Annotated in this window: 54 protein-coding genes and 4 tRNA genes; 28 read left to right on the top strand and 30 right to left on the bottom strand. The window is 52.0% G+C overall.

Annotated features, from left to right (window positions below):
* Positions 1-56: 56 nt before the first annotated feature.
* On the bottom strand, positions 57-653 hold the full coding sequence (locus tag BAQU_RS06865) for a DJ-1/PfpI family protein (RefSeq protein ID WP_094693853.1): 597 nt from the start codon (positions 651-653) through the stop codon (positions 57-59).
* A 143-nt stretch (positions 654-796) separates the two neighbouring features.
* Here BAQU_RS06865 and BAQU_RS06860 point away from each other — a divergent pair, with 143 nt between their 5' ends.
* Positions 797-1,432, top strand: coding sequence for an HAD family hydrolase (locus tag BAQU_RS06860; protein ID WP_158215664.1), 636 nt, complete (start codon positions 797-799; stop codon positions 1,430-1,432).
* A 130-nt stretch (positions 1,433-1,562) separates the two neighbouring features.
* On the opposite strand, the gene BAQU_RS06855 is transcribed toward BAQU_RS06860, so the two are convergent.
* From BAQU_RS06855 to BAQU_RS06795, 14 genes are all read right to left on the bottom strand, one after another.
* The gene (locus BAQU_RS06855; RefSeq protein WP_094693849.1) at positions 1,563-3,305 is read right to left on the bottom strand and encodes an alpha/beta hydrolase family protein; all 1,743 of its coding nucleotides are present in this window, start codon (positions 3,303-3,305) and stop codon (positions 1,563-1,565) included.
* Positions 3,306-3,331: 26 nt separating this feature from the next.
* Complete coding sequence (locus BAQU_RS06850) at positions 3,332-3,979, bottom strand: DUF4125 family protein (RefSeq protein WP_094694117.1); 648 nt, start codon at positions 3,977-3,979, stop codon at positions 3,332-3,334.
* Positions 3,980-4,163: 184 nt separating this feature from the next.
* Positions 4,164-6,101, bottom strand: coding sequence for a DUF4037 domain-containing protein (locus BAQU_RS06845; protein WP_094693847.1), 1,938 nt, complete (start codon positions 6,099-6,101; stop codon positions 4,164-4,166).
* 100 nt (positions 6,102-6,201) lie between these two features.
* Entirely contained in the window at positions 6,202-6,387 is a 186-nt protein-coding gene (locus tag BAQU_RS10455; RefSeq protein WP_158215663.1) for a hypothetical protein, read from the bottom strand.
* Positions 6,388-6,933: 546 nt separating this feature from the next.
* Complete coding sequence (locus tag BAQU_RS06835; RefSeq protein ID WP_094693843.1) at positions 6,934-7,503, bottom strand: hypothetical protein; 570 nt, start codon at positions 7,501-7,503, stop codon at positions 6,934-6,936.
* A 337-nt stretch (positions 7,504-7,840) separates the two neighbouring features.
* Positions 7,841-8,677 carry a phage major capsid protein gene (locus BAQU_RS06830; RefSeq protein ID WP_158215662.1) on the bottom strand — a complete coding sequence of 279 codons (837 nt, stop codon included), beginning with the start codon at positions 8,675-8,677 and terminating at the stop codon, positions 7,841-7,843.
* 157 nt (positions 8,678-8,834) lie between these two features.
* Positions 8,835-9,308, bottom strand: a complete 474-nt coding sequence (locus BAQU_RS06825) for a hypothetical protein (RefSeq protein WP_094693839.1) — start codon at positions 9,306-9,308, stop codon at positions 8,835-8,837.
* Positions 9,301-9,642 carry a hypothetical protein gene (locus tag BAQU_RS06820; protein ID WP_094693837.1) on the bottom strand — a complete coding sequence of 114 codons (342 nt, stop codon included), beginning with the start codon at positions 9,640-9,642 and terminating at the stop codon, positions 9,301-9,303. Before BAQU_RS06820 ends, BAQU_RS06825 begins: the two co-directional genes overlap by 8 nt.
* Positions 9,626-9,814: a hypothetical protein gene (locus tag BAQU_RS06815; RefSeq protein ID WP_094693835.1), complete on the bottom strand. Its 189-nt coding sequence runs from the start codon at positions 9,812-9,814 to the stop codon at positions 9,626-9,628. Before BAQU_RS06815 ends, BAQU_RS06820 begins: the two co-directional genes overlap by 17 nt.
* Before the next feature lie 101 nt (positions 9,815-9,915).
* Positions 9,916-10,212: a hypothetical protein gene (locus BAQU_RS06810; protein ID WP_094693833.1), complete on the bottom strand. Its 297-nt coding sequence runs from the start codon at positions 10,210-10,212 to the stop codon at positions 9,916-9,918.
* Positions 10,202-10,516, bottom strand: coding sequence for a hypothetical protein (locus tag BAQU_RS06805; RefSeq protein WP_143241975.1), 315 nt, complete (start codon positions 10,514-10,516; stop codon positions 10,202-10,204). The genes BAQU_RS06810 and BAQU_RS06805 overlap by 11 nt, the downstream gene beginning before the upstream one ends.
* Before the next feature lie 96 nt (positions 10,517-10,612).
* Positions 10,613-12,091, bottom strand: coding sequence for an AAA family ATPase (locus BAQU_RS06800; protein ID WP_094693829.1), 1,479 nt, complete (start codon positions 12,089-12,091; stop codon positions 10,613-10,615).
* On the bottom strand, positions 12,088-12,261 hold the full coding sequence (locus BAQU_RS10450; protein WP_158215661.1) for a hypothetical protein: 174 nt from the start codon (positions 12,259-12,261) through the stop codon (positions 12,088-12,090). Before BAQU_RS10450 ends, BAQU_RS06800 begins: the two co-directional genes overlap by 4 nt.
* 16 nt (positions 12,262-12,277) lie before the next feature.
* A complete protein-coding gene (locus tag BAQU_RS06795) occupies positions 12,278-12,502 on the bottom strand; it encodes an excisionase family DNA-binding protein (protein ID WP_094693827.1) in 225 nt (74 codons plus the stop codon).
* Between the two features lie 147 nt (positions 12,503-12,649).
* Here BAQU_RS06795 and BAQU_RS06790 point away from each other — a divergent pair, with 147 nt between their 5' ends.
* Entirely contained in the window at positions 12,650-13,435 is a 786-nt protein-coding gene (locus BAQU_RS06790; protein WP_094693825.1) for a helix-turn-helix domain-containing protein, read from the top strand.
* On the opposite strand, the gene BAQU_RS06785 is transcribed toward BAQU_RS06790, so the two are convergent.
* Positions 13,432-14,481, bottom strand: coding sequence for a tyrosine-type recombinase/integrase (locus BAQU_RS06785; protein ID WP_158215660.1), 1,050 nt, complete (start codon positions 14,479-14,481; stop codon positions 13,432-13,434). The genes BAQU_RS06790 and BAQU_RS06785 overlap by 4 nt on opposite strands.
* A gap of 428 nt (positions 14,482-14,909) precedes the next feature.
* Positions 14,910-14,983 (bottom strand) — tRNA-Pro (locus BAQU_RS06780).
* A gap of 288 nt (positions 14,984-15,271) precedes the next feature.
* Here BAQU_RS06780 and lysS point away from each other — a divergent pair.
* From lysS to BAQU_RS06765, 3 genes are read left to right on the top strand one after another with little or no spacing between them, the layout of a single operon-like run.
* Positions 15,272-16,903 (top strand): lysine--tRNA ligase, encoded by a 1,632-nt coding sequence (lysS, locus tag BAQU_RS06775; protein ID WP_211277136.1) that lies wholly within the window; start codon positions 15,272-15,274, stop codon positions 16,901-16,903.
* Between the two features lie 59 nt (positions 16,904-16,962).
* Complete coding sequence (gene menA, locus BAQU_RS06770) at positions 16,963-18,027, top strand: 1,4-dihydroxy-2-naphthoate octaprenyltransferase (RefSeq protein ID WP_094693821.1); 1,065 nt, start codon at positions 16,963-16,965, stop codon at positions 18,025-18,027.
* A gap of 58 nt (positions 18,028-18,085) precedes the next feature.
* Positions 18,086-18,826, top strand: a complete 741-nt coding sequence (locus tag BAQU_RS06765) for a phosphoglyceromutase (protein ID WP_094693819.1) — start codon at positions 18,086-18,088, stop codon at positions 18,824-18,826.
* 282 nt (positions 18,827-19,108) lie between these two features.
* On the opposite strand, the gene phoU is transcribed toward BAQU_RS06765, so the two are convergent.
* Positions 19,109-19,789: a phosphate signaling complex protein PhoU gene (gene phoU, locus BAQU_RS06760; RefSeq protein ID WP_094693817.1), complete on the bottom strand. Its 681-nt coding sequence runs from the start codon at positions 19,787-19,789 to the stop codon at positions 19,109-19,111.
* A gap of 239 nt (positions 19,790-20,028) precedes the next feature.
* Between phoU and BAQU_RS06755 the strand changes: the two genes are divergently transcribed.
* Entirely contained in the window at positions 20,029-21,261 is a 1,233-nt protein-coding gene (locus BAQU_RS06755; protein WP_244568458.1) for a sensor histidine kinase, read from the top strand.
* 49 nt (positions 21,262-21,310) lie between these two features.
* On the opposite strand, the gene BAQU_RS06750 is transcribed toward BAQU_RS06755, so the two are convergent.
* Complete coding sequence (locus BAQU_RS06750; RefSeq protein WP_094693815.1) at positions 21,311-21,565, bottom strand: DUF2530 domain-containing protein; 255 nt, start codon at positions 21,563-21,565, stop codon at positions 21,311-21,313.
* A 75-nt stretch (positions 21,566-21,640) separates the two neighbouring features.
* Here BAQU_RS06750 and manA point away from each other — a divergent pair, with 75 nt between their 5' ends.
* Positions 21,641-23,038, top strand: a complete 1,398-nt coding sequence (gene manA / locus BAQU_RS06745) for a mannose-6-phosphate isomerase, class I (RefSeq protein ID WP_094694111.1) — start codon at positions 21,641-21,643, stop codon at positions 23,036-23,038.
* Positions 23,039-23,148: 110 nt separating this feature from the next.
* On the opposite strand, the gene serC is transcribed toward manA, so the two are convergent.
* Positions 23,149-24,309, bottom strand: coding sequence for a phosphoserine transaminase (serC, locus tag BAQU_RS06740; protein WP_094693813.1), 1,161 nt, complete (start codon positions 24,307-24,309; stop codon positions 23,149-23,151).
* 268 nt (positions 24,310-24,577) lie between these two features.
* Between serC and BAQU_RS06735 the strand changes: the two genes are divergently transcribed.
* The 3 genes from BAQU_RS06735 (at position 24,578) to BAQU_RS06725 (ending at position 27,919) form a co-directional block, all read left to right on the top strand.
* The gene (locus BAQU_RS06735) at positions 24,578-25,594 is read left to right on the top strand and encodes a CHAP domain-containing protein (protein ID WP_094693811.1); all 1,017 of its coding nucleotides are present in this window, start codon (positions 24,578-24,580) and stop codon (positions 25,592-25,594) included.
* A 178-nt stretch (positions 25,595-25,772) separates the two neighbouring features.
* Positions 25,773-26,543, top strand: coding sequence for a C40 family peptidase (locus tag BAQU_RS06730; protein ID WP_094693809.1), 771 nt, complete (start codon positions 25,773-25,775; stop codon positions 26,541-26,543).
* 326 nt (positions 26,544-26,869) lie between these two features.
* On the top strand, positions 26,870-27,919 hold the full coding sequence (locus BAQU_RS06725) for a universal stress protein (RefSeq protein ID WP_094693807.1): 1,050 nt from the start codon (positions 26,870-26,872) through the stop codon (positions 27,917-27,919).
* A 257-nt stretch (positions 27,920-28,176) separates the two neighbouring features.
* Here the strand turns inward: BAQU_RS06725 and BAQU_RS06715 are convergent, their stop codons facing one another.
* Complete coding sequence (locus tag BAQU_RS06715) at positions 28,177-28,590, bottom strand: OsmC family protein (RefSeq protein WP_094693803.1); 414 nt, start codon at positions 28,588-28,590, stop codon at positions 28,177-28,179.
* Positions 28,591-28,810: 220 nt separating this feature from the next.
* Between BAQU_RS06715 and BAQU_RS06710 the strand changes: the two genes are divergently transcribed.
* The 3 genes from BAQU_RS06710 (at position 28,811) to BAQU_RS06700 (ending at position 31,029) form a co-directional block, all read left to right on the top strand.
* Positions 28,811-29,686: a thymidylate synthase gene (locus tag BAQU_RS06710; protein ID WP_094693801.1), complete on the top strand. Its 876-nt coding sequence runs from the start codon at positions 28,811-28,813 to the stop codon at positions 29,684-29,686.
* Positions 29,687-29,733: 47 nt separating this feature from the next.
* Entirely contained in the window at positions 29,734-30,420 is a 687-nt protein-coding gene (locus BAQU_RS06705) for a dihydrofolate reductase (protein WP_094693799.1), read from the top strand.
* Between the two features lie 87 nt (positions 30,421-30,507).
* Complete coding sequence (locus tag BAQU_RS06700) at positions 30,508-31,029, top strand: low molecular weight protein-tyrosine-phosphatase (protein ID WP_094693797.1); 522 nt, start codon at positions 30,508-30,510, stop codon at positions 31,027-31,029.
* Between the two features lie 32 nt (positions 31,030-31,061).
* Here the strand turns inward: BAQU_RS06700 and BAQU_RS06695 are convergent, their stop codons facing one another.
* Positions 31,062-31,652, bottom strand: coding sequence for a hypothetical protein (locus BAQU_RS06695; protein WP_094693795.1), 591 nt, complete (start codon positions 31,650-31,652; stop codon positions 31,062-31,064).
* Positions 31,653-31,976: 324 nt separating this feature from the next.
* On the opposite strand from BAQU_RS06695, the gene BAQU_RS06690 reads away from it, so the two are divergent.
* Both BAQU_RS06690 and BAQU_RS06685 read left to right on the top strand, forming a co-directional pair.
* Entirely contained in the window at positions 31,977-32,354 is a 378-nt protein-coding gene (locus BAQU_RS06690) for a winged helix-turn-helix transcriptional regulator (RefSeq protein WP_094693793.1), read from the top strand.
* Positions 32,338-34,224, top strand: coding sequence for a thiamine pyrophosphate-dependent enzyme (locus tag BAQU_RS06685; protein WP_211277127.1), 1,887 nt, complete (start codon positions 32,338-32,340; stop codon positions 34,222-34,224). Before BAQU_RS06690 ends, BAQU_RS06685 begins: the two co-directional genes overlap by 17 nt.
* Positions 34,225-34,757: 533 nt before the next feature.
* On the opposite strand, the gene BAQU_RS06680 is transcribed toward BAQU_RS06685, so the two are convergent.
* The 5 genes from BAQU_RS06680 to BAQU_RS06660 all read right to left on the bottom strand — a co-directional run bounded on the left by BAQU_RS06680 (position 34,758) and on the right by BAQU_RS06660 (position 38,068).
* Positions 34,758-34,833 (bottom strand) — tRNA-Phe (locus BAQU_RS06680).
* 48 nt (positions 34,834-34,881) lie between these two features.
* A tRNA-Asp gene (locus BAQU_RS06675) sits at positions 34,882-34,955 on the bottom strand.
* 104 nt (positions 34,956-35,059) lie between these two features.
* Positions 35,060-35,935, bottom strand: coding sequence for a phosphogluconate dehydrogenase (NAD(+)-dependent, decarboxylating) (gnd, locus tag BAQU_RS06670; RefSeq protein ID WP_094694107.1), 876 nt, complete (start codon positions 35,933-35,935; stop codon positions 35,060-35,062).
* Between the two features lie 57 nt (positions 35,936-35,992).
* Positions 35,993-37,321 carry a GntP family permease gene (locus tag BAQU_RS06665; RefSeq protein WP_094693791.1) on the bottom strand — a complete coding sequence of 443 codons (1,329 nt, stop codon included), beginning with the start codon at positions 37,319-37,321 and terminating at the stop codon, positions 35,993-35,995.
* Between the two features lie 141 nt (positions 37,322-37,462).
* Positions 37,463-38,068, bottom strand: coding sequence for a gluconokinase (locus BAQU_RS06660; RefSeq protein WP_094693789.1), 606 nt, complete (start codon positions 38,066-38,068; stop codon positions 37,463-37,465).
* 376 nt (positions 38,069-38,444) lie between these two features.
* On the opposite strand from BAQU_RS06660, the gene BAQU_RS06655 reads away from it, so the two are divergent.
* The 4 genes from BAQU_RS06655 to BAQU_RS06640 all read left to right on the top strand — a co-directional run bounded on the left by BAQU_RS06655 (position 38,445) and on the right by BAQU_RS06640 (position 43,689).
* Positions 38,445-39,341 carry a FadR/GntR family transcriptional regulator gene (locus BAQU_RS06655; protein ID WP_244568457.1) on the top strand — a complete coding sequence of 299 codons (897 nt, stop codon included), beginning with the start codon at positions 38,445-38,447 and terminating at the stop codon, positions 39,339-39,341.
* Between the two features lie 208 nt (positions 39,342-39,549).
* The gene (locus BAQU_RS06650; RefSeq protein WP_094693787.1) at positions 39,550-41,100 is read left to right on the top strand and encodes a sugar ABC transporter ATP-binding protein; all 1,551 of its coding nucleotides are present in this window, start codon (positions 39,550-39,552) and stop codon (positions 41,098-41,100) included.
* A 199-nt stretch (positions 41,101-41,299) separates the two neighbouring features.
* The gene (locus BAQU_RS06645; protein ID WP_094693785.1) at positions 41,300-42,517 is read left to right on the top strand and encodes a sugar ABC transporter permease; all 1,218 of its coding nucleotides are present in this window, start codon (positions 41,300-41,302) and stop codon (positions 42,515-42,517) included.
* Between the two features lie 83 nt (positions 42,518-42,600).
* Positions 42,601-43,689 carry a substrate-binding domain-containing protein gene (locus BAQU_RS06640; protein WP_094694103.1) on the top strand — a complete coding sequence of 363 codons (1,089 nt, stop codon included), beginning with the start codon at positions 42,601-42,603 and terminating at the stop codon, positions 43,687-43,689.
* 214 nt (positions 43,690-43,903) lie between these two features.
* Here the strand turns inward: BAQU_RS06640 and BAQU_RS06635 are convergent, their stop codons facing one another.
* Positions 43,904-44,623: a DUF4190 domain-containing protein gene (locus BAQU_RS06635; RefSeq protein ID WP_094693783.1), complete on the bottom strand. Its 720-nt coding sequence runs from the start codon at positions 44,621-44,623 to the stop codon at positions 43,904-43,906.
* 242 nt (positions 44,624-44,865) lie between these two features.
* Positions 44,866-45,876: a UDP-glucose 4-epimerase GalE gene (gene galE, locus BAQU_RS06625; protein ID WP_094693779.1), complete on the bottom strand. Its 1,011-nt coding sequence runs from the start codon at positions 45,874-45,876 to the stop codon at positions 44,866-44,868.
* A 249-nt stretch (positions 45,877-46,125) separates the two neighbouring features.
* Here galE and trmB point away from each other — a divergent pair, with 249 nt between their 5' ends.
* The 9 genes from trmB to BAQU_RS06580 all read left to right on the top strand — a co-directional run bounded on the left by trmB (position 46,126) and on the right by BAQU_RS06580 (position 55,889).
* Complete coding sequence (trmB, locus tag BAQU_RS06620; RefSeq protein WP_244568472.1) at positions 46,126-46,974, top strand: tRNA (guanosine(46)-N7)-methyltransferase TrmB; 849 nt, start codon at positions 46,126-46,128, stop codon at positions 46,972-46,974.
* A gap of 249 nt (positions 46,975-47,223) precedes the next feature.
* Positions 47,224-47,295 (top strand) — tRNA-Glu (locus tag BAQU_RS06615).
* 587 nt (positions 47,296-47,882) lie between these two features.
* Entirely contained in the window at positions 47,883-48,833 is a 951-nt protein-coding gene (locus BAQU_RS06610) for a carbohydrate kinase family protein (protein ID WP_158215659.1), read from the top strand.
* Positions 48,826-49,827, top strand: a complete 1,002-nt coding sequence (locus BAQU_RS06605) for an ADP-ribosylglycohydrolase family protein (protein WP_094693773.1) — start codon at positions 48,826-48,828, stop codon at positions 49,825-49,827. Before BAQU_RS06610 ends, BAQU_RS06605 begins: the two co-directional genes overlap by 8 nt.
* A 75-nt stretch (positions 49,828-49,902) precedes the next feature.
* Entirely contained in the window at positions 49,903-51,228 is a 1,326-nt protein-coding gene (locus BAQU_RS06600) for an ABC transporter substrate-binding protein (protein WP_094693771.1), read from the top strand.
* A gap of 16 nt (positions 51,229-51,244) precedes the next feature.
* Positions 51,245-52,171, top strand: a complete 927-nt coding sequence (locus BAQU_RS06595) for a carbohydrate ABC transporter permease (RefSeq protein WP_094693769.1) — start codon at positions 51,245-51,247, stop codon at positions 52,169-52,171.
* Between the two features lie 16 nt (positions 52,172-52,187).
* A complete protein-coding gene (locus tag BAQU_RS06590) occupies positions 52,188-53,126 on the top strand; it encodes a carbohydrate ABC transporter permease (protein ID WP_094693767.1) in 939 nt (312 codons plus the stop codon).
* 131 nt (positions 53,127-53,257) lie between these two features.
* Positions 53,258-54,310 carry a LacI family DNA-binding transcriptional regulator gene (locus BAQU_RS06585; RefSeq protein ID WP_094694101.1) on the top strand — a complete coding sequence of 351 codons (1,053 nt, stop codon included), beginning with the start codon at positions 53,258-53,260 and terminating at the stop codon, positions 54,308-54,310.
* Positions 54,204-55,889: a GH32 C-terminal domain-containing protein gene (locus BAQU_RS06580; protein WP_094693765.1), complete on the top strand. Its 1,686-nt coding sequence runs from the start codon at positions 54,204-54,206 to the stop codon at positions 55,887-55,889. The genes BAQU_RS06585 and BAQU_RS06580 overlap by 107 nt, the downstream gene beginning before the upstream one ends.
* A gap of 172 nt (positions 55,890-56,061) precedes the next feature.
* Here the strand turns inward: BAQU_RS06580 and BAQU_RS06575 are convergent, their stop codons facing one another.
* Positions 56,062-57,642 carry a glycoside hydrolase family 32 protein gene (locus tag BAQU_RS06575; RefSeq protein WP_094694099.1) on the bottom strand — a complete coding sequence of 527 codons (1,581 nt, stop codon included), beginning with the start codon at positions 57,640-57,642 and terminating at the stop codon, positions 56,062-56,064.
* Positions 57,643-57,671: the final 29 nt, after the last annotated feature.

Below are 57,671 nucleotides of genomic sequence, written 5' to 3'. Positions count from 1 at the left end.
ATGACTGTCGCCGCTGCCTCCTCACTGCATTTCGTCCTGTTAACTTCTGCGCGTCTTCAGGATAATCTGGCGAAAGGATCATTGTCTGGGTCTTCGTTCCATGAGTATTCAATGTCGTGGGCGGTCTTGCGCGCCACGGTGGTGCCAAGATGGTCGTTGACGTAACCGAGAGCCATATCCATTCCTGCCGAGACTCCGGACGATGTATAGATGTTGCCGTCAACAACCCATCGTGCCTTGGCGACCCAGTCCACTGCGGGATTCAATGAGGTGACCCAGTCGAAGGCAAGCTTGTTGGATGTTGCTCTCTTTGCATTTAGCAATCCAGTCTTGGCGAGCAATGCAGAACCAGTGCATACGGTCAGAATATTCTTGGCTTGTCTGGCTAGAGCGGCAAGCTGTGAAAGAAATTCATCATCGTTGACCAGCGGTCTCGTACCCATACCGCCGGGAATCAGCACTATTTCGTCTGGTGCCATCTGTGTGAAACCCTGTGTCTGAGTTTGCAAGCCTTGTCTGCTCGTCACGATTCCGCCGTGCATCGAATAGTATTCAATCCGATACTCGTTGCCCAGACTTCCGAATATCTCTATCGGTCCACAGGCGTCCAAGGTTTCGAAATTATCGAACAAGACAACATTGATTATCTGCATGCGAACCCTTCGTTCCGGTGTCAATCCCCATATTGCTCATGAATATAACATGTGTCGGCAACGAAAGCCCGGGAAGCTATCGCTGGGTAAGTCAGCGGCGTGTCATAGGTTTGTCGTGGAATTCTACCTGTTCGATTACAAGGATGACAGAAACAATGCAGCCAAAAATCACTAACGTTATGTTTGATTTCTGCGGAGTATTGCTTGATTGGCGACCAGATCTTGCCTTGGAGGGTGAATATCCACAAGGCGTTGTCGACATGTTTTTCGACCCTCATGATCCTTGGGGTTTTGACTATTACGATCAGCTTTGCGATGCAGGATGGAGCGAGAGTCGGATTCTTAGCGACTACGAGAAGCATCATGGCCCAGCAGTGGCATGGGTCTTTCAGGTGTATTTCAACCATTTCGAACGAGCATTCCATGGTCTGATTCCTGGAATGGGCGAACTGCTTCACGATCTGCGCTCTGCCGGCATTGGCATGTGGGGTTTGACGAATTTCACCAAGAGCAGCGTTGATGAGGCATGTCGGCGATTTTCTGAGCTTGCTTTGCTAAGCGGCATCGTTGTTTCAGCGGAAGAGCACTTGATAAAGCCCGATCCGCGAATATATCAGTTGGCATTGAAACGATTCTCCTTGCAGGCGGAGCATACGGTTTTCATTGATGACCGGCAAACCAACGTCGAGGCAGCGCAACACCTTGGAATCCACGGAATCTGTTTCACCGATGCTGATGAATTGCGCGAATCTCTCAAAACGATGGACATTTTGAGCTGAAAATAGGCCGTACAGTTACATTCTTCGTTCATTGTGAACTCATCAGAGTATACAAGCCCAAATTTGGCCTCATATCACCCACAAAACAATGATTTAGAGGCTTATCTACTTTCATGAGTTCACAATGAATTCAATATAGTCCCCAGAAAGCCAGAGAACCCATCAGCAGCGCCGACCCACAGAGCACACATAGCATGATGATTCGTTGCAAACCGTTGAAAACATGCGAAATTTCGTCCGGTTGGTTGCCTTCGCGCCCAGTGAGCCGAACCAGCAGCGGATTCAAGAATTGTGTGCACAACCATGAGAAGGCCAAAATCACCACAATTGAAGCCACTCGAAGAACAATCCACAGCGAACTCAGAAACTCTGTATCTCGTTGCAAGGTAAGCGCCTGAGACACCACTACAATCACGTAACCCAAGATTCCCAAGGTTGAGGCGATGCTCAGGAGACCAGTAATCCACATCGAAGCAACGGAAGCGCGCGAAAAGTTCGTGCTTACAGGAATGCTGTGCTGCGAATGCAAGAGCCGGCCTTTGTTCCCATGTTTTCGAATCGATCTTCCGATGGATCGAAGCAAGCCCAGCAGGAATGCAATGACGCACAGTCCCGTGCCGAAGAGCATCAGCGCAAAGAGCTGACCAAGCGAGGTAACCAAGCCAGCCGTGGTATGCGACGGCACCGCATACCGTTGATGCGGCTGGAATCCTGCAACCATTGGCGTCTTCCATTCCTGTGCGGATGTTCCAGAGGCAATGCCATTGATCCAATCATCCAGGTTCTGCGTATATCCAACGGCGAGCGGAAGATTGGGAAGTGCCATATTGTCGCCGACGCGCATCTGATGGTTTGCATCGTAATAGCGAACCGTCACGTTACGGTTGTTGTTGGCCTTTGCTTTGGATATCACGGTTGTCGCTCCTTGCTCGATGGGCATGGAGAGGTCGCGAGTGCCATAATTGATCAGCGTCGGCTGGGTGAGATGTGAAATGTATTGAAGAGAATCAAAGTCTGCATAATCTAACCCCAGCACAGAAAAATTCAACGCAGTCAGCCTGGGAATGTCCTGTGTAAGAGCAAGAGGAGCACCGGCAGTCTCGAAATACGATGTAGCGGCAATCGCCATCTGCTGACGACCCGAATACACGGGCGGAGAGGTAAGGATAGTAAAGGCAACATCCTTACGCTCTGCCGTCATGATTGATGAAATCCACGTGCCTTCAGATTCTGCATACAGGCCCACCTTATTCTCATCGACACCGGACCAATGCTTCAAAATGTTAAACGAAGTGCCGTAGTCGTGAGCCATCGAAACATAGTTCCGATGAAAAATCGTGTAGTCATCCATACGTTTGTCCGGTACCAGAGTGGTGATGCCAGCGGAGGCCATCGAAGATGCCAGATCCCCATACACCTGTGACGACTTGCCCGTACCTGCGCCCTGGATGAGCAGACAAGCCGGCCGGTTTTCCGGAGCACCAATCGGTTCACGAATGAGCGCACGAATGGTGACCTTAGACGTGAGTCTCACCTCAATCGGCGTCTCCTTTATCCGATATGTGCCTTCATGGGCGGGAATCGCCAGCGAGGACGCAATCGAAGTATTCCTGGACTGGACTTTAATGTGAGTCGTGTTTGTCTGAATCTGCCAATGAGGAGCCATAAGTGTCCCCATGAGTCCAAGCACAATACAAGTCACCAGAGTGATGACCACATAGGCGCAGAAGGTGGCAACTCTCAATTGTCCTGGAGTTTTCGGCTGATGCTGCTTGGTTTCAAACACTCTCACTACTTTAATGAGACTCCTGACGAAGCGAAGACTCCACCAGTCGAAAATCTCCAAACCCTTGGCAATCGCCTTGCGTAGCATGGCGAGAAGCTTTCACATCACAGCGACTATTGCGATGCTTCAGCTTCTTCCAAATCCTTATAACCTCCCAGCTGTACCGTTTTTTCGACGGTTTCTTGTGTGAGATTGAGATTGTTGCGCTTGCAGCTGGCGATCAGAGCCTCGTAGTAATCCAGAGTGCGAGCGGAATAGGTGCTCAATTCTCCTCGCAAGTATGTTTCGAATGATGTTGCATATTGAGAATCTTCACTCGTGTGGATGAGCCGCATTGCCTGGCCAAGCTTGGGATAAGCGTGACGAAATTCGATGACCCAGGCAATCTGGGTTGCGATTATTCTCTCCTGCTGCGCAATGCGATCCGCGCTTAATGTTGCAAGATAGGGAGCAATGCTTTCGGCAAATTGCTCAGGTGCCGTTGATACCATCATGCGCCCATATTTTTCACTGAGCAGATTCCTTCCCGATTCTTCCGCGTAATTCAAGTCATCGGAATAGCTCTGCAGCAGAGGCATGCTCCATGTCAGGAATTGGCTGGCGCGCATCTGATGGAATACCGGCCAGTTTCCCTGGCATGCGGCTCTTCCTCCTTCGTTATGCACATCTTGGAACTGATCCCATTCCTGTTGCACAACATGATCGACCAGACTGGTGAACGCATCGGCAGCTTTGGCCTGATGATGTGGGTGTGTAGGCATGAAAGCACGGTGAGGAGTGGTCGTGGTTGCAGCTGATCCGGTAGGGTCTTGTCGCAGATCACTCATGTGTTCAACGTTGTTGTGCCTGTCCATAATGTTCCCCTTCTTTTCGTTCATGTTCCATTGAGTTATGACTGATTGATGACTGATTGATGACACATGTCCTAATCTCGTCGTGTCCAACTCACAAACTCCGTAGACATGTCTCCCTGCTGGTAATGTTCGCCTCGATGAATGGGCGCTGCCACTCAAGAAATGTTTCAGATGAAGTCGTCAAGCCCTGACGTCGCAGTTCGGTGACAACTTCTCGGCAAATTGAATCGATTATTGAAGTCAGCGGTTCGATGGCTCTCCCTGCGGAAAGCTGGCTCGCGGTGGTATGGGCAGACAGCTTCGAAGATGCCGCAATGAGCTGTTCGAGCTGTGCAGGCACATCGCGAAGCACCATCCCCATCCGTGCAGCAAGTCTGCGCAGTGCAGCAAAGTTCCACTTATAATACGGTACATATCCGGCGCTGACGGGATTGTTGACAAGAAAAATACATGATGAGCAGGCTTTCACGAACTCGCAGACCGAAAGCCATACCGCTGGCCAGTCATTGCGCCTGGCCATGCGTTCAACGTTATATTGCCCTGTCTGCGCCATCATGCCGAGCCGTCGAGAAATAAGCGAGAGCCGCACATCGTCGGGCATGAAAGTGAAACCTTGCCTCGTCTTTGAAAACGCTCCTAAAGGATCTGCGAACACTTCGCCGTTCGTGGCGGTTGCCAGGGTAGCCTCGCTGAGTGAAAGCCACAGGGGGAATTCATCTTGGCCAGGGGCTTCGGGTAATCCGGTGATGGATTCAAAAAAATCACCAATCGAAAAGATGCCATAGCGCTTGTTCATACCGTGAGCGCGAACACTCGTCGTATCGGGGCCGAACCCCATGAAGGATTTCGGAAGCCTATCGTATTCATTCTGCAAGGATGCTCCGAATTGTGCATAATCCTTCTGGGTGAGCCACACACAGAAACCAGGCGCGAAGTCATGATCCTCAGAGAGCTCGTCGTCGAATCCGAAGCATTGCGATCCATGACCAACGAGACCGACTGCAATATGAGATTCATAGTCTGCAAACCGGTCGTGAATCAGGGACTTACCGAATTCTTCCCAATATGCCCTCGATAATTCCAGGCCAGTGATTCGATGTTGTGGGGCATTGCCGCCAGGGGTGTGCTCAAGCTTGGCTTGTGCCTGAATCAGGTTGCTTTTTGTAGTTTTGTAATAGTAGCTTGTCTTGCCAAATCGCGTTTCGATAAGGTCAAGCGCGTGGTGATAATGTTCAACGCTTCGTGCATAGTGACCCTGACGGAAGAACACCTGTCCCTGGCATGCAAGCGCAGAAGCATAGTGCGCTCGATCGGTGAGATTGCCAAGCTCATAGATGCTGAGAGCTTTGAGTGAATGAGTGCTGGCATCGTCAACTCGATCCTGCGCGAGGAGTACGAGTGCAAGATTGGTATGAGTCGAGGCAAGGTCGACGTTGAGGGAATCCATCTCTTTCTGCTCACGCGTACCCTTCTTGGCTATATGAAGGTCTGAATCGGCATTCTTTCTGTTGATGGATACTGATTCGCTGCTTTGCATGTCGGTGAGGAGTTGGAGCGCTGTCTCAAGCTCTGTTTCTGCCTTGGAAAACTCATGCATGTCGCTGTAGAGCATCGAAAGATTATTGTGCAAGGCCGCAGTCTCTCGTATATTCGGTTGCTTGAGTCTTGTGTTCTCAGCCAAAGCTTTGCGATACATTGACTCAGCATGTGGAAGATCGCCAGCCGCGCGATATCCTGTTGCGGCATTGATGAGTGTGGCAACCCCCGCTGGCGTTCCCGCGATATTCAATGATTCAGCGAGTTTCAAGGCTGTAGGAATAACCGATGCGTTGGCGTCGTGCAACGCACGAGAGCGATTGAAGCCAATCATCTCATTCAATACCGTGAGTTCGCCGCCTTGATCGTGGGATTGGCGAGCCGCGGCAAGCGAAGCATCAAGATATGATGCGATTTCAGCAGAGTCTGCCTTACGAGCGAATTCCTTGTCCAAATGCTCCAAGAATTCATTAACGTTGAACGTTTCCCCCATGCCAGGCCTCCTTGCCCTTCTCAATACCATTCTAGAGGATGCTTTTCCGCTGGTGTGCGGGCGTGTAATTCGTTCCAGCTGATGTCATGTTCCTCTCCCGTCATCCCGAGCGAGCGGAGCGAGTCGAGGGATCTTGGCTGTTGATGCTTGCAAGGGTGAGATCTCTCGACTCGCTGCGCTCGCTCGAGATGACAAGGGAGGTGGGGATGGTCGAGGTGACAAGGGATGTGGGGATGGCGAGCATCGACACCGTGTCGTTCCTGCTCTCGTGGCCCCTGCGATGCATGATGATGCCGCAATATGGGGGCTATAGACAAAAAAGCGGGGGCTGTAACCCCGAATAGTGACACGAGTGGTGACACCAATGATGGCGATAATAAAAAACCGGAACCGCTGAATATCAACGGCTCCGGTTGTACAGTCGGGGTAGGGGGATTTGAAGAAATGTATCAAAGGCATACTGCTATAACGATTCTAAAGAATGTATGTCATTAGGTATGCTCTATTGAGCTTGCATCTAAAGGTTATGAGTAGTAATTGATATCTTTGTGTATAGATCGCAGCATGAGCACCCGAGCCATCGCACCAATCGTCGGAGTTGGTATTGGAACAGTGCACCGTGACATTGAATCATCAGCTGTTCCAAATGGAACACCTGAGCAACGAGCCATCGCACCAATCGTCGGAGTAAGCAACTACACGGTTTCAAAAGATATAGAAGGTGTTAGGAACCTAACACCTGAACAAACCGAGGTGTTACCAGAAGTTACACCTGACTCTGAGTCTTTTGATTATTCTGTTACGGCTCCTGACTATGAGACGAGCTGTGATGCTAGAAGTCGAGGATCTTTTTTGTTCTCCATTGTTCTATGATCTCATAGACTCCTTTGACACCAAGAAAGCGGATTTGGTTGGTTTCGTTTAGTGCGACGCAGCGTGAGGTAAGTGGGAAGTTCCTTATTCTTTCAGCTTTTGCAAGGTCGCCGTGCATTGCGTTTCCGTACAGCATATCTGTCAATAAATCTGCTGGGAATTGTGGCGCTTGTCCTTCAATTTGGAAGACGATTCCGTTCTTTGGAGGTTTCTTCCAACGGGGGGCATATTGTAAGAGACAGGTAATTATCTTCTTAATTTCAGGTGGCTTTTTACAAGGTAAACTTCTATTCATTGAATTAATCACTGAAGTAATTTTCACGTTTTCATCAGTTTGAAAATATTTGCGCAGTAGCATCGCTACGACCAGCAATCTCGCATATTCCTCAGGATGGTCAGGGCCCATTGCATGAACCTTGTCTGGGTACTGCAATTCATCAATTATCATCCGGTCGGATTCAAAAACCTCGCAAAAGAGTTTTATGCGTGATTGATTGTTGAGACTGGTGGTTCCATGAGCTTTAGACATAGATACATACTATTGCTAAATGATGAGTAGTTCATGTAAACCTGCAAGTCTAGTTATCTGACCTACATTTCTTGCATGTTCTTTTGTCGGTTGCGTCACTGTGGTGCCAGTCGAGTTGGGTGTAGCCAGTCGGGTGCTTGTCGTTTATGGTTTGTGGAAAAAAATGTGGGGAGATTTTGGCTCTTTGCACTGTGGGGGGCCTAGCGCGTGGGGGTTGGTGGACCTCCCCTGGGTGTTTTGAGTGTTGGGATTGTTGGCCTGACGGGTTTTGGAATAGTGAAACAGAAGCAGCGTAGAGTGTTGGTCTTGCACTGCTTCTGCTGTTCCTGCTGTTGGCTTATGCTGCTGTGATGGTGAGTTTGGCGAGTCTGTCTGGGTGGATGACGTTGTGTCCGATTCTCCATGTGGCTCGGCGTACGATGCTGTCGCTGGTGAAGGCTGCGTCTGTTGATGAGGCGACGTTGATGTTGCCGACTGCTGCGACGACTTCGGCTGCGCTGTCGATGAGCAGTGTGTTCGCGGTGATGGATTTGTTGGCGATGACTGGCAGCGCGAAGATGCTCAGCGCGTTGTTCTGGCTTGGGTTGCCGAGAATGTATGTGCCGCCCGTGGCGTCCTTGAGCTTGCGCAGTGCTGCCTCTACCAAAGGCGATACGAGGATTGCGGTGGGTGTGCCGCCGTTGGTTTCGATCTGTGCTCTGGTGTCGGCGATCAGGTCGATGATGTCGGCGAGGGCGGCCGCGTCTGGGGTGAGCATTCCTGTGGTGTTGAGCAGGCCGGTCGAGCCGAGGGTGCTTGCTGCTGGGTTGGTGAGGAATGCGCCGTTGGCGCTGGTGGTGATGCTTCGTGACACGCCGCTTGCGATGAGCTGGGATGCTGTGCTGAATGTGGCTGACTCGTTGGACTGGGTGACGATGGTGGCGATCTTGCCGGTGGTTACCAGCACTTCGTCGAGTACGCCGCCGCCGTCTGCGATCTCGCTGCCCTCCGCGGTGAATCCGCTGGTCGGGTCGGTCTTGACGTAGGGTACTCGGATCTGGGGCTTGTCTCCTTCGATGATTCCGGCGACGGTGGCGATGGCGGGGTTGACGATGAGCGCGTCCGGCACGGCGTCGGTGTAGGGGAATGTGAGATCGGGGTAGAGGCCCTTTTGTTCGGTTGTGGTGAATGACATTGTTGCTGCTTTCCGGGTGGGTATGCAAAAGACCGCCCTAACATGATTGGTTCTCATATCAGAGCGGTCCCGGACCGGTTCTGCTGCGGACTCCGTCCGCCTACTGCTGTCTGATGTTTCAGGGCACGGTCCCTACGCATCTTTTACAGCAAGTATATCACTGCCCTTGTCCGAATGCCTGGCTCCAAGCGTTGCCCCTGCGGGGTTCCGGCTGATGGTCCACGCCGAATGCGATCGGTGCCTGTGGCCGGGCATCCCTGAGATAGGGCTTCTCCTCGATCTGGCTGGCGATGAAGGCGTCGAACCTGTCAGCGTCTACAGCGCTCTGCTCGGTGAACAGTGCATCGACTGCGCTCTCATCCATTCCCTCGTAGAGGTCTCTGGCGGCCTTCGGGTCGATCACATGCCCGTTGGCGCTGGCATTGTTGAGCATGGCGCGCCGTGCTGCGGTAAGGCTCTGACGCAACGTCTGCACCTGTGATTCCGCTTCCCTGGCACGGATGCGGTAGCGTGCTTCCTTGCTGCTGGGGGTTTCCTGCCGTGCGGAAGTATCGTCAGGGGAAGGGGTTGCTGCATCCCCTGCTTTTTCCGTCCGGTCGGCTGGTTCCTGGTTCGCTGGTTCTTCATTCATCTGATTCTCCCCGATTGTTGGTTGTCTGTGTGAGATTGCGTGGTTCGAGACCCAGCCGCCGCGCTGCCTGGCTGACGGTCATCGACTTGCCGGCGACGGTGGCCTGTTCCTCGTTCTGGCAGTCGCGGGCCGCCGCGGAAAGGCATTGCGCGATCAGTTCACGGCCATGCTGCGACGCGATTTGCGGCATTCCGAACGTCTTGAACGGTGCGTTCTCATGGATGCCCTCGGCAAGATTCGACACCCACCAGCTCAAGAGCCGTGCCGCGATTATCTTGGCCGCAACCCAGTCACGATCCTCGGCGGCCTGTTCGAGATCATCTGATCTGTTCATGCTCAAACTCCTTCAAAATTGATTCGATCCTTCTAGCGAGATTCTGGCTTCTTGCCCGCTCCTTCTGCCATGCCTCACGATTCTGCTTGGCTCGGAGCTCCCATTTGCGGGACATGGCCTTCCAGTCAATATCCGGTTCAATGACGTTGTGGGCGAGTTCGCTCGGTGTCATGCTGTTCCTTCCTCTGATTATGTTCGATGATTCCTCGAAGCCAGTAGCCCACTAAGGGACCGAACAGCAGAAACCACAGCTCGGCCAAAGTGCCCCAAAGCTCACTCATGGCTGGTCCCCTTCCCGTTCTTCTCCAACTGCTCGATGCCTTGAAGCCATTGCTCGAGCCGTGGCTCGTCATCACTCATGGAGTGAATGAACTCGCAGATTGGGCATACGATCCATGAGCTATGACCTCTTGGCCGAATGATGCGATCTGCACCAGAACGAACCTCCTCCCCACACAAGGCGACGGAAGGAACGTCAGATTCGATATCCTTATTGCTGATGTAGTGGAACACGGTGGGTTCGTCCGCCTGAGATTGTTGTTGTCGTATGGTCTCGGTTTCAGCGTGCATCGTCCTGTCCCTTCATGGCGCGGACCGTGTCGAGAATGTGACCGAGTTGCAGGAGAAGACTGATGGCCTGCCTGGTCTGCTCGAGGGTGCCGTGCATGAGCTCCCCGTCATAGGTGACGTTGCCATGCCGGTCCGCACGGATCACGCTCAGACCGTACTCGTTGGTGCTGGTGGCATAGGGGCTGATCTGGTATTCCTTGCGGAACCCGATCTCGCGGGAGAGTTCACGCAACTGCATCCCATATTCCTTGGAGAGTGCGGTTAATGAGGGGTTGCTATAATCGATGGTGGATTGATTACTCATTTTTGATCCTTATTACATGCCCTGATGCCCTTAACATCGGGGCTTTGTTTTGCCTACGAACCCCATAGGTGGGGAAGTGTGTCAGAACGGTTCGCTTCACGATGCCGGTGTGAAACTGTCGGCGCGACGTTGGAATTCACGGTCCGCGAGCTGTTTGAGCAGGCCACCGTGTTGTGTGAGCATTTCCAGGGTCTCGCCGCTCATGCGCGGAATCTTGGCATCGAGCGCACCATCACCCTGGCTGTCGAGCATCTTTTCCCAGGTTTCGATGATGCCATCCGCCTGATCGGGTTCGAGCCGTTCCAGATGCAGGGAAAATGATTTGTGTTCATTAGTGTTCGTGTCAGAAGTGAACACTAATCGATTACTAATCGTTTCCCCTACTGCCGCAACGGTTTCCGATTTGTGTTCATTAGTGTTCATCTGAGTATCGGGAGAAGGATGAACACTATTCGACAGACGCCATATTCTGCGTTGTCCGCGTCCCGAATAAGTCGGATCGGCAATGGATTCGATGCAAGGATTCGAGGCTCGGTGCTGTGCGTTGCGCAACTGCACTTTGCTGTATCCTTCCTCCTTGGCCGCCGCCCAGATGTCATTGAATGGTGCGGCTCCTTCGCGCAGGTAGTCGGTGAGCCAGTCGATGACCTCGCCTGCCGAGGATTGCCGGCCATCGCCCAGGTTCGCGGACTTTCTCATCTCCCTGTCAACATCGAGATCATCGTCTGGAACGGGCGTGGAGATGATGCCGGTCGTCTTTCCAGGGGTGGAGGTCGGTGCCGATTCGAGCGTGTAATGCCATCCTGGTGCGCCTTCCATGAAGTTGCTCTTGGTGACCTGGAAGCCGTAGGCGTCATCGGTCTTGATGAAGCTGACCACCTGGCGTGACTTGTCCGTGAACGCCTTGGAACCGCGAACTGCGTTCTTCGCACCGTCAAGCAGATTCTTGTTCGTATGATGAATCCCGATGACGGCCATCCCGTATTTGGAGCTGAGGTGGTTGAGGAACGTGAGCACGGGGGCGACGTTCTCGGTCTTGTTGATGTCGGGATGTTCGAAGCAGTCAGCGAGCGCGTCGAGGATCATGAGCCTGACATGGTGGGTGGCGATCAGGACTTCGAGTTCCTTGCCCTGTCTGGGCAGTTGCAGGTAGGTGGTCCCCTCTGTAGCTGTTTCGCCTGGCTGGGTGCAGACGACGACATAGACACGACTCATGTCGGCGTGCAATGCTTCGAGCTTGGGACGGATGATTCCTGGCGCATCCTCGCTCAGGAGCAGCAGCACGTTCGACGGCTCTTGCAGTTCACCGGAGCAAATGCCCTTGGTGACTCTGGCGGCGGTCCACAGGGCTGTTGCCGACTTGCCGATCCCGTTGTCGCCGGAGTAGAGCGTGGTGCCCATGCCGAGGATCAGCCAAGGTTCCAGCAGGTGAGGTTCGATCACGTCGAAGGAATCCAGACGGATCGCCGCAACCTGATTCGCAGTCTTGGCCTGTGCCGCCTGCATATCGATGTTGTTCATGAGCTGGTCCGCTACCGCTTTCTGTGCTGGTCTACAATCAATGTCAAGACTCATTCATGCACCTTCAATCGAGACCAGTACAACGGTTCGAACTCGTAGCCGCATGGACCGACTGGCCGGCCATCGCCCACATACTCGCCACGCTCCACGATCACATCCGACATCGTGGCCGGACGCCACCGCTCACCCTTGCGGGCAAGACGCACTATTTTGTAATGTTTCATTTTTGAGTCCCGATTCTTAGTCGAGAACTCGAAAGTTTGACGGTTTCGCAAAGAACAGGCGTATGTCATCGGCGTTGATAAGAACTTTGCGGCGTCCGATTTTGTAGGCTCGAAGTTTTCCATCTGCAATCATGCGATCTAAAGTCTGAAGAGAGCAATGAAGCTGGGTTCCTGCTTGTTCTTTAGTCAAAGTTTCTGGAATGCCTGTAATGTGCACATTTGATTCGGTAGACTGTTTCATGGTGTTTCCTCCCTGAGAGGTTGGTAATGCTAGCCACCCATACCGGCTGCAACCGGTATGGGTTTTATCACAATTACTGAGTATTTGTGATGTTTTTAGACTAGCACAGAATATATTAATTTGTGCTGTTAGTGCTATAGTTGCACCATGAGCACTCAGAAAATGACGGAAAATCAAGAAGAAATCGGCGTGTCGTCGTTTGGAACAAGACTTCAGAGATACCGCAAAGCATTGAATTTAAGCGGTGAGGAGTTAGCCGATAAGATCCAAACAAATTTCAAGTCGAGCACTCTGTCTCGTTCGATAATTGCAAATATCGAGAATGGTCGACGCAAAGTCACAAAACTCGATGAGATAGTTCAGCTGGCGAAGGGTCTCAGCATATCCCCGTTAGCCCTGATATGTGATCTTGAGCAACCTCTGTTGCCCTCGGACAACCCTGTATTTCGAGGAATGACGAACTACAGCGTGTCCCGACTATTTCTTGTTAAGGATTTGGAATTCCCAACAGCTAAACCACTCGATAACCTCATTGGCATCTATAGCGTCTTTAACCGATATTTGACATACAGATTAAGTTTGCTCCGGGCAATGCGTGAATTTGATGATTTTGTATCTGGGAAGATTGAAGAAGAATCATATTCTCATGATGAAGAGCGTTCTCTATTCGGAGCGCTTGCCTATAACAATACTTGTGAAACATATCTAGCCGAAGTTAAAGATCTTTACGATCAACTCGAGAAGGTGAATGTCATTATTCCTGGAGAAGAGCGAGAACGCTTCCATAGAGTTGAACTCAGAATTAAAAATATAAGAAAAACCGCTAAGGACAAAAAACTTATAACGCCAGAATTGCAAGAACAATATAATCAATGGGAGAGGGATTTTGGGTCTCGATATGAGGAAAGTCTTGATGATGAAGATACCTTTTAATCTTTGTTTTCTAGCTCTTTGCTAAGTTGTTTTATTCTCTCGTTGAGGAGCTTAATTTGTGATTGCAGGTGCTCTATTTCTCGATTGATTTCGGCTTTATTCCTGGGTGTTGTGATTAGTCGTTCCCCAAGGTTGTCAGCAACCTTTCGTTTATGTTCGCCGAGAACTCTTTGATATTTTTCAACAGCAGTCTTCGAATCTGAATGTCCTGCAAACTGCATTACCTCGGCGAGTGTTCCGCCTGATAGAACAAGGTTCGTAGTTGCAGCGGCACGGAGAGTATGAAAGTGCAAGTCCGGTCGTTTAGCCTTGATGGCTGCCTCTTTGAAGTGCTTGTACAGCAGGGTGCGGGGCACTATGTTGCTTGTTTTGGATTGAAGCACCATTGCACTGGGGTTATTCGCGGTGAATAAGTTCAGATGTTCCTCAAGCATTGGGATCAGTCTTTCCGGAATCACGACGTCCCTTATGCTGTTTTTAGTCTTGGGGTCATCGATACGCAGTTCCCCTCTGTCCGAAGCGCCTCGGTTGATGCTATGGCGAATATGCAGGACATGGTTTTTCAAATCAATATCACGTCGTTGCAGAGCGCACACCTCACTCTCTCTCATACCGCCTGCGGTTGCTGAAAGATACACGGAGATGCGCGTGTAATCGGGCATGTTCTCGTAGATCGTCCTCAGCTGTTCTGGGGTTGGCGGGTCGATCTTCGATTGCTTAGACTCTGGGCGTGATATAGGCATCGTGCAGGGAGATTGATCAATGATTGCAGCTTCGCCGTCAATTCCCGGTGCTGCGGCCGCGCTCATGATTGCCCGCATGGTTTTATATGCATGGTAGCGGGCATAGTCGCCATTGAGCGGACAATTATCCAGCCATTTCCTGATATCCGAAGTGTGAATATCTGTGACTTTCATTTGTCCAAAAGAATCCTTGAGATGTTGAATGTCTACAAGCAGCTTTCGCCTGCTGGTACCTCGAAGGGGCTTGCCATTTTTCGTCTGATAACTGGCTATCCACTGATCCGCATAGTTATCAAACAGCACATTGCTCCGCTCCTTGGCCTTCTTCCTTTGAGAGGGGCGAAGCCACTCCCGTTCACCGCGTTCATGAAGCTTAACCAGCTCATGCTCTGCATCCAGCCATGAGAATGCCTGAGCCTTGGACTCAAGAGGGAAGTTCCGGTTGACACTGCCATCGCCCTGTAATGGGGATACGTAGCGTGCAATCCAGCCGACCTGAATATCGGTGCCGCGACGATACCGTGCAACGACTGTTCCCCAGGCGTTTCTATGGCTCTTTTTCCGTGGCATCAAGTGTTCCTTAGTATGTCCCAAAGTATGTGCTATCTAATATATATCAAGCATGTTTAAGGCACATTGTGAGGTGTGTGCGAAAAGCTGTTAATGGTGCAATAGCACTAGAAATACCAAGAAAAAAGCGGCCTCATGCCGAAGCATGAAACCGCATATTGTCGGGGTAGGGGGATTTGAACCCCCGGCCTCTTCGTCCCGAACGAAGCGCGCTACCAAGCTGCGCTATACCCCGTACAACTCGTCAGATGTTACACCGACGCATGCCCAAACATCAACTCGAGTGCGATTGCAGATGAACGGTGATGGTGTAAACCTTCCAAGATGCACGAAGTTCATGCGGCGACCAGAGGGTAAGGGCTTAAGAACACATATCGCTTGACGTACACTCTGCTCGTTACAATATGGCCGTATGACTCAGAACAGCGATTCCATACCAGTCCATGAGGCTGGCAAGCATGAGGGTGCAACGCAGGAAGCAATGAATATAACAGACGCAGCAGGTACAACGGCGAACGTTTCGATGGGCATAGAGGCAGAACAAGCCGAACAGCCAATGACAACGGTAGAGCGTGCCGAGCTCCTTCTCAAACAGGATGAGGCAATTCGCGACAATATCGATGGCGGTCAGGATCTTGACGCGGCCATTGATCCGACTAACAAGGAATTTGGTGCACAGGCTCACCCTGAGCAAGTGCAGATGCGCGTGGCAAAGCGCGCGTTGATGATCAAGGAAGGCATTGAGCCCTACCCGGTGCATCTCGATGTTACCGACACCATCGAGGCTGTTCGCAAGAAATATGATGGCACGCTCAAGCCAGGTGAAGAAACGGAAGACGTTGTTGGCGTTGCGGGGCGCGCCCTGTTCATCCGCAACGGTGGCGGACTGTGCTTCGTGAAGCTTTCAGCAGGCGATGGAACCACGTTGCAGGGCATGATCTCCAAACGCGAAGTCGGTGCTGAATCCTTGAAGCGTTTCAAGCAGCTTGCCGATTTGGGCGACCATCTCTACGTTCGTGGTCGTGTCGTCGCTTCCAAGACCGGCGAACTCTCCGTGTTTGCAACGGATTGGGCAATAGCTGCAAAGGCATTGCAGCCACTGCCGGCGCTGCATAAGGATCTGAACGAAGAACAGCGCACACGCAAGCCATACATCGGCATGATTGCCGATGAACGCATGCGCGACATGGTTCGCAGACGTTCAGCTGCAGTCGCATCGCTACGGCGCACCTTCGACCGCCATGATTTTTTGGAAGTCGAAACGCCCATGCTGCAAACGGTGCACGGTGGAGCGGCAGCCCGACCATTCACGACACACATGAATGCCTTCGACATTAATCTATTCCTTCGCATTGCACCTGAACTCTTCCTGAAGCGCTGCCTTGTCGGTGGCATTGAGCGCGTGTTCGAAATCAATCGAGACTTCAGAAATGAGGGCGTAGACGGCACTCACGCACCAGAATTCACCATGGTTGAGGCATATCAGTCATACGGAACCTACGACACCATCGGCGCTTTGGTCAAGGAACTCATTCAGACCACCGCCAAGGAAGCCTTTGGCTCAACGCAGGTGACACTGCAAGACGGCACGCCTTATGATTTCGGCGGCCAGTGGAAGTCCATGACGATGTATGGTTCCCTTTCCGAGGCTCTTGGCGAAGAGATCACTCCCGAAACGAGCGTCGAGCATCTTCGCAAGATTGCAGACAAGCTGGGTCTGGAACAGGAGACGGCCGAGAATCATGGCAAGCTGGTCGAGCATCTGTGGGAACACTTCTGGCAAGACAAGCTCTATGAGCCAACATTTGTTCGTGATTTCCCGGTTGAGACCTCTCCATTGGTCAAGTCGCACCGTAGCATCCCGGGAGTTGTCGAGAAATGGGATCTATATGTGCGCGGTTTTGAGCTTGCTACCGGATACTCCGAATTGAACGATCCGGTGGTGCAGCGTCAACGCTTCGTCGAGCAGGCAAAAATGGCCTTGGCTGGCGATGTCGAGGCGATGGACATTGATGAGGACTTCCTGGAGGCGCTCGGTGTGGGTATGCCTCCTGCAGGCGGCATGGGCATGGGCATTGATCGTCTGCTGATTGCGCTCACAGGTGCAACAATCCGTGAAACCATTACCTTCCCATTGGTCAAGCCGCTAAACTGAGCAGTCGATCATAACGAACGCGTTCAGCTTGCGCTGAAGAGGGGCAAGACGGGGTGAACATGACAAAGCCGGAAGATAGCACAGGGCAGGCAGATACTACGGCATCGCACACTGATACCATCAGGAATCTCGGCACCCGTTCGCTCTGGGTGCAGGCATTTCGTCCACGCACCCTTCCAGCGAGCATAGCGCCGGTGTTTGTCGGCATCGCCTCGGTCATCCCTGTATTCCACAAACTGCTCACCTGCGTCGACATCTATCCGAAGCCGCATCAATGCGTGGTGAACGAACAGATGTATCAACAGGCGATGGGTCGTTTCTGGTTCGTTGCCGTGGCGTGCATAGTGGTGGCGCTGTTCTTTCAGATCGCCGTGAATTTTGCGAACGATTATTCCGATGGCGTTCGTGGAAGTGACAACGAGCGTAGCGGTGACGAACAGGCCAGTGACAAGCCTCAGCGCCTTGTTGCCAGCGGTGTCACACCCAAATATGTCCTTGCCGCAGCAGCAATTTCAGCGTTGATTGCTGCAATTGCGGGCATAATCGCCATCGTGCTGACCGGCCATTACTGGTTTCTTGCCGTTGGCCTAGCCTGCTTGGCAGCGTGCTGGTTCTATACGGGTGGCAAGCATCCATACGGATACATTGGGCTTGGTGAGCTTTCGGTCTTTCTCTTCTTTGGAATCGCAGCAACGCTGGGCACGCAATATCTGCTTGCCGGAGCAGTGGACCGGATGGGGATTCTTGGCGCAATCAATACCGGGTTGCTTTCCAGTGTGATGCTCATGGTCAACAACATTCGTGACATCGACGATGATCTGATCTCGGGCAAACGTACTCTGGCCTCCAGGCTAGGACACACGTGGGCCCAACGTTCGGTGTATCTGATGCTGGTGATTCCAGTTGCAACGGTTATCTTCTTTGCGGTTATCTCGATACTTGCCGGTGGTCTGTGGTGGCTCGTTGCAATGCTCGCGCTACTGAATGTGGCGTGTGCGACGATTGCGGTGCGCACTCTGCATGGTTCCAATCCGCATAAATTCGGCAAAGCCTTGGCATTCAGCGGCTTCATACTGCTAAGTTACGCCGCCGTGCACGTTGTCACCATGCTGGAATTGTTGTAGGGAAGCACCGTTGTCCATGCAGTCTGACGGTCAAAGTGTCCCTTTACAATAGCGAGGTATGACATACAAACTAGTTCTGCTCCGGCATGGCCAGAGCGCATGGAATAAAACCAATCAATTCACAGGCTGGGTCGATGTTCCTCTGACCGAGCAGGGTGTCGAAGAGGCGAAGAATGGTGGCGAACTTCTTGCCAAGCGCGACGTTCTTCCTGACATTGTCTTCACTTCACTGTTGAGAAGGGCAATCAACACAGCAAACTATGCGTTGGATGCTGCGGACCGCCTCTGGATTCCAGTGAAGCGTTCTTGGAGACTCAACGAGCGTCATTATGGTGCCTTGCAGGGCAAGGACAAGAGCCAGATTCGTGAAAAGTACGGCGATGAGCAGTTCATGACCTGGCGTCGTTCCTACGGCACTCCGCCACCAGAGATCGATCCTGATGACGAGTTTTCACAGGAAGGTGATCCACGCTATGCGGGCGAGCCGGTTCCTAAGACCGAGGCACTCGCAAACGTTGTTGAGCGAGTGACACCGTATTGGAAGAGCGAAATCATTCCTGAGCTCAAGGCAGGGAAGACGGTATTGATTGCCGCCCATGGCAATTCACTCCGTGCAATCGTCAAGATGCTCGACGGTCTGAGTGAAGAGGAGATTTCCAAGGTCAATATTCCTACCGCCATTCCGTTGCTGTACGAACTTGATGACAACTTCAAGCCAATCAAGCCTCGCGGTGAATATCTTGACCCAGCAGCTGCGGCTGCAGGTGCTGCAGCCGTTGCAGCGCAAGGTCAGAAGTAAGCAGCGTTACGCAGATGCAGGGCTGGTATATCTAGGCACTCACAAAAAATCCTCCAGAAGCCATTTCTGGAGGATTTTTCATCGTTTCGTGCGTTCCCTTTTCATCGTTTCGTGCGTTCCCCTTTTGTCATCTCGAGCGGAGGCGCGTAGCGCCGTAGTCGAGAGATCTCCACTGGTTGATTCCAAAGGGTGAGATCTCTCGACTACGGCTACGCCTCCGCTCGTGATGACAAAAAGGGAACGCTCGAGATGACAAAGGGGCGTGATGACCGAAAAGCCGCTTTAATCAGGATCTTGATCGGTTGTAGTTTCCGGTTCCTTGCTTGGATCGAAGCCCGAGACGATATAGACAACGCGACGAGCTGCTGAAACGGCGTGGTCCCCAAGGCGCTCCATGAAGCGAGCTATCAGAATGAGATCAATGACCTGCTGCTTCGAACCAGACCAATCTTCGGCAAGTGCCAGATCAAAGGTCTGATGATGAAGCTCATCAAGTTTGTCGTCATCGATGATGATCTGCTCGGCAGTCGTTGCACTGCGATCTGACATCATCTTCACCAGGCGATCGGCTGTCATGATGAGGAATTCCTGCATCTGGGTGAACAGCTCGGTGCACTCAGGAGGCAGGGTTGGTTGTGGATAGGTTCTACGAGCGGTCTCTGCAATATGGCGGGCCAAGTCGCCCATGCGTTCAAAGGTTGCCGCGAGTCTGAGTGTAGATACGATCACACGTAGATCGGTGGCAACTGGGCTTTGCTTCGCCAGCAATCTGATGCACTGTTCGATGATGCTCGATTCAAGGGCATCGATTTCTATGTCGCCATCAATGACTGTTTGGGCTGCCTCAATGTCCGATTTAAGAAGCGCATCTCCGGCGCCATTAATAGCCTTCCGAACATCCTGTACCATGTGGTCGAGGTCGTCGGAGACTTGTGCAAGCTCCTCGTTGAAAATTACGCGCATTTCGTATGCCTTCCTGGATTCTGATTCTCCCTCTTAAGTCTATTAGTCTAGCGGCATATATTGCCACACGCTTCAACAAATGACACCAGAAGTTCGCCTTGTGTTCATATGTGAGGCACGCAGATATCATGTAAACTGTGTGTGCCCAGCATTCATGACATAGTTTCGAGCAGTTTGGAATTGCAATCTCGAATATGCATGGTTTCTGGATTCAACGGCATTTCGAGGGGAATTCGGTGATGAATGCATTGGTGAAGCATCTTATGAAAGTGTTTACATGGCGAAGGCTGAGCAAATCAGACGACTATGAGGATTCCTCAGAGGAATCCGATGATCTCGATGAATCTACTGCAGCATTGCTCTCCATGCTGCCCAATGCGTCAATTGTCGTAGATCGGCAGAACGAGGTCGTCAGATCCAGTCCTCAGGCGTATATGCTTGGTATCGTTGCGAATGACGAAATAGTGCAGCCACAGGTCCTCGAAGCCATAGAGCGCATTCGACAGTCCGGTGGCAAGACCAAGTTTGACTTGGAAACTCAGACCCCACAGGAATTCATGGGTGCAACCGAGGTTCTGATCGACTCCGCCTTTCCTGCTAAAGATGTGCAGAGGGGATCGCTGGCACAGGAACGCACAGCTTCGAATGCCGGCAATGCCGATGAACTTCAAACGACTTCGCGCCCTAACTGGTTGAAAATAACCGTGGGCAGGATCAATCGTGACTTTGTGGTCGTACTGCTGGCAGATGTCAGTGAAACGATACGATTTGCCCAAACGCGAGACTCCTTCATTGAAAATGTCTCCGAACAGCTGCAGAAGCCTACATCTGCATTGTCTCAACTGGCGCTTGATCTTGAACACGCCAAGAGTTCAAGTCCAGAGGTTCGTAGGGATGCAGAGCTGGTACGCAAGCATTGCGCTCACCTTGAGCATATGGTTTCTGATTTGATGCTGCTGATGAAGGTTCAGGAGCCGATTGTCGCCAGTGCAAAAAATAGAATCAACCTTCTTCAGCTTGCCCGCGATGTTGCCGGGCAGCTCGCGAGCAAAGCCGAAGCTGCGCATATTGCGCTTCATGTGGGTGGCAGCGAGGGAGTTATCGTCAATGGCGACAGTGAGCAAATCAAGGCAGCACTCGTCAAATTGGTTGAGAACGCCATGGGGTATTCGCCATCTGGCTCATCGGTCAACATTGCAGTTTCCCAGAGCAAGGATGGCGAGCATGCTTTGCTCCATGTGTTGGATCAAGGCATTGGTATTCCAAAAGACGAGCAGCGACAGGTTTTCGAACGATTCTATCGAGGCTCTCACCAGACTGATGCCACGCACGAAGGCATCGGACTGGGACTGGCAATTGTAAAGCATGTGGTACTTACACACCATGGTTCGGCAACCCTATGGAGTTCGCAAGGGCATGGCAGCACCTTCAGCATGGTGTTCCCACTTGCTCCGCAGCACACGGAGCAGTGAGGTCACTGAGCCGCATGAAATGCGCTGCACATCGTGAACCTGCGTGGTCTTACTCGGCGAGCCTGCGATAATTCCAGCGATTGAAGAATTCCCAAATCAACAGCATGATGCCTATCGCCACACCAGATGCGCTCACGCCGATGGCAGGCTTGACATCTACGCCACAGATTTCGAGAATGGCAAAGAAAATGAGAGCTGCAAACCATACGATGGTGCCAATTATAAATATCCTTCGCAAATCAACTTGAACCGGCTTCGGTGACGGTCTGCGCGCTTTCTGCGAAAAAATTGGTGCAAGCTTCATGCCCTTCAGTGTATATCTCGGGGTAACCTTGACGGGTGTCGTGCTTTAGTATGATGCAGGAAGGGGGGGGTGCCGTTGTATCGAATCGAAGCCGTTCCCAAGCATTATGCCTGGGGTTCCAAAACTCGCCTGCAGGCGATGTTTCACCTGCAGCCAGGTGAGCAACGGAACGCAAGACTTGCAGAAATGTGGTTCAGCGGTCATCCACAGTCGCCGTCACCTCTGACCTTGTCCAATGGTGAGCAGCATGACCTGCTCAGTGAGATTCATGCCGATCCGGTTGCGATGGTAGGGGAGCAGGCATCACAGGAGTTCGGGCCGGTAATGCCCTATCTGTTCAAGATCATTTCCGCCGAGATTCCTCTGTCACTTCAGGTTCATCCGGTGGATTTTGAGGCTCGAGCGGGATTCAATCGTGAGAATGATCTGAACATTGCTCTTGATGCCCCGGAACGATCGTTCAAGGATTCACTGGCTAAGAACGAAATGCTGGTGGCGCTTGAACCATTTTCCGCCTCGGTCGGTTTTGCACCGCTGGCCGAACAGCTTCGTCTCTTGCGGGCAGTCGATCATCCGATCGCCCGCAACATGGTTCATGCGTTGACGGCGCGGACTTTTCATGTTGGACAACCCCCACAGGAATATGCTGCCTGCGATGTGATGATGCCCATGTCTTCGATTGCATGGCCAGACTCTCGCAGACGTATTTTTCGCGCCTTTCATGTTGCCATAACGGCACCTGCAGTCGAGGCGGGTTCTCTTGAGACAGCACTGCGGCACACGCTCGAGAATCTTCCTGAACTGGGAAGATCGCAGGGAGCATTGTATAATGCCATCGAGGCTGCGCAGGCTTTCGAGACGGATGCTTCGGTACTGTGCCTATTGATGATGAATCCCGTTGAGTTGGCAGAAGGCGAGTCGGTCTATATTCCTGCAGGTTTGCCACACGCATATATCCACGGTACTGCTGCCGAAATCATGACCAACTCCGATAATGTTCTGCGAGCTGGAATGACTGTAAAGCATAAGGACATTGCGAATCTCTTGCACAGTTTGAATTGTCAGCCGGCAGCACCCATCGATCCTTCAAGTTCGGCATTTGCGGCCTTGGCCATCCAAGATCTGATCACCTATCGCCCAAAGATTTCTGAATACATGCTTGCCTATGGACGTGTCGACAATGCTTCTGGGGCGTGGCCCATTGCCGGTAGGCTGATCCAGCGCTATGGCGAGCTCATGCAGAAATATGGTCCGCAACGGCTTCAGTTGCCCTCGAATGGCCCGCGTGTGCTGCTGTGCACGGAAGGTTCATTGCAATGCACGACTGCCCGGCGGTGTGTGCAGCTGACCCAGGGCGAGGCGGTGTTTATTCCCGCTGAGGATGGCCATGTCGAAATTGGTGTGAACACCAAAGCGGGAACGGATTCCCGCGACTCCCAGGGATCGTATCTTTTCGCGTCAACGCCATTCTGATGATTGCATACACCAATTGCATACACCAAGAGATAAAAAACCGAGCAATACTTGCAAAGTGCGCAAAGCATTGCTCGGCTTTTCCCGTTCTCGAAAGCCATGAGAATTTCTCACATGTGGGCAACGACGTAGTCCACACAGTTGAGCAACGCCTCAACGTCGCGAGGTTCAACCGAAGGGAACACACCGATGCGGAGCTGATTTCTGTGCAGACCTCGGTAACCGGAAACATCAACGATGCCATTTTGGCGGAGTACGCCGAGAATCTGGTCGACGTTGATCATGTCGTCAACATCGATGGTCGCCACAGAGTGGGAACGAGATTCGGCATCCTTCACAAATGGCTGTGCGTAGGGGACTCTATCTGCCCAATCGTAGATAAGAGAAGCCGACTTGCTGCATCGAGCGGTTGACCATGCAAGACCGCCGTTGTCGTTGAGCCATTGGATTTGGTTGTTCATCAGGATGAAATTGCCAACGGCAGGTGTGTTGAGTGTCTGATCCTTGCGGGCATTGTTCAAAGCCTTGGTCAGAGACAGGAACGAAGGAACCCAGCGTGTTGCACCGTCCAGCTTCGCCGCCTCCTCGATCTGGCTGGCGCGTTCAATTGCCGCAGGGGAAAGAATGGCGAACCAGATACCACCCTCTGAGCCGAAAGCTTTCTGGGGTGAGAAGTAATACACGTCGGTCTGTGAGATATCGATTTCGATCGCGCCAGCAGCGCTGGTGCCATCGACTATGGTCAAGGCAGACTCTGGAAGACCTTCGGGCGCTGTCTGCAAGCCGTGGATGCGTCTGACGGGTGCATTGACTCCGGTAGAGGTTTCATTGTGTGCCCAGCAATAGGCATCAACGCCTTCCGTAGGTTTCGGCAAGGTGTATGTGCCCATTGGTGACTCATAGACGACCGGCTTTTCGAGAAATGGAGCATTGGCTGCGCAATCTGCGAATTTCTTCGTGAATGAGCCATAGACGCCAAATGCTGCCCTGCGACTGATCAAGCATGCGCAGGCCATATCCCAAAAGGCCGTTGAACCGCCATTGCCAAGAGCAATCTCGTAGCCATCGGGAAGATTGAAAAGCTCGCAGAGCCCATCCTTGATTGAGGCGACAATATGCTTCACCGGTGCCTGACGATGAGAGGTACCAAGAATGGTCTTCCACTCGTCAGACAGCTCGCTCATCTGATCGTGACGGATTTTGCTTGGTCCAGAGCCGAAACGGCCGTCTTCTGGCAGAAGTTTCTCGGGAATCGTCAAGTTATTGGTCATACCGTCAACCCTAATCAGACCGATGGATTGACTTTCCGCGTGTCGCGGAAGAACTTTCTTGCTTATGTTACGTGAAGGAAGGTGAGGGAAAGGTATTCATTTTCTTGATTTTCGAAGGTCTAGGGTCTCCTTGCAGGCATTCGGCAGCAATTGCCGTAACACCATTTCGATTGGACGTTCGACACAATGTAGTTGTATTCTCATCTATTGGAGTCATCCAACAGGGTGGTTGCAATAGCTATTTCGTAGACGTTCAGGAGTTGTATCAATGAGACATGCTTCGCATGGCAAGGCCTCGTCCGAAGTTTTACGCAATGTAAAAACTACCGGTTCGAGACATTCTGCCGCTCATAGCGCAGCCCATGGTGTCAGCCGCAAGGCGCACGGATCTCATTCCTCCCGGGTGCTCTCACAACGCCAGTCTTCGTCAGCCCAACTCGTTCCGGCACTTGCTGCTGGTTCATCCCTTAACCTTTCACAAATCGAATTGGCAGTGACCACGCGTCTCAATCAAATGTCGCCGGTCACTAGGCGGTCCTTCAGAGAAGCCGCGCGGCGCAAGACACGAAAATCTCAGATGATGGCGGGAACTGCTCTTGCAGCATTGTTCGGGACCGCCGCGACTGCAATGGTTGTACTCGGACCCAATGATCAGACCTTGGTAGCACATGCGTCACAGACCTCCAGCTCACAAACGATTACCGATGCCTCAAACGGGACTTCGCAAGAAGATGTGTCGCGTTCCGAATCACGTGCGGCTCTGGATAAGGAGACGGTGTCAACCAATGGCGGCACCGGTTCCTGGGCGATGAGCGACGACAAAGTCGATGTTTCCAAGCTTTCTCGATCCAAGGCTCAGAATTCAACGGTTGCAAATCTGATGGATGCCGATGCGTCAGTCGTTCCGGCCGGATTCAATGCTGATCATGCCACTGGAGACACCGGGAATGCCTATGAATTCAGTCAGTGCACCTGGTGGGTATATACGCGTCGCCACCAGCTTGGGCTGCCTGTCGGCTCACATTTCGGCAATGCATATCAATGGGCTACTTCGGCCAAGGCGCTGGGCTATTGGGTTGATAACACGCCTCGGCATGTGGGCGATATTATAGTGTTCCGTCAGGGGCAGGAAGCCTCCTCGACTGCATATGGGCATGTTGCCATCGTGGAGAAAATCAATGCCGATGGATCAATCGTCACATCGGAATCAGGCGAAGTCATGGCAGGCAAGACTTATTCCAGAACGTTGGCCAACGTTCACGACTTCGAATACATTCACTACTGAGCTGCTTTGCGCGGGTTCTCAGTGAGTCATGTCACTGAGGGCACTTCTTGGATGCTTTGGATTTTTCGTTGTTTTGGATTCTTCATTGTTTTGAGCTATTCAATGCTGCTGTAGATTTCACTGGTTTTTTGGAACTTGGGTTTGAGAGATCAGCTTCGTGTGCTAATGTGTCATTTCGATGAAGATAACTAGGAAATCCATAGCAATTATTGTGGCGACAGCTGCAGCAAGCTCCATGTTGTCCTTTGCTGCGCCTGTTGCGGGGGCTGCAACTAATACTGCCGTGACATCCTCACGTTCATTCCCGAAGGTGAATGCGCCTAGGAAGAATCTCCTTGCCGAATCAACCTCGACCGATGTCGAGAAGAACAGCAATTGGGGCGGTTTGGGATCCATGAGTGTTCCCAAGACGAAGTCCACAGCCGAAAAGGACGCTGCTGCAAAGGCCAAGCAAGAGGAGCAGGCACGTGTTGCCGCCGCCGCAGCTGCCCAGCAGGCAGAAGCTGCAAGCCGTAGTTCCGCTCGCACATCGACAAGTACCTCTACGAATACTTCGACGACTACGACCGAACAGTTCACCGTAACTCCTCCGAATGCCAAGACTGCCGCTGCATTGGTGTCATATGCCAATCAGTTCATCGGTCAGGTCCCTTACATTTATGGCGGTTCTACTACCAGCGGGTGGGATTGCTCAGGCTTCGTGATGTATGTCTATGCTCAATTCGGTATCAGCCTTCCTCACTCATCGGGCGCTCAGGCATCTGCCGGCACTGCAGTCGCCAGCCTCGCAGAGGCTCAGCCAGGCGACATCATTGCCAATAGTGCCCACGCGGGTATCTATATTGGCAACAACATGGTCGTTAATGCGCTCAATCCATCAAAGGGAACCACAACGACTGCTGTCAGTGTCGCTTTTACCGGCTCATACTCGATTCGCCGTCTGCTCTAACCCCCCTGAAGTGGGTTGACCAGTTCATTGTGAACTTGCAGAAGTATAAAATTGTTTTTTGGGCATAATTGTCCCCATATTTCCTCAATAACTGAGGTTTCTACTGTGCTGAGTTCACAATGAGCGGCGGTTCGCCTTTCTTGGGGTGCATTTGAATGCTCGAAGTTGCGATATTGACCTGATACCATGAAAAAAGGCCGTAACATCGAAATTCAAAGGGGAAACAACGATTTCGATTGGTTGAAAACGCCGTTTTGCAACATCCAGCGGTATTCTATTGGTAGAACGTGCCTAGCAGCACCGTTCACTAACCCAAGGAGGTCGTAATGGTTAACGACAAGGCAATACTCGTCGGGGTTGACGGGTCGGATGCAAGCTATAAAGCCACTTGGTGGGCCGCGAATTACGCCAAACATGCGGGATTGATGCTGCAGATCGTATGTGCATATTCACTTCCCAGTTATGCTGCCGTTTCGTTTGATGCAACGTACACGGCACTTGGTGATGACAACGCTGCCCATTCGGATGCGCAGGAGATTCTTTCGCGGGCGAAAGCAATTGCCGACGACCAGGGAGTTGAAGCGGCCACTTTGATAGTCACTGGCGACCCTGCTTCCGTCTTCGTTGAGCTCTCTAGAAATTATAATCTGATAGTGATTGGTAACCGCGGCAAGGGGGGTTTGGCGGAGCGACTTCTGGGCACAACGAGCTCAAGCCTTCCGGCATATGCATATTGCCCGATTGTAGTGGTTCCGTACACCGATGATGACGGTAATCTGATGCATTTGAACAATACGATTTCGAAGATTGCAGTTGGTTCGGATGAATCGAAGTGGGGGCTGAAGGCATTGGAGATTGCTGCAGGATTCGCCAATGGCTGGGGAGCTGAGCTGAACGTACTTTCTGCCGTTCCGAACATTGATGGACTTACAGGATCCGACTCGGCCGAGGAACGCGGTGTCATGGAATCCTACATGGAAGATCTGGATGCACGCATCAAGCCGTTGCAGGTGCTCTATCCAAATCTTCGCGTCTACAAGTCAATCGTTCCCGGCTCAGCAGTCAATGCACTTACCAAGGCAAGCCACAATTACGACGTGGTCGTCGTGGGTTCTCGTGGCCGTGGTGGCTTCACCGGTCTGTTGCTGGGCTCCACGAGTCAGGGATTGTTGCAGCATGCTGTATCACCCGTGTATGTGGTTCCTCGCAAATATGTTGAGGCTGCCGAATCCGGTGATAAGAACAAGAATGCCGCGAGCATGACGGCGATGTCACTCGATCAGATAAGTGGTGTCGAGAGCATCGATGTCGAGAAGGCTGATCCTGAGCAGATTCGCGATATCGAAGAGCACATCGATCCCCTGCATAAGGATTGAAATAAGTAGTGAAATAGGTATCAACAATAGATACTGACAAGTCGGAGAATCATGCAGTTTCAACTGCGGAGATTGTACCGGCATACAGGGATGGCCCAGAGCGATAAGCTCTGGGCCATCTTTGATGTGAGATCTCTCCCTTCGACTCACTACGTTCGCTCAGGGCAGACTAACTACACTCCGCTCGAGATGGCGGGGAGACACTTTTTGCCTATGACCCAGCAATCAGTGCAACGGTTTCAGCAGTCACAGGATACTCAGTGACGAACCGTGACATTCAATCGGACTGGTTCTTCTCTCTCCATGCTGTGCTTGACGGTGCAGGATTTGTCAATGTGGCGAATGATGCGCTCTTTGAGCTTATCCGCATCGGCATCGCTCAAGTTCGCATCGGTTGCATCGACGGTCAGTTGCTCGTCGAATGAGAGGAACACGTCATCGTCGTCATCGTAAGCGCCATCAACCACGATATGAGCGCCTGCACCCTCGCCCAGAACGCTTTCAATCGCAAAGCGGCTCGATAGAGCGCCACAGGCTGCCAGGGAAATCTTCAGCAGGTCTCCGGGGGAGAAGAGGCCCTTGCCCTTGCCGAACTTGGCATGAGCGCCATCTTCAGAGAAGGCGTCCCAAGAACCATCCTTATTGCGTTCTACCCATAATCTTTTTCCCATGATTCCTCCTATTGCCACTACTGCTGCATGCCGCCGCTATGGCCGCATGCACTTCGTCGAAGAGCGCTGTCTCAGCTTGGTGCGAGACCGAAGAATAATAAAGCCATCATTGTTCAGTCGCATCGCTAACTACATAATCTATCGTCTTGCGTCGTCATTGCCAGGTTACGCTTCCAGCTTTTCTGAAAAGCACTCCGGTGCATCGATTAGATTAGTGCGTATGGCTTTAACGCAATCGCAACTTGATGACATTCGAACACGCATTCCGCAGTCACCTTCGACGGATATTTCGACCCCCTATGAGGATCTGCTACGAAAAATACTTGAAGAGGGAACTCTGAAATCGGATCGTACGGGGACAGGTACGATTTCTCTCTTCGGTCAGCAGATGCGATTCGACATTCATGATTCGTTCCCATTGTTGACCACAAAACGTGTGTTCTTCCGCGGACTTGCCTTGGAGCTGCTTTGGTTCCTCAAAGGTTCCAGCAATGTGCACTGGCTTCAGGATCGTAATGTCCACATCTGGGACGAATGGGCTGACCCAGAGACAGGAGAGCTTGGACCGGTCTATGGGGTTCAGTGGAGAAGTTGGCCAGCACCGACGGCGGAGAATCCAAATCGAACCATAGATCAGATTTCCAACGTACTGAATCTGATCCGCACACAACCCGATTCACGACGCATGATTGTGAGCGCCTGGAACCCCGCCGAAGTCGAAAAGATGGCGCTGCCCCCATGCCATGCACTGTTCCAGTTCTATGTCGCTGACGGCCGTTTAAGCTGCCAGCTCTATCAGCGGTCCTGCGACATGTTCCTCGGCGTCCCGTTTAACATTGCCTCGTATGCACTACTGACCCGCATGATTGCGCAGCAGACTGGTCTCGAACCCGGTGAATTCGTATGGACCGGCGGAGACTGCCATATCTATGACAACCATATTCCTCAGGTCTTGGAACAGCTTTCGCGCGAACCATACCCGTATCCTCAGTTGGAGCTGGACATGGCATCGTCATTGTTTGAATATGAGTACGAGAATTTCCATATTCTTAACTACCGGCATCACGAGACGATCAAGGCGCCGATCGCGGTCTGAGGGACTTATTAGCATTGTGCAGACAGGCAACAAGGAGCGATGTATAGATGGAGCACGAGAGTAGTAGCCATAACGGCTATCACGAACCCAAGCCCGGAAGAGCCGGGCGATATGATCAGGAAAACGACTGGAGCGATCCAGAAGAGTCCCGGGGTGATCATCAAGATGGCCATTTCTCGGTCAATCTGATTTGGGCACAGGCAACAAGCAAAAATGGCCGACAGAATGCCATAGGTTTTCAAGGCGGCATGCCGTGGCATCTTTCTGAGGACTTGAAGCGTTTCAAGGAACTCACCATCTCTCATCCAGTGATCATGGGACGAAAGACATGGGAATCGCTTGGTGAGGGATACCGACCTCTGAAGAACAGGGACAACATTGTAGTTTCCAGAAACGTTCATTATCGTGCGCAGGGTGCGACGGTCGTAGAAGACATTGATGCGGCACTATGCATAGCGGGTCAGGAGTCGATCCCAGACGATGGCATAGACCGCAGCGAGATATGGATCATTGGCGGTTCTCAGCTCTTCCAGGCGGCATTGCCTCATGCAGATAAGGCCTATGTCACCGAGATCCGCACTGAGGTGGACGCAGATACATTTGCGCCGGATATTCTGCAACTCGTTGATGCCGGTCTGTGGCGATTGGACAATGAAACCCCATGGATTCAACCTCGCGATGTCACGAGCGCGATATCCGATTTTCGTTTTGTGAGATATGAGCGAGTGCGTTGAATTTTCAGCAGTAGTGGTACTGAGTCATAGGCATTCATGAAGGCAACACCAGGGTTCGAACCTGAATAAGGAGATTGAGTCATCACCATGACCGCAGAACAGCATCCATATACCGTGATGACAGTGTGCACAGGCAATATCTGCCGTTCCCCCATGGCTGAGATCATTCTGAGGCATTTCTTCGAAGAGCGTGGTCTGGACGCTTCGCAGGTACGCGTAGAGTCCAGTGGCGTCAGTGATGAGGAATACGGCAATCCCATTGACAGACGTGCACAGCGCGTGCTGAAGGAGCGGGGTTACGAGATTCCGCGAGACCATTTCGCCCATCGCATCACGCACGAAGAAATCGCAGAATCAGATCTGCTGCTGCCGATGACTGCCGCTCACATGCGCGCCTTGCTGCGCCTGCTACCGGCAAACAAGCGTGCGGAGGTGCATCTCTATCGCAGTTTCGATCCCAATCTTCCAACACCTGCCCCTGGGCACGACGACGAGCTTGATCTTGTCGACCCTTGGTATGGAGGTCCTCACGAATTCGAAGTTGCAATCGACCAGATCGAAGAGGTGGCGCCATACGTCGTCGCGTGGGTTACGAGCAAGCTTCAATAGGGTTCAATAGATTCAATGGCTTCCACCGCAGCCTAACGTTCCTGCCATCCCACTTGTGCTGTTGCCGTCGCATCGTCTGACGATATTGTCTGCTGGCCTGTGCGTCTGCGTTCAGGAACACAGTATTGAGGATGAGACTCTGCCCATTCCTCGAACTGCTGTGAGAGCCTCGCATTGTCTTTCAGCATGCGCACCATTGGCATAACTCCAAGGAATACAAAAGCACATGCACAGAGTAGTGCAATGGCGATGATTGCCAGACGCGGTCCGATTGCACTTGGTGCAAAGATTGCGCATACCATTGCAAGCAGGGCAATGAAGGAATACAGTATTCGCTTCATCACAACGCCAAGATGCCGGGAATTTCCATTGAGCTTGGTGATGAGCGCTATTTCGGCATCCAATTCCTCTTCGCTCAGACGCATGGCCTGATCATCCAAATCACCAAGCGTTGATTCCACCTGATTGGGATTATGATACGTCAGCTGTTCTTTGTGCAGATTGCGCAGGGCAACGGCAGCAGAATACTTCGGGCGGTATTTCATCGCGATCCAGATGACCGTACCGACACCGGCCACGGTGAGTGCGAACATCGCGGCGATATAGAGATAGGTGAACAGCATAGGAACAGTCTTGCAGCGTGCTGCGACCGGCGTCGTCGCGATGGATGCAGCGTTCCTGGCTGACTCGCCCAACACTGCTCTGGCTCGAAGACTGCAAAAAGAAGCAATGCAGCAATAATGTCATTCTCCCAGTTCACTCGGCATCGCGCTTTGACAGCTCTCGGATGCATGGAAGGCGGAAATCACAGCTGTGCCCTAGATGCTCGTCGCGACAAGAAGAGCGAATATTGAGCTTTTAGAAAATATCGAAGCTTATATAAGTATCTTAGTTACTAAAATATTTGTAGTTGGTGCTTTGACACGTCAGATGATCGGGAGGAAGTCATGCTTTATGGGGAGGCTTCAGTCAGCTATGTCAGGTCACCATCGATCGCCTGCGACGGTTTTCTTGCTGCCGTAGACATCATCGACCGAAGATGGAGCAGTGTGGTGATCCAGGCGATAGCCAAGGGATGCAGAACCTTCTCGCAGATATCCTGCTATTCAAACAAACTCAATGATTCCTCGTTGTCGAAGAGGCTCAAGGAACTCGAGGATCAAGGCATCGTGAAACGCACAGTTGTGGACACCAGGCCACCAAGGGCGATGTATCACCTTACACAATCGGGATTGGAACTGGTCCCCATCCTCGATGCGCTCACCGACTGGGGCAATCGGAATCTGCTTGATCAACCAGATTCCAGCAGTGAAGCAAACCCGTGAGGTGAATCTCACCCTTGCATCATCATCAACATTTTCGCCGCGCATCGATGTCGCAGATGCGACGGCAACCTGTAATCGCGACATGTTCAGCGGTCGCATCACAGTGGCCGGGAAGGAGAAAACAATGTCAACAGTCACTGCGGGGCAAGCTCTTGCCAAGGTGCTCGAACGATGGGGCGTAGACCACGTCTACGGCATTCCTGCCGACTCGATCAACAACGTGGTGGAAGGCCTGTGGAAGGAGCGAGACGGGATACGTTTCATCCAGGTTCGCCATGAAGAGGCTGGGGCTTTGGCTGCTGCCGCAGATGCCAAACTCAATGGCACGATAGGTGTGGCATTTGCATCGGCAGGCCCAGGCTCCGTGCACATGCTCAACGGGTTGTACGATGCCAAGATGGACAACGTCCCCGTACTTGCATTGGTCGGGCAGGTAACCACACGATTCCAAAACACACATTTCTTCCAGGAACTCAGTGAGGTGCCGATTTTCTCGGATGTGGCCGTATATAACAGGCAGGTCGCCAATGCCGAGCAGATTCCATCGGTGATCGAGGATGCAATCAAGGCGGCATACACCAAGCGGGGAGTTGCCGTGGTGATACTTCCCGAAGACCTTACCGGCACACAGATTGAATATGCAGAGTCCAAAACCCCTCTGACCTCGCGAGCGCAGGTGAGCTATGCGCTGGACCAACATGAGCTTGACATGGCATCTGAGGCAATCGCCAAGGCCGAAAGGCCTGTGCTATGGATAGGGCAGGGCATGAGTGGGAAAAGCGATTCGGTGATGAAGTTCGCCGAGCATTTCCATATGCCCGTTATCTCCACTGCTCCTGGGACTGGAATAGTTCCACAACTGTGGCCGAATTACATGGGGACGCGAGGACGGCTTGGAGACAAACCCGCCTTCGAAGCCTCGCAGCTTGCAGATTTGATATTGTTTGCCGGCACCAACTACCCCTTTGGAAGGTTCATGCCTCATGACAAGACCATAATCCAGGTAAACACCAATCCTTCGGATATCGGCAATCAGCTCGAAGCCAGCATTGCTTTTGTCGCTGACGGAGCCCAGGTGCTCGATGAGCTTGCGAAGCGTTCTGGTAACGATAAGGCACGGGCATTCGAAAAAGCGGCTCGGTTGAATCGTCATAATTGGCTCATGTGGCTTGATAAACTCGCAGACGATGACTCCCATGGTTTAGCTGCAGAGTCAGTGATTCGAGAAATCGCACGCAATGCCTCTGATAGGGCCATTTTTAGTCTCGATGTTGGCAATAACACGGCGTGGTCGTTGCGTCAGCTTCCCTTCGAGGGAGATCAGCACTTCACCATGTCACCTTGGTACGGCACTATGGGATATGCCGTTCCTGCGGGTCTGTCTGCTGCGGTATCTCATCCTGACCGCGACGTATGGACCATATCCGGAGACGGAGGGTTTGCCATGGTCAATCAGGAGATACTCACCGAAGTGCGATACAAACTTCCTGTGGTCAACGTTGTGCTTGAGAACAAGGCTTTCGGCTTTATTCGTCACGAGCAGATCAAGGGAAAACTGGGACTGTATGGAACCGATCTGGAAGGTGCGGATTGGGCTGGGATGGCGCGTAGCTTCGGAGCGATAGGACTGACTGCAACGGATAACGCCTCACTCAAGTCGGCGTTCGCCAAGATTCGTGAATACAGGGATGCCGGCGACATGCGGCCTATTGTGCTCGATGCCAAGCTGCCATACATTGATCCGATAGATACCTCGTTCATTCCTCTTGACGAGAAGAAGTTCGGTGCTGGGGCAGCAGATGGATTCCGCAAGCTCTACAATCTGGACGACGAGCCGACACTTGCCGATCTTATGGATGACGAGGCCTAACGTATCTTCCGTGTGGGCATTCCTATCGCACATTGTGCATTGGAAGTCGCTTTTCGAGCGAACTCAAGTGAAAGCGGGGTTATAGGCTCAGAAGTGTGGGTTTATGCCTTCGCTGACGTGCTGGAGTGTAATTCGTTCCAGTCGATGCCATGCTTCTCTCCCGTCATCCCGAGCGAGCGTAGCGAGTCGGCCGTATAAACTTGACAAAGTTGTATGTGCCATCGTCAGAGTCGGCCGTATGAACGACAACACCATCGTCATCCCGAGCGAGCGTAGCGAGTCGAGGGATCTCATCCTTGCGAGCATCAACAGCAGAGATCTCTCGACTCGCTGCGCTCGCTCGGGGTGACAAGGGGAGGCGGATTCGCTCGGGGTGACAAGAGAGGTCGGAATGACGGGGACACACTTTTTGCCTATAACCCTAACAATGAAAAATACCAGTTACACACTTGGCGAGATAAACCTGAGCGTGTGAAGACAAGCGGGAAGTCAAAACCCTCAGCCCAATGTTTCCAATGGGTGAGGGTTATCAGTGGTGGCTCCGAGCGGCATCGATCCGCTGACCTAGCGATTTTCAGTCGCTCGCTCTACCAACTGAGCTACAGAGCCAGAGAACAGTTGAAAAAACCCGGATTTCCCGGGCTTCCACCATTCTTGCGACCCCGGCCGGACTTGAACCGGTGACCTCCGCCGTGACAGGGCGGCGCTCTAACCAGCTGAGCTACGGGGCCATGACTACAAAAGCAGCCAAGTGGATATCTTACAAGAAACCCGCCGAGATGCCAAACCGCGGCGGGTTTTTCTGCCCTGCGGCGTGTCGCAAAGCATTCGGAAATCAATCCTTTGTGACATGCCCACCAAACTGTGCACGCAATGCGGAGACAACCTTCAGGACATCATCGCTACCTCCGCGAGATGTCTGACGGGCGAAGAGTGCGGCTGCGGTGGCTGGAACGGGAACTCCCAATTCCAGTGCAATCTGGGCCATCCAACGCGCTTCGCCGGATTCGTCGGCAACTGGAGGCATCGATTCCAAGTCTGGATCCTTCTCCAAGGCGCGTGCCAGCAGATCCAGGAGCCAGGACTCGATGACGGTTCCATGCCTCCAGGAAGCCACAACGGCACCGGGATTCTCGATAAGTCCACTATGGGTCATGGTTGCATATCCTTCTCCAAGGCCCTGCATCATGGCATATTCGATGCCGTTATGGACCATCTTGGCGAAGTGACCGGCACCAACGCCTCCGGCCAGCACGAGTCCATCCTCGCCCTCCGGCTTGAGACTCTCATAGATAGGCAGGCAATGCTGGTAGTCCTCTTCGGAACCTCCAATCATGAGGGCATATCCGCGCTCCTTGCCCCATACGCCACCTGATACGCCGACATCCATGAAGTGAATGCCAAACGGTTCAAGCTCCTTGGCATGACGAATGTCGTCGCTGTAGTGGGTGTTGCCCCCATCAATGATCACATCGCCCTTGTCGAGCAACGCGGCGAGAGCCTTGATTGTCGAATCGGTTGGGCCGCCAGCTGGGAGCATGACCCAGATAGCGCGGGGAGTGTTCAACGCACCAACAAGTGCTTCCAATGAATCCACATCACGGACGGACTGGGGATTCATGTCAAAGCCAACGATGCTGTGCCCACATTCCTTGAGTCGAGAAGCCATATTGCCGCCCATGCGGCCGAGACCGATCATGCCGAGTTGCATGATTCCACCTTTCATTTGATGTTCATCTGTGTTGAGCCTTATTCAGAAGTTACCGGGCTAGACCAGCAGGGATACAAGAAGCGTGAAGCCAAGTCCAACGATCGACAGGACGGTTTCCATGAGCGACCAGGTCTTGAATGTCTGGCCCACGGTCATGCCAAAGTATTCCTTGACCATCCAGAAGCCAGCATCGTTGACGTGCGAGAGGAAGACGGATCCAGCGCCGATCGCAAGAACCAGCAGGCACAGATGAGTCGGACTCAGCCCAGTGGCGAGCGGCACCATCAGACCAGAGGCGGTAACGGTTGCCACGGTTGCCGAGCCGGTTGCCACACGAATGAGTACTGCAACGAGCCAGCCTGCGATAAGCGGGTTGATTGCGGAACTTGCGATGCCGGACGCGATGACCTTGCCAATGCCGGAATCGACCAGGGTCTGCTTGAAGCCGCCGCCGGCACCAACGATCAGCAGAATTCCCGCTATGGAACCGAAGGAAGTGTTGACTATCGAATTAAGCTTGTCACGACCGTGACCGTGCATCAATCCGAGCAGAATCATTGCAACGAATGTAGTGATAAGCAGTGCTTCCAGAGGTTGGCCGATGAAGACAAAGAAGCGGCCAACGGGGTTCTTTGTCTTTCCGGTGAGATCGATGATGCTGCTGCAGAGCATGAGAATCACAGGAAGCAAAATCACGAAGAGCGAGGTTCCAAAGCTTGGACGGCTGCTCTTGTCTTCTGGGGTCTCCTTGATCTTGTTGTCCTCAGGAGCCTTGATCGGCACCCAACGAACCAAGATCCGAGCCAGCAGAGGACCAGAAATGATCACCGTTGGAACGGCAACAAGAAGTCCAAGACCGAGAGTGAGACCAAGATTTGCATTCAGTGCGCTGATGGCGACCAGTGGTCCTGGGTGCGGTGGAATGAATGCATGCAGGGTGGAGAGACCGGCGAGTGCTGGTATGCCAAGCAGAATCACGGGTTTGTTTGCTCTTCGTGCTGCAAAGATAACTACAGGAATCAGAATGACGACACCGACTTCGAAGAACAGTGGGATACCCACCGCAAATGCGACGAGTGCCATTGCCCAGGGGAGAAGATGTGATGGCGTCTTATCTAAAATCGTGTCGACAATCGCGTCAGCACCTCCGGAAACGGTAAGCAGGGTTCCTATGATGCCACCTAGGGCAATCAGTATGCCGACGCTTGAAACCGTTGTTCCCAAACCGGTGGTGAAGCTGTCGAAGGATTTGTCATACGAGACCCCAGCGCAGACGGCCATGACGAATGAGCCGACCATCAGTGAGAGGAACGGATGCAATTTCACCACCGTAATGAGAATGACGATGGTCGCGATTCCCAAAATCGCGGCAATGATCAGATTCATAACAACACTCCTTTGTGTATTTTCCTTACTGCTTGCAATGATTTGCAGAATCTGGAACCAAATCTGTCACATAGGAATTCGAAAAACTGCGTGATCGTCTGGATCCCTGGTGACTGATTTGTTGGCCTGATGTTTCGTCTTTTACCGTTCGTTCGAGGACTTCAAGGATTCGTCAGCCTTGTCGGCGATTGCTTCCGAAGTCTGTGATTCTTCGCGTTCGGCATGTGCTTTGACGGCATCGATTGAACGCTGGATCATTTCTTCGCTTGTTCCCTCGACTGAAACCTCGATGCCTGGTTCGTCTGGCTGCAAGGGCTCCAGGTCTGCGAATTGACTGGGGAGGAGTGCCGGTGGCATGAAATGTCCCTTGCGCTCACTGAGTCGCCGCTGTATCAGTTCCTGAGAACCGACAAGATGGACGAAAAACACAGGAACGTCCTTGCGAAGAATATCTCGATATGAGCGTTTGAGCGCAGAACTTGATACCACGGTTGATTCGCCGAGTGCATTGCGACCGAGCATCCAGCGGTTGATCACTTCAAGCCATGGACGACGGTCAGCGTCGGTGAGTGGTATGCCTTGGGACATCTTGTCGATGTTGGCCTGAGGGTGAAAATCGTCTCCCTCTGCCATTGTCAGACCAAGTCTGTCTCGAAGCGCCTCGGCAACGGTTGACTTTCCGCTGCCTGCCACACCCATCACAACAATGTGAATGGGCTTGCTCAGCTGTTCTTGTGTGTCACTCATGAGTATTCTCGCTTTCTGCTTCGTTGCAGTACTCGTTGAGGAAGCACCGTAATGTGTCTGCCTCTTTGTACTCAACACAGCATACTCCAATTAAGAGTACGTATCAAATAATAAAGAGTATTTAATGTATTCTTCAGTTCCCTTAGCATCGGATAAGTCCCGGGAATCATTGCGGCTGGGCCATCTGCCACGTGCGGATCCAGGACGAGGCAGATGCGCAGATCGACCACTTAATCAAAAGGTCGGCTCTCGAACCGGATACCGAACCCGTCTCGTTGAAATTCCTGAAGCCGTGCATGGAGCGATTCATGAAGCTTTAGCAGTTCAAACATGGGTCTCGCCGACTATGCCTTTCCTTGTTGGTAGTCTCGCAGATATGCGCAAGAGTAGAGGGATGAACACGATGATCAATGATGGCGAGAATGGTGCGTCAAGGTCAATGACGGGCAAGACGCGATCTTGCATCAATGAGACAGCCCAGCTGCGAACTGCCTCGGCCTCTTCTCCGAGTGATACAACACAGAATGCTGGGTTTTCGAGCGCTCTGGCGGCAACGCCCGAGGCGGCCTCGTCGGTGGCGCTGTCATCATCTCTGAAGCATATTTCCGTTGCCCGAGAATTGGCGCTTGACATCATTGAAGGACGATGGGAGAGCAGCCAGTCCTTTACTTTGGAAGACATTCAACACAGATTCGACGTATCGCGCACCGTTGCCCGCGAGGTCACCCGTCTTCTTTCGGATGTGGGTGCGATCAAGGTACGGCGCAGAAAGGGCATCAATCCTCAACCCACCTCGATGTGGGCGGCTTTGAATCCGGTCGTGATTGAATGGATGCTCCATTCAAGCAAAAGGAGTGAGGAATTGCGTGCCTTGACCGAGCTGCGTCTTGCGGTTGAGCCAATCGCTGCCGCCAAGGCGGCGGAACATGCTCCAGTCGAGATTAAATCGAGGATGCCGGTGCTGGCGCGCGAGATGAGAAAGGCTGGAGAATCGGGCGATTTGGATGATTTTCATGCAATGGATATCGAGTTCCATTCTCTACTGCTGAAATATAGCGGGAACGATCTTTTCGCTGCTCTCTCGGACATTGTGGCAACGATTCTACGAGGCAGAGTTGAAATAGGTCTCTATCCACAGCGGCCAGAACCCGAGGCGCTCGCAGCGCACGAGGAGGTTGCCGAAGGAATTTGGCGGAGCGACCCTTCCGTTGCGAGAGAAGGCATGAGACGCATAGTTGACGAGGTAGATGAAGCAATCTCTCAGTCTATCTAACCCGTTCGATGTTCTTTTCCTTCGGCGTGTCGAAATTTTGAACTAACTTGGTTAACATATTAGGGTAATTAATCAAGCAGTCTAAAATACATCGACTCGTATAAACTACACAATAGATATTCGGTCTTGAATCAATACGAATGTGTATTCGATACCGAACGTCTATCCGTGTAATCCAGCTCAACGATGTGCTGGAAAGGAGAAGAAGATGACCTCATCGGTTGACAAGCATGACAATATCCTTGAAATGCAAGGCATTACCAAGGAATTCACAGGAGTTCGCGCACTCGACAAGGTGACTTTGGAAGTCAAGAAAGCGGAGGTACACGCCATATGCGGTGAAAACGGTGCAGGCAAATCAACACTCATGAAGGTGCTTTCAGGAGTCTATCCATACGGTACCTATTCTGGCGATATCGTGTTCGCAGGGAAAGTGGCGAAATTCAACACCATCAAGGAATCCGAGAAATGCGGCATCGTGATCATCCACCAGGAGCTTGCTCTGATTCCCGAACTTTCTATAGCGGAAAACATTTTTCTTGGCAATGAGCTCCTTTCTTCCGGTCTCATAGACTGGAACAAGACCGAAACCCTGACGAGAGACCTGCTGGCGCGCGTCGGTCTCGAACTGGATCCCTCAACGCCTATCAAGAATCTTGGAGTTGGGCAGCAGCAGCTGGTGGAAATTGCAAAAGCCCTTTCCAAGAACGTGAGCCTGCTGATACTCGATGAACCGACATCTGCCTTGAATGAGGAGGATTCGGAGAATCTGCTTAATCTGATGCGCTCGTTGCGAGAAAAAGGCATTACCTGCATCATGATCTCGCACAAGCTCAACGAGATTGCTGAAATCGCTGACTCAATCACTGTCATTCGTGATGGCAAGACCGTTGATCACATGTCAGTTGCCGACGGTCGGATTGAAGAAGATGCGATCATCAGGGCGATGGTTGGCCGACCGCTTGACAATCGTTATCCGATCCACGAACCGAAGATAGGCAAGGTAATCTTCGAAGTCAAAGACTGGACTGTCGAGGATCCGAACGTTCCAGGAAGACTACTCAGCGACAACATCTCGTTCAAGGTCAAGGCGGGAGAAATCGTTGGTTTCGCCGGACTCATGGGTGCAGGCCGCACAGAGATGGCTCGTTCTCTCTTTGGCAGGAACTATGGGATTTACAAGCACGGTTCCATCTCGATCAAAGGCAGCAAGGTTGTGTTGCATTCGGTGAGCGAGGCGATCAGGAAGGGACTGGCTTACGTTCCTGAAGATCGAAAGCTGCTTGGTCTGAACCTTCTTGATTCCATAGAAAAGACAACAGTCTCTGCAAACTTGCGAAAGATTCTTTCGAATGGACTTATCGATTTCTCCAAGGAGCATTCTGTTGCAGAGAAATACCGTAAAAGTCTCAAGATCAAGACACCTGCAGTCGATGTTGGCGTTGCAACCCTTTCAGGTGGCAATCAGCAGAAAGTCGTGCTCTCGAAATGGATGTTCCCCAATCCAGATGTCCTCATTCTCGATGAACCGACTCGAGGAATCGATGTTGGGGCAAAGTTTGAAATTTACAAACTGGTTCAACAACTCGCAGACGAAGGCAAGGCTGTTATCTTCATCTCATCCGAATTGCCTGAGATTCTGGGCATGACTGACAGAATCTATACGCTTTGCGAGGGTCGACTCACCGGCGAACTCAACACGAAGCAAGCGGATCAGGAATCGATCATGCGTCTGATGACAACGACCAACGAAGTCTGATTCCTGCCCAAGCGAGCTCGGCGTTCATCATGAAACACTGTTGATTGATGACCACACTGCTGCATGGAGTTAGAACACCAGTTGCACAGTCGTCATGAGCTTCCCGAGAGTTTGACAACATTCATTCCTGCGATTTTTCGGGTCAGATGTATCCCAATCGCCAATCCACATTCGATTGTTTCACAGAGAGGTGCAAAACATGAAATATCTCAAACAAGTGCTCGGCAACGATTTGCGGCAATTACCAATGGTCGTGGCGTTGCTGGTTCTTCTTATAGGGTTCCATATCATTTCAGGAGGCAGAATGCTGACCTCCTCAAACATGCAAAACCTGATTTCCGGCAATGCATATGTGCTTATCCTTGCGATCGGCATGCTGATGGTCATTGTTATCGGTCAGATCGATCTTTCGGTCGGATCCGTGGCAGGCTTCGTCGCCATGGTGGTGGCCATCACAGCCCGCAATTTCAACCTTCCATGGTTCGTCGCCGTATTTCTCGGACTTGCTCTCGGCGTTCTCATCGGTTCATGGCAGGGCTTCTGGCTTTCCAAAATGGGAATCCCTGGATTCATCTCGACCTTGGCAGGCATGATGATCTTCAGAGGAGCCGTGATCTGGCTGTCTGGTTCAATCTCTGTTCCGGCACCCAAGGAATTGCAGTTCTTCGGCGCTGGCTACCTGCCTGAATGGGGACCGGCATGGACGAACATGAACAACTCAACCCTGCTGCTTGGTCTCCTAGCACTTGGATTTTTCGTGTGGTCGCAGTGGAACGGCTATCAGAGAGAAAAACAAGCGATTTATGGCACCCGACCGGAAATGTGGCCGATGCTTGTGCGCGCAATCGGTGGCGGGCTTGTTATCGCCTACGTGACTTGGCTTTTCGGATCGGGACGTCCCGGAACCTCATTCCCGATTCCCGGCCTAGTTCTTGTGGCACTTATCGTCATCTACCACATGGTGACAGAACGCACTCGATTCGGTCGCCATGTCTATGCCGTCGGTGGCAACAGACAAGCGGCAGCACTCTCGGGAGTCAACGTATCCCGCACATACTTCACCGTCATGGCCAACATGTCATTCCTTGCGGCGCTCGCGGGAATCCTGTTCCTCGGTCGTGCAACGGCAGCGGGTCCGGGTGATGGAACGAACTGGGAGCTGGACGCGATTTCCGCAGTGTTCATAGGCGGAGCTGCGGTTTCAGGCGGTGTCGGCACAATCATGGCGACCATGGTCGGAGGTGTCCTGATTGCTGTGCTTAATTCGGGACTGATGCTCATGGGTGTCGGAGCCGATAGAACGCAGGTCATTAAAGGCCTCGTGCTTCTTCTTGCTGTTGCGGTCGATGCATTCAACAAGCAACAAGGGCGGCCATCAATCATTGGCAAGATCATGGAATCATTCCATAAAAAATAATGCAAGTGTCCCTAACGATCACACATGTCAGCATTCGTGTCATAAACACACATACAAAGAAACAACAGAGAAAGGAATTCACGATGAAATTCAATAAGGTATTCACATCGGTGGCAGCTCTCGTCGCAGTGGCATCCCTCGCGGCTTGCGGAGGCAGCTCTGGCAGAGGAGAAAGCTCTGCCAGCTCAGAAAAAGGATTCGCGGCAGATGCGGCAATCGGTGTTTCGCTCCCTTGGCTTGGCACGCAGAATTGGAAGGAAGCCGAGACCATGTTTGAGGATCAGCTCAGTGAAGCCGGCTTCAAACCTTTGATCCAGGCGGCAGACAACAAGGTTCCTCAACAGCAGCAGCAAATCGAAGCGATGATCGAGCAAGGCGCCAAGGTCATCGTCGTTGGACCGATTGATGGCACCCAGCTTGGCTCGGTGCTTGGCAAGGCGAAGGAGGCCGGCGTTGCAGTGATCGGCTACGACCGCCTGATTGAAAATACGGACGGCATCGATGCCGTTGTCCAATTCGGTTCCATCAAGACCGGAGAGTTGCAAGGTCAGGCCCTGCTTGATGGTCTGGCAGAGAAGAAGGGTTCAGGACCATACAATATTGAGCTGTTTGGCGGCGGTCCTGCAGATCCGAATGCTCCGAATTTCTTCAAGGGTGCAATGACTGTATTGCAGCCAAAGATTGATGATGGAACTCTGACGGTTGTTTCCGGGCAGACTGATTTCACACAGGCAGCAACGCCTGACTGGGATAACAGCAAGGCTCAGCAGCGCATGGATTCTTTGCTTTCGGGCAACTATTCCGACAAGAAGATTGATGGCGTGCTCTCCCCGAATGACGGCATTGCGCGAGCGATCATCACTGCATGCGAGCAGGCGGGCCAGGATATTCCCGTCGTGAGCGGTCTTGATGCCGAGAATGAGTCAGTGACCTGGATCTGGGAAGGCAAGCAGTGGTCAACCATTGCCAAGCCAACCGATGCCTTGGTGGCCAAGAGCGTCGAACTGATTAAGGTTCTGCAAACAGGCGAAGAACTTCCCGCTGCAGATGACAAGGCCGACAACGGTGTGATTGACGTGCCACTCTACGAACTCGATCCTGTGGTAGTCACCAAGGCCAACGAAAAGGAAGTATTTGCAGATGATGCTGAAAGAATGGCATTGCTCAAGTAACCACAACCAGGGTATGAAATATGAACTTCATGCCCGGGCTGAGTGAGAACCGGGCAATGACAACAGCACAACCCATGATGATGTCTGCATTCAACAATCGTTGACGCATGCATCATCATGGGTTTAATATTTTGGGCGTAAAGTTGCAAAACTCTGTGGCGATTCCACTCCCACTTTTTTGATACCAATGAAGTCGTGTATCTATAATCCTTCGTTAACGCTGAAATCCAAACGGTGCAGCGTCAATTGCATCTGCAGGTATCGCAGGTATCGCAGGTATCTCTGCATTGAGAGCATTGTCAAGATAGCTGCTATCTATTGAATCATCACCGGAATTGTCGCTCGAGCAGGAGTAGCCGGAACAGCTCGGGTATTCGTAGGAATACTCTTCGCTGCCGATCATGGAGATGCCCCAGATCATGAGGCCGACGAGTATGGCTGTAAAAATAGTAAAAATTGCCCCGACGACGACTCCGCCGACTGCAAGTCCCTGACCGCGCTCGCGCGAGCGATGGAGCTGAACAAGTGCGACGATCGAAAGGATCAGTCCAACCGGTGGTATGAAGAAAGAAATGGCAAAGCCAACGATAGACATGATATTCCAAGGCTGGCTTGGATTGTGCAAAGGATACCCGTATGGCCCAGCATATGGCTGGTAAGTCTGGTATGGCTGATTTGGCTGTCGAGGAGGGTCTTGGGGACCTCCCTGATATGGACTGCCATATGGGTTGCCCGGATCTTGCTGATATCCATAATTCATCGGGTCTTGAGGATTTTGCTGGCCCCATTGCTGATTATATTCACCCTGCGGTGGTATGCCCGAAGCCTGGTTATAACCGGAATTTGGCTGGCCGTATTGTGGTTGGGAAGGTTGCTGCGCATTTGGGGCGTTGTTGTCCCACTGATTGTTTGACTGATTGTTTGCATCGCTCATACGGCCAGTCTAGTGGAGAAACTGTTCTTGTATGAAGGATTTAGCTTGGAAATACAATTCTTCGAGCATTCGTTACACGATGATTATCACCAAGCAAGAGGCATCGTATGCGAATATGGAGAGTATGGACCGCCGATGGCAGGTGCGCTCGCCTTTGCAGATATACCTATATATACAAGCGTCTCGCCAAGAGAGATTGGAATCTTCCCTTGGCGAGACGAATTGATCAGCTGAGCTGATGCTCAGTCGTTTTGCTTCCAGTTCTCAACGTCGATGTGATGTTCTGGATTGGCCTGCCATGCGTCCCAGGCGGACTTGACGATGTCTTCGACACCGTATTGTGCATGCCACCCCATCTCTTCGTTGATGCGCTTCGGGGAACCGATGAGGTGCGGTGGATCGCCAGCGCGACGAGCCATGACTGCCTCGGTGAATGGAAGTCCGGTGACCTTCTTGACTTCGTCCACGATCTGGCGAACGGATGTGCCCTCTCCAGTGCCAACATTGAAGGCATCGTACTTGCGCTCATCGCGGTCGAGATAGTGCAGTGCAGCAATATGGGCATCGGCAAGGTCTGCGACATGAATGTAATCGCGGACGCATGTGCCGTCTGGCGTCGGGTAGTCATCGCCGAAGATGGCAGGTGCCTTGCCTTGCTTCAGACGGTCGAAGAGCATGGGAATCAGATTCAGGATTGCTGGATCCTCGAGTTCAACGGGACCGCAGCCTGCAACATTGAAGTAGCGAAGGGCACAGAAGCGGATGCCGAATGGCTCTTCACACGCGCGCGCCATCCACTCCCCGAAGAGCTTGGTCTGGCCATAGGGATTGATCGGAACCATAGGAACGACATCTTCAGGAACAACGTCTACTGGAGGCACTCCATATGTTGCAGCAGAGCTGGAGAACACGAGCTTCTTTGCTCCTGCAGTTGCCATGCCTTGCAGAACGTTGAGCATGCCATTGATATTCTGCTGGTAATACCACAGCGGCTTTGCAACGGATTCACCGACCTGCTTGCGTGCTGCGAAGTGAATGACCGAATCGACATCGTTGTCCTTGATGATTTCGGCGATGCGTTTATCAGAGCCTGGTGCAGAGACATCGGCACCGTACAGGCGGGCACCTTCGATTCGAGTCGGTTTCCCATAGCTCAAGTCGTCAACGACGACGACCTTCTGACCTGCCTGATGAAGGGCATGAACAACATGGGCGCCAATATATCCGCATCCACCAGTGACGAGAACTGTCATAAGTAGCCTTTCTTGGAGTTTGTGAACGACTGTGCAGCAGTGCACACGAGGTGCAGAGAGTCAATGAATTGTGTTCACATTTGCTTCATTATGTTCGATTTTTTTCGTTTTTAGTATATCACATGAACATCATTGAACAACGATCCTCTCGTGGATTCTCGGAGGTCTCATGATTAACCGCTTTGATGATATCGTTTAATGTCGGCTTTATATATAAATAAGGAGTGCCGTATGAGCGCAGAAGTGCCGATGGATACGCACAATGATTCACTTGAATACAAGGGGCGACGTTCAATAGTGTCGTATGTGCGGCGCTCTGGACATATTGATCCAAGACTGATGCGCGCATGGGATGCCTATCACGACCAATTCCTTATCGATATGGCTCCCGGCTTTGAAGGACATTCGCTTGAATCGGTAGAAGAGGCAGAACATGCAAGCCTTGAAGTTCCTCAGAGTTTCATTCTCAATCGGGCATTCATCCACACAATCTGGGGGAACTCTCATCCCTTGATCATTGAAGTGGGAACGGGTCAGGGCGAAAACATAGTCTCGGCAGCGACCAAGCATCCCGATATGAATTTTCTTGCCTTGGAAGTATATACTGCCGGACTGGCTCATACGATGCTCATGGCGGGAAAGCAGGGATTGACCAACCTTAGAATCGCTCAGGTCAACGCTCCTGAACTGCTGGCATCATGTGAGCGGGGGAGTGTGGCGGAAGTGTGGACCTTCTTCCCCGATCCATGGCCAAAGATGAAGCATCATAAGCGCCGAATCATTCAGGTTGACTTTGCACGAAGCATCGCGTTCGCGCTCGAACCTCATGGTGCATGGCGAATAGCCACCGATATCGATGATTATGCACTTCATATTCACGAAGTACTGGATTCCTGCGGATTTTTACACAATGACGGCAATCTTGCAGTGCAGCTTCCGATAGAACATGTCGGTAAAGGGACTGCGACGGATGCGGACAAGCTCCCTCATGGGGAGTTCATCGAATCGTCACGATTTGCTGGTCGAGTCTTGACCAATTTCGAGCAAAAAGGCATAAAGGCTGGTCGGATCATCCATGATTTCACCTATAGAGCATGAAAATTTGGTGTTGGATTTTTGAGAACACGAGTTTTGTGGCAAATTTCAACATTGCAGCTTCGAAAATGGCTTAGTTACGTTGCGATTCTGAGGCAATACTCGGGGACACATGAAAAAAGGCAACAAAACTCGATATCTGGATTAATGGTGGTTGATTCCCTGTGTGCTGATGCAAAGGAATCGTCATATTCGACATAGAGCCACGCCGGCTTGCCCTATTTGCTAGTTTTGCGTATGATGTTTTTGTTTGCCCCCGTCGTCTAACGGTTAGGACACCAGACTTTCAATCTGACAACGAGAGTCCGACTCTCTCCGGGGGTACTCATACAGCCGCTGAGCGATCAGCGGCTTTTTTGTATTAAAGGTTAATAGGCAACAGTGTGTTCGGGTGTTATCTGCTGCATAACGCTCATAATGCTCAGGTTGTGCTTTGGGAGTCGTTTTTTGGGTTAATAGGCAAAAAAGTGTGTCCCCGTCATCTCGAGCGTCATCCCGATCGAATTCGTCTCCCTTGTCATCTCGAGCGAGCGCAGCGAGTCGAGAGATCTGGGTCAATAGGGGTTAACAGGCACAGAAATGTGTGGAAAATCGTCTCTTGTCTCTTGTGGGAGTAGGACTGGGTGTTCAGGTCAAGCCAGCTATCGACGCGGACAAGAGTTGCTCGATGAAATCGTTTATGGTTACCAGTCGCCATTGCTCGACGTCAGATGATGATGGTGATGAAAAATTCTGGAATTTCGATGATTGACCAGCGATATCAGCGATCCCGATATTCATGGCCGACTTTTGCATTCCAGACACGTCAAGCGTTTGACGAAAAACGTTTGATGTATTACTGTGTGATGTGTTGGGTATGTAGGGGTTGTAATTCTGGCAGTGATGAAGCTGCTTCTCTCATGGAGGAGAGTATGGATATCCTAGGTATTGGAGGTGTCGCACTCGACACCATACAAGTAGTAGATCATCTGCCCATTCGTGACGGGTTCTCCACGGTTTTGTCCACGCACCGCACGCTTGGTGGCAGCGGCGTCAACGTTCTTGTTCAGGCTCAGAAGCTGGGAGCCCAGACGGCATCCATTTCCAAGGTTTCCAATGACGATGACAGCAGACGGATCATCGACTTCCTTGTGCGCGATGGAATTGATGTCAGAGGTGTAATTTCGGACACACACGGATATCCCGCACCGCATTGCCTCATCTATGTTGACGGCGACGGCGAAAAATGTCTGATTCTCGATGGTGGTGAAGGCATGCCTGCCTTGAACGAGGAAGAGGCTCGCCTTGAACTTGTCGACGAGACATCTGTACTGTATCTGGACCTGAACCCTCCTGAACTCTCGCTCAAGGCTGCCCGGCAGGCAAAGGAGCTTGGCAAAAAGGTCGTGCTCAATCTTCAGGAAGATTTGCAGACCGTTCTTGCCAAGGGAATAGATACAACGTTCATCCGCCGATTCCTGCGCTATGTCGATGTCTTTGCCCCATGTCAGGCAAGCATTCGCCCATGGTCTGGCAGCGATGATCCCCAAGAACAGATATCCTTTATCCGCCAATTCTTTGCAGGCACCATAGTCCTCACGCTAGCTGACCAAGGTGTTGCGGCCTGTGACGAAGACGGTCGAACCGTTACGCTCCCGGCTTTTGACGTTGCAGTCAAGGACACGACAGGAGCCGGTGACGCCTTCATCGGAGCCTTCATGACCCAGCTGCTCATCGGTGCACGGCCATTGCGGGACTCCTTGCTGTTCTCTTCTGCATGCGCCGCGATGACATGCCAGGAATTGGGAGCCCAATCATCTCCTGATTTCACTCAGGCAAGCAATTTTCTCTCAACGCATTCCTTGGAGGTAACGCATGAATGACGTAACACAGTCAGTGCTGAACGTACTGCTCTCAATCGCCTACGGCGATGCCATGGGCATGCCGACGGAAAATCTTACCCGGCAACAAATAGCCGAACGCTATGGAACGCTGAGCACGCTGATGCCCAGTCCCTCCGATGTTGGAACCTTCATTCGTCATCTCGATGCTGGAACGGTCACGGACGATACCGAAAACACCATATTCATGAGTAAAATGCTCATCGATTCAGGCGGAAGGATCGATTCGCATGATTTTGTGGACTATCTGACGGATTGGCTTCACCACGATGAGAAAAGTTCCTCAGTCGTCGGTCCAAGCACGCGACGGGCAATCGAAGCGATCGAGCGCGGCGTTTCGATGGAACAGTCCGGAATTTGGGGGACCACGAATGGTGCCGCCATGAAAATCGCTCCCATCGGGCTTGTGTCCTCATGCCTTGATCTTCCGCAATTGGTGGAGAACGTTGCTGCCATATGCAAGCCGACGCACAACACGCAGATTGCGATTCAAGGTGCATCGGTGATTGCGGCACTCGACAGCTTTCTCTTCATGAATGAAGACGTTGATTGGAACCAGTACTACGATATTGCCTTTGCTGCAGCTCAAGAGGCAGAAACGCGAGGCAATAAACTTCCTACCCCCAGTATCGCGAAACGCATGGCATATGGGCGCAGGATTGCGGGCTTGACAAGCGAGGAGGCATTCCAGGACGAGTTATATTCATTTTTGGGCACAGGCCTAGAAACCATTCAGACGGTTCCTGCGGCAGTGACCATCGTATTTCGATACAGGGCGGATTTGCGCAAGTGCGTAGGTGTTTCCGCAAACATTGGCGGGGATACCGACACCATCGGAGCGATTTGCGGCGGAATGTGCGGAAGCGTCAACTGCAATCTTCTGGACAGTGAGAAATCAACGCTGATTGCAGCAAACTCCATAGATTTCAACAATGTGGCTTTCGGTTTGTCGCAACTGGTGAAAGCCAAACGTTAACTGTAACTTTTCTATTTTCATCTCAATGAAGGGCATGGGAATAGAGCATCACAAAACAAGAAACAAGGGGGAAATATGTCAGTTTTTCATGTGCGTCGAGCACTGGTTGGATCGGCGATCACGCTGATCGTTGCCGGTGTGATGGCAACATCGGGATGCGGGATCAGCACATCGAGTGCAGGTTCCGATTCCAATTCCAACGAGATAACGGTATGGTCTCAGCTGGCGGGCAACGATGGCGAGCTGAAGGTGCTGAAGCAGGCGATCAAGGACTACAATGCCAGCTCAAGCAAGAAGGCAACGGTGAAGTTGCAGACCTTCCCTTCGACTTCATATAACACGTCAGTCACATCGGCGGCATCCGGTGGAACATTGCCTTGCGTCGTCGCGGTGGACGAGCCGAACATTCCTAACTGGGCGTGGTCGGGAATTCTCACGCCGCTGACCGATGCGAAGCTGTTGGCGCGCACGAAGGACCTGTTACCTTCGACGGTTGGAAAATACAACGGCAAGACCTATGGGCTTGGAAACTATGATGCAACCGTCGGACTGTTTGCCCGTAAATCGGTGCTCAAGAAGCTGGGCATCCGCATCGCGACGGTTGACGATCCATGGAGCCAATCGGAATTGGAAGACGCTCTCGCGAAGATGAAGGCGAGCAATCAATGGACGTATCCATTCGAAATGGGCACGAAGGACACCACCAGTGAATGGTATTCCTATGGATTCAGTCCAATCCTGCAATCCTTTGGCGGGGATCTCATCAACCGATCCGATTATCAAAGTGCTGACGGTTCACTCAACGGTGCCGCTGCAGTGAAGTTCGCAAAGTGGATGAGAAACCTGGTCACCAAGGGATATACCAGTTCCAAGGGTGCATCCGATACGGCTCTCGCATTTGCAAATAACAAGGTGGGATTGCTGTATGGCGGCATGTGGTCATGGTCGTCCTTCAACCAGTATGCAAAGGACAAAGACGATATCGTGAGCATGCCAATGGCAGATTTCGGCAAGGGACTTATCAGCCCCGGCGGTTCATGGGAGACTGCTCTTACCAAGACCTGCAACAACAAGGCTGCTGCCCAGGACTACATTCGCTTCTCGCTGCAGGACAAATATATGGCTGCGGCTTCCAAGGCCGGCATGAACATTCCTGCGAGTGAGGGAGCTCGAAAGCTTGTTCCTGAATTCGACAAGGGTGGAAGTATGGAAGTCTTCGTTGAAATTTCCAAGAAGAAGGTTGTGATGAGACCATTGACTCCTGCATATTCATATATTCAGAGTCAATTTGCAACCTCGCTCAGCGACATTCTCAATGGCGCCGATGCGCAGTCGACTCTGGACAAGCTCACCAGCAGCATCGACAGCAATATCAAGACAAATAATGGCTACAAGGCTTAAGTAGCGCTAAGGGGGAATGATGATTGCTGCGAGCAAAAAGTTCAATCGCAAGGCATCCAAGCAGAATCTGGAACTGCAGATCGAGAATCGCACGGGTACACTCATGCTGGTTCCTGCAACATTACTGCTGCTTCTCTTTGTGGTAGTTCCTGTCTGTCTATCTTTCATACTGGCGTTCACCAATGCCAGGCTGGTGTCTTCCACATCACCGCAGTTCGTAGGTTTAACCAACTTCGCTGCGATGTTTGCGGACTCGGCATTCTGGGCCGCATTGAAGAACGTCACGATTTTTACGGTCGTGGTCGTCCCTGTTCAGGCAGGATTGGGACTTTTGCTCGCAGTGCTCATCAACAAGAAGGTGCGCAGTTCGGTTTTCTTCCGGACCATATACTTCCTGCCCGTCATTACCTCCATGGTCGTGGTATCTCTGCTATGGCTCTTCATCTACCAGAATGACGGCATGCTGAACATTGTCCTTCAGAAGCTGACCTTCGGCATGTTCAAGGGTGTCGATTGGCTCAACAATCCCAAGACGGCTCTTGGAGCCATCATATTCATGTCGATCTGGCAGGCTGTGGGCAACCATATGCTGATCTGGCTTTCCGGATTGCAGACAATACCAAACGATCTCTATGAAGCGGCAAACCTTGATGGATGCAGCACCTGGCAGCAGTTCAAGCACGTCACCTGGCCATGTCTGCGAAGCACAAGAAACATGATTCTCGTCACGATCACCATCGCCGCAACCAGTGTGTTCACCCAGGTGAACGTCATGACATCGGGTGGACCGCTGAATTCGACGACGACAGTGGTGTATCAGGCGATTCAGGCTGGATTCAAGCAGCAGGAGATCGGATACGCATCAGCAATAACCTTGGTGTATTTCGTACTTATCTTGATCATCACCATGGTCTTGCGGTATCTGACAAGGGACAAGGATTAGGGATCGGAGAAGAATCATGACACAGACAACTGATACATCAGGCAGCACCAGGTCATGGGGACATCACTTCGGCGTGCGCAGGCAACGCAGTCAACATCTGAGCGTCTTTGGATGGATTGTGCGAATTCTTTTCGCAGCGCTCTTTGCGTTCCCGCTTATCTTCATGGTCGTCTCGTCGTTCAAGCCTGACGATGAGATCATGGCGGATATAAGCTCGTTCAAGGCGTTTCTTCCGGTTGGTCAGCTTTCATTGGACAACTATAGTCAGGTCTTTCTCAAGGTTCCAGTAGTCACATTTATGGTGAATTCGGTCATCATCACGGTTTTCTCTGTCGCTTTGGGCGTTGTCGTGAACTCGATGGCCGCATTCGCATTGACGCGGCTCAAGGTGAGGGGTAAGGCCATCATATTCGGCTTTATCCTGGCAACGTTGATGGTGCCCTTCGAAACCTATGCGATTCCACTGCTTTGGTGGATCAACCAGCTTCCAAAGTTTTCAATCAGCAATTTCACGCTCTTCATCTCCAAGGGTTGGACCAATACGCTGTATGTCCAGATCATTCCGTTCATAGCAAGTGCGTTCTCCATATATCTGTATACGCAGTATTTCGAGACCATTCCTAAGGAATTGGATGAGGCGGCCAGGGTGGATGGTGCCGGATGGTTCCACATCTATTCCCGGATAGTCATGCCTCTTTCCGGACCTGCAACGGCAACGGTCGTGATTCTCAGCTTCCTGCCCATGTGGAACCAATACGTATGGCCGCTCATGGTCGTGCAGTCCGAGGGCACGAGACCTGTTATGGTCGGAGTCCAGTACTTCCAGCAGATGACCACATCCTGGGGTCAGATCATGGCATATTCCTCGTTGATCACGGTGCCGATTATCATAGTGTTCGTACTGTTCCAGAAGCAGTTCGTCAACTCCATTGCAAGCAGCGGCATAAAGGGATAAACGGGGAATTTCATTTCCGGAAATTACAGTACACAGTGTGAGTGGGAAGAAAGTCATCGCTTCTTCAACGGGTTGTGGCGATGAACGTGGATCAAGCAGCATGGAGGCTGGGTTTCATGGTCAATATAACGATGAAGCAGATTGCGGAAGACCTGGGAGTTTCCATATCTGCGGTATCCCTGGTTCTGAATGGGCATGCAAATGGACGCATCCGTCCTGAACTCGCTCAAAGAATTCATGAGGAGACCCAGCGGCTCGGATATAAACCCAACAGAATGGCGAGAAGCATACGAACCAACAGAACATATATCCTGGGCTTCATCAGTGATGAAATCGCCACGACACCATTTGCAGGTCGGCTGATTCTGGGTGCGCAAACTGCCGCCCAGCAACTCGGCTATACCTTGCTGGTCGTGAACACGAATGGCGATGACGAACTGGAGGCTCAGGAAATTGCAACGTTGAAACAGTATGGAGTCGATGGATTCCTCTATGCCCGTATGTTCAACCAGACTGTGCAGGTGCCTGAATCCTTGCGCAAGGATCCGTTAGTGCTTCTTGATGCGAGGGAGGCTCAATCGAACATCCCCTCCATCGTTCCCGATGAGATTCAGATCGGCAAGGATGCGACGACAAGGCTCATTGATGCCGGATGCAGACGCATAGCCTACATCGGCGCCGATGGCGACCTGGATGCCGAGCAGGGACGCATGCAGGGATATAGGCAAGTGTTGGAGAAAGCGGGTCTTCCGTTTGATGACAACCTCGTGATTCACCCACACATTGGCACGCAAACATCGCAAGAGGTTCAAGAGCTTACGGAACGATTCCATCCCGATGGTTTCTTCTGTTTCAACGATGCCCGTGCATGGAGCGTATACATGGAGGCTGCCAAGCATGGAGTCGTGGTCGGCAAGCAGATTTCCGTCGTCGGGGTCGATAACCACCAGGTGATCGCAGAAACGTTCACACCGCATCTGACGACAATCGAGTTGCCACATTATGAGATGGGATACTGGGGTACTCAGAAGCTTGTCTCGCTGATTGATGGAGCCGACGCGAATGATGCAGTGAAGCATGCGCATACCAGGGCAGCGTTGCCCAGCCTGTCACGAAGACACGCACGAATTCACTGCGCACTGGTCGAAAAGGAGTCTGTTGCCGAAAGCTCGGCAGATTCATGATGTGAAAGTGGCAACTGGCACGGTGAAGTCAGGGTTGAGTTGCCACATGTACCTTCCATTTGCCACGTCATGCAAGTCATTATGTCACGCAAAGCTTCCACAATTCCGGAAAGAACCACCAATGCACAGTTTCAGCAGTGACCGAGTGAATTCGGCAGTGCCGCACTCCCTCCGAGCGCAATATCATGTCACCGCCCCCCAGCAGTGGCTGAATGATCCCCAACGTCCCTTTTATCATGGACACGAATGCAACATGTACTATCTGTACAGCAGCTCATACTATCTGCCAGGGGAATGGCGTCACCTGGTTTCCCACGATCATGTGATGTTCGAAGACCAAGGCATAGCCATTCATCTCCACGAAGGTCTGGGGGTGTGGTCAGGTTCCTGCGTCGTCGACAAGGATGGCACAGCCGGCTTTGGCAAGAACGCGATTCTCGTCTTCGCGACGCAGCCAAGTCATGGCGATGACTATCAACAAGAGCAGTATCTGTGGCACTCGTCTGACAATGGGAACACCTTCAGCAGATGCGAAAAGCCTGTCATATCGAATACGGACCATTCCAACTGGTTCAGAGACCCCAAGATCGCTTGGGACGAGGACGAACGCCGTTGGATTGCAGCGATCGGCAGAGACCATTCGGTGGCACTGTATCGTTCCGCAAATTTGAGGGTGTGGCAGTATCTCTCCACCTTTACCTATCAAGGTGAGGACATAGGCGGTGTCGAATGCCCTGACCTGTTCTCGATGGTTGCCGATGACGGAACGACACATTGGATCATTGCCGGGAGCATGCGGGGTGTTCTTGCCGGAAAGACCAATACATATGCATATTGGATTGGACGATTCATCGACCATGAGTTCGTGCCTGACCACGAGGCTCCAAAATGGCTGGACGAGGGATGGGACTGGTATGCAGCCGTGACATGGCACAACCCCAACGATGGTAGAAGATATGCAATCGGGTGGATGAATAACTGGGATTATGCGGCACGAACAGTTCCAACCGACGCGACTGACAACTTCAATGGTATGCTTTCGATCGTCCGTACGATACGGCTGGCAAGCAACGGCGATGAATATGAGCTGCTCTCGCAGCCAGTCGAAACGTTAGACAGCTATTTTTCGCAGAATCTAATCATCGAGGACATGGCTGTGCAAGGAGATCGGCAACTTGCGTTTTCAGGCACTGCCTATCGTCTCACCGCAACGATAGATCGTTCGTCTGCTGAGAAGGCATCAATTCGCGTTGGTGGTTCGGTCGATGGAAGCAGATACTGCGAATTCGGCCTGGATTCCGCTGGTTTCTATATGGATCGAAGTCACTGCGAGAGATGGGACTTTCCATTCAAGCCTTGGACTCTTTCCCGCTCTGAAATCGCAGATGAAGCGTGCCCCATCGAAATCACCGCCTTCGTCGACAGGCAATCGGTCGAGGTATTCGTGGCAGAAGGTCGTCATGTTCACTCGGATCAGATCTACTTCATCGAGGGTGATGAGCATGTCTCGCTGCACACCGAAGGGGGCGAGGCCCTCTTCACAGACATTCGCATCGCTTCATGGAGTGGAGTCGCATGACATGCCACTCAATATGGAACGCTGGGGTTTCATGGGTAGACCACGCTTCAACAATCACATCGTCGTGAGCAATGCGTGACTCATTCGGAAATATGGGGGAACAGGAGCACGCGTGCGGGGGGCTCCTGTTCAGATGAGAACAGGCCAGTGGTTGCGCTCGCATCCGCGAGGGCTACTGGGCTGTCCGTCCTGCTGGCTGGTCCGTATCGAGACCGATGCTCTTCAGATGGTGTATGTGCACGGAAGAGATGAGGGCTTCTCCTGATTCGGACATCAGAATCACCGACCTTCTCCCAGCCGAGGGAAAGCTGTACGAGCTCATGGCCTCCGTGCCTTCATTGATGAAGACTTCCACGGATCCGCGGTCCACGAATATTCTCAGTTTCAACGAATTGAGGTGCTCGGTTTCAACGGGAACCGGTGCTGCACGATATCCGCGGTCGCCATATGCCGTGGCCTGCCGATCGATGACGACGCGTTGAATCTGCGCGTCATAGGCGACGTAGGTATATGCGCCATCATCGGTGGAATGAATCTTGAGTCCCACTCGTTCGGCGCTGGAGTGCGCGATGTCGATGTCCATCTCGATTTCGACTGCCTGCGCATCCTCGATCAGCACTCTGTGCTCATTGACGTTGAGACTCAGGGAACCACAAGTGATGTCATCGATGCGAAGTTGCGTTATTTCATTCACTGGGTTGGATCTGACATCGCCCTGCTCGTCGACTGTGATCTCTCGAGGGAGTGTAAGCTGACCGCACCAGCCGTCATCCTGCATGGGTATGGGTGGGACGAAAGGACTCATCCACCCATACATGATCTGTCTGCCGTCGGGGGCTCGGAAGGATTGTGGAGCATAGAAATTGTGTCCCCAATCCCAGAGCTTGAATTCCCTTAAGGGATGGAATGCGCTCCCTGGTTCCCACGAACCTACCAGATACCCGGCATTATTGAGATTGCGATTCATGAAGCCCTTGGCCTTCGATCCCATTGCCGAGAAGCACAGCACCCACCAGGTGTGTCCAGCATTGTCTTGCAGCGGGTAGAAGTCTGGGCATTCAAGCATGAAGACCTGTGGATCATCGTGTTCGAAGAGCACGCGGTCGAAGTTCCAATGCACCAGGTCGTTGGATGTGTAGAGCCAAATCTGACCACGCTTATTGGCCGAGCTGACGCCATGAATGAGATACCATGTGTCGCCTTGCTTCCAGACTTTTGGATCGCGAAAGTGTGAATTGACTGCCTCTCTCGGGCAGTCGATGATCATGCCCAGCTTCTTGAGGTGAATGGCATTGTCGTCTGTTGCCTCGGCCAGCATCTGGACCTGCCATTCGCCGTCAGAGCCATCGTGACCATTGGCCCAGCGGTGACCGGTATAGAAGAATGTGAGCGTTCCGTCGTCGTCAATCGCCGCAGAGCCTGAGAATACCCCATCCTTTTCCTGTTCCAAGGTAGGAGCCATTGCGATGGGTTCTCTTCTCCACGTGATCATGTCGGCACTGGATACATGTCCCCAGTGCATGGGGCCCCATGTTGCGCTGAACGGGTGAAGCTGATAATAGACGTGCCATCTGCCTTTATAGAAGCACAGCCCATTAGGGTCGTTGATCCAACCGCCATTCGAGGCTATGTGAAACAGGGGATACCAGCGGTCGTTGCGTTCTGCGGATAATGCCTTGATGCTTTTTTCAGCCTTTGACAACGCCATTTCATCGTCTAGAATTGGCTGATAGCAAGGTATGTGATTACTCATTCTCTCGGGCTCCCGTTGATTCTTTCTCG

The organism is Bifidobacterium aquikefiri (assembly GCF_002259795.1).
Taxonomy (GTDB): Bacteria; Actinomycetota; Actinomycetes; order Actinomycetales; family Bifidobacteriaceae; genus Bombiscardovia; species Bombiscardovia aquikefiri.
This window is presented reverse-complemented; position numbering and strand designations above follow the sequence as displayed.

Coding starts and splice junctions, on each gene's coding strand:
- BAQU_RS06595 (WP_094693769.1), top strand. CDS start 51,245: ATGATGATTGCTGCGAGCAAAAAGTTCAATCGCAAGGCATCCAAGCAG.
- BAQU_RS06715 (WP_094693803.1), bottom strand. CDS start 28,590: ATGGGAAAAAGATTATGGGTAGAACGCAATAAGGATGGTTCTTGGGAC.
- BAQU_RS06690 (WP_094693793.1), top strand. CDS start 31,977: ATGCTTTATGGGGAGGCTTCAGTCAGCTATGTCAGGTCACCATCGATC.
- BAQU_RS06580 (WP_094693765.1), top strand. CDS start 54,204: ATGCGCATACCAGGGCAGCGTTGCCCAGCCTGTCACGAAGACACGCAC.
- BAQU_RS06610 (WP_158215659.1), top strand. CDS start 47,883: ATGGATATCCTAGGTATTGGAGGTGTCGCACTCGACACCATACAAGTA.
- BAQU_RS06865 (WP_094693853.1), bottom strand. CDS start 653: ATGCAGATAATCAATGTTGTCTTGTTCGATAATTTCGAAACCTTGGAC.
- BAQU_RS06695 (WP_094693795.1), bottom strand. CDS start 31,652: ATGCTGTTCACCTATCTCTATATCGCCGCGATGTTCGCACTCACCGTG.
- BAQU_RS06845 (WP_094693847.1), bottom strand. CDS start 6,101: ATGGGGGAAACGTTCAACGTTAATGAATTCTTGGAGCATTTGGACAAG.
- BAQU_RS06660 (WP_094693789.1), bottom strand. CDS start 38,068: ATGAGTGACACACAAGAACAGCTGAGCAAGCCCATTCACATTGTTGTG.
- BAQU_RS06815 (WP_094693835.1), bottom strand. CDS start 9,814: ATGACACCGAGCGAACTCGCCCACAACGTCATTGAACCGGATATTGAC.
- BAQU_RS06655 (WP_244568457.1), top strand. CDS start 38,445: ATGCGCAAGAGTAGAGGGATGAACACGATGATCAATGATGGCGAGAAT.
- phoU (WP_094693817.1), bottom strand. CDS start 19,789: ATGCGCGTAATTTTCAACGAGGAGCTTGCACAAGTCTCCGACGACCTC.
- trmB (WP_244568472.1), top strand. CDS start 46,126: ATGGATACGCACAATGATTCACTTGAATACAAGGGGCGACGTTCAATA.
- BAQU_RS06635 (WP_094693783.1), bottom strand. CDS start 44,623: ATGAGCGATGCAAACAATCAGTCAAACAATCAGTGGGACAACAACGCC.
- BAQU_RS06730 (WP_094693809.1), top strand. CDS start 25,773: ATGAAGATAACTAGGAAATCCATAGCAATTATTGTGGCGACAGCTGCA.
- BAQU_RS06710 (WP_094693801.1), top strand. CDS start 28,811: ATGGCTTTAACGCAATCGCAACTTGATGACATTCGAACACGCATTCCG.
- BAQU_RS06650 (WP_094693787.1), top strand. CDS start 39,550: ATGACCTCATCGGTTGACAAGCATGACAATATCCTTGAAATGCAAGGC.
- BAQU_RS06795 (WP_094693827.1), bottom strand. CDS start 12,502: ATGAAACAGTCTACCGAATCAAATGTGCACATTACAGGCATTCCAGAA.
- BAQU_RS10450 (WP_158215661.1), bottom strand. CDS start 12,261: ATGAAACATTACAAAATAGTGCGTCTTGCCCGCAAGGGTGAGCGGTGG.
- BAQU_RS06750 (WP_094693815.1), bottom strand. CDS start 21,565: ATGAAGCTTGCACCAATTTTTTCGCAGAAAGCGCGCAGACCGTCACCG.
- BAQU_RS06765 (WP_094693819.1), top strand. CDS start 18,086: ATGACATACAAACTAGTTCTGCTCCGGCATGGCCAGAGCGCATGGAAT.
- BAQU_RS06735 (WP_094693811.1), top strand. CDS start 24,578: ATGAGACATGCTTCGCATGGCAAGGCCTCGTCCGAAGTTTTACGCAAT.
- BAQU_RS06725 (WP_094693807.1), top strand. CDS start 26,870: ATGGTTAACGACAAGGCAATACTCGTCGGGGTTGACGGGTCGGATGCA.
- BAQU_RS06835 (WP_094693843.1), bottom strand. CDS start 7,503: ATGTCTAAAGCTCATGGAACCACCAGTCTCAACAATCAATCACGCATA.
- serC (WP_094693813.1), bottom strand. CDS start 24,309: ATGACCAATAACTTGACGATTCCCGAGAAACTTCTGCCAGAAGACGGC.
- BAQU_RS06805 (WP_143241975.1), bottom strand. CDS start 10,516: ATGAGTAATCAATCCACCATCGATTATAGCAACCCCTCATTAACCGCA.
- BAQU_RS06665 (WP_094693791.1), bottom strand. CDS start 37,321: ATGAATCTGATCATTGCCGCGATTTTGGGAATCGCGACCATCGTCATT.
- BAQU_RS10455 (WP_158215663.1), bottom strand. CDS start 6,387: ATGCATCGCAGGGGCCACGAGAGCAGGAACGACACGGTGTCGATGCTC.
- BAQU_RS06575 (WP_094694099.1), bottom strand. CDS start 57,642: ATGAGTAATCACATACCTTGCTATCAGCCAATTCTAGACGATGAAATG.
- BAQU_RS06705 (WP_094693799.1), top strand. CDS start 29,734: ATGGAGCACGAGAGTAGTAGCCATAACGGCTATCACGAACCCAAGCCC.
- BAQU_RS06640 (WP_094694103.1), top strand. CDS start 42,601: ATGAAATTCAATAAGGTATTCACATCGGTGGCAGCTCTCGTCGCAGTG.
- BAQU_RS06645 (WP_094693785.1), top strand. CDS start 41,300: ATGAAATATCTCAAACAAGTGCTCGGCAACGATTTGCGGCAATTACCA.
- BAQU_RS06585 (WP_094694101.1), top strand. CDS start 53,258: ATGAAGCAGATTGCGGAAGACCTGGGAGTTTCCATATCTGCGGTATCC.
- gnd (WP_094694107.1), bottom strand. CDS start 35,935: ATGCAACTCGGCATGATCGGTCTCGGCCGCATGGGCGGCAATATGGCT.
- BAQU_RS06810 (WP_094693833.1), bottom strand. CDS start 10,212: ATGCACGCTGAAACCGAGACCATACGACAACAACAATCTCAGGCGGAC.
- BAQU_RS06590 (WP_094693767.1), top strand. CDS start 52,188: ATGACACAGACAACTGATACATCAGGCAGCACCAGGTCATGGGGACAT.
- BAQU_RS06830 (WP_158215662.1), bottom strand. CDS start 8,677: ATGTCATTCACCACAACCGAACAAAAGGGCCTCTACCCCGATCTCACA.
- BAQU_RS06755 (WP_244568458.1), top strand. CDS start 20,029: ATGAATGCATTGGTGAAGCATCTTATGAAAGTGTTTACATGGCGAAGG.
- menA (WP_094693821.1), top strand. CDS start 16,963: ATGACAAAGCCGGAAGATAGCACAGGGCAGGCAGATACTACGGCATCG.
- BAQU_RS06790 (WP_094693825.1), top strand. CDS start 12,650: ATGAGCACTCAGAAAATGACGGAAAATCAAGAAGAAATCGGCGTGTCG.
- BAQU_RS06800 (WP_094693829.1), bottom strand. CDS start 12,091: ATGAGTCTTGACATTGATTGTAGACCAGCACAGAAAGCGGTAGCGGAC.
- BAQU_RS06820 (WP_094693837.1), bottom strand. CDS start 9,642: ATGAACAGATCAGATGATCTCGAACAGGCCGCCGAGGATCGTGACTGG.
- BAQU_RS06855 (WP_094693849.1), bottom strand. CDS start 3,305: ATGCTACGCAAGGCGATTGCCAAGGGTTTGGAGATTTTCGACTGGTGG.
- BAQU_RS06850 (WP_094694117.1), bottom strand. CDS start 3,979: ATGCCTACACACCCACATCATCAGGCCAAAGCTGCCGATGCGTTCACC.
- BAQU_RS06860 (WP_158215664.1), top strand. CDS start 797: ATGACAGAAACAATGCAGCCAAAAATCACTAACGTTATGTTTGATTTC.
- BAQU_RS06600 (WP_094693771.1), top strand. CDS start 49,903: ATGTCAGTTTTTCATGTGCGTCGAGCACTGGTTGGATCGGCGATCACG.
- BAQU_RS06605 (WP_094693773.1), top strand. CDS start 48,826: ATGAATGACGTAACACAGTCAGTGCTGAACGTACTGCTCTCAATCGCC.
- BAQU_RS06825 (WP_094693839.1), bottom strand. CDS start 9,308: ATGAATGAAGAACCAGCGAACCAGGAACCAGCCGACCGGACGGAAAAA.
- lysS (WP_211277136.1), top strand. CDS start 15,272: ATGGGCATAGAGGCAGAACAAGCCGAACAGCCAATGACAACGGTAGAG.
- BAQU_RS06700 (WP_094693797.1), top strand. CDS start 30,508: ATGACCGCAGAACAGCATCCATATACCGTGATGACAGTGTGCACAGGC.
- galE (WP_094693779.1), bottom strand. CDS start 45,876: ATGACAGTTCTCGTCACTGGTGGATGCGGATATATTGGCGCCCATGTT.